We start from the raw sequence: 49510 nt of genomic DNA on the forward strand, positions 1-49510 counted from the left end.
AACGCGCGTGCAGTGACCGTGGCTGCTCAATTTCGCTGATCTATTCGACCGACAGCGGACGGACGTTTCATGGAATGGTGTACATGAAGACCTTCGATCCATTCAACAGGTCGAAGAACTATACGGTGGCCGTAACCAATGACCGATTTTACTTGGCAGAGCAAATACAAGATGACGCATACGTCTTGGAATATCCGCTTGTCCAAGGTATCGACCTGAATCGACCGTACCCACCCGGTGTTCGTGGTAGCAGCTTTACAGCTTCCCGAAAACCTACTTATATGTCAGGACTTCGTTCCCCCTCCGGCCAAGAGCGCTTCACCTGCGACGCCTCCATTCGCCCATCCAACCCACCTAAACCCCAATGACCCAACGACCCGTTTGTATCGGCGACTCGACCACGCACGGCGGCAAGGTGATCGAAGCCACCTCGACGTTCTCGCTGGACGGAAAAAAGGTCGCGCTCGAAGGCGATCTCGTATCCTGTCCCGAGCACGGCACTAACCCGATCATCGAAGGCGGAAGCGGCTACATCGAGAACGGCCGCGCGCTGGTGGTGCACCACTGCCGCACGCAGTGCGGAAGCCTCGTCATCGCACGGAATAACGTCGGAATGACGATTGCATGAGCCTGTCGTGGAAGACGCCCGACATACCGGAGCGCGAGCACGGCAAGCCACCGTCCATATGGTTGAGTGTCGTCGCTTTCATCGTTACCCTGGCCGCGGGAATCGTCCTCATGGTGCTGACATGGGAGCCCGGCAAGTCCACCATCTCAGGGCCGTTCTTCGTGCAACTGTTAATACTGCTGCTGATATGGGGTACGGCGTGCGCCTTGATTTATGTCAGTTACGAGATTTGGATCGATGAGGTTGACCGGTGGAATTACCTGTGCAAACTGTCACGCGCTCACTGGCGGTACTGGGCGCAGGCACACCTGTCGATGGTCGGCAGCATCGCGCTGACGCCCGAGGCAGAACTGGCCGAACGCCTGCTGGGCCTCGAAGGCAGCGCACCGGTGAACTTAGGCAAAGCCCTGGCACTGCCTGCCGCCGCGGCGGCTACCGAGCAATCGCGAATTGAATTCGTTCTTGAGCAACTGATGACGCCGTTTGCCGGATATTTGTCCCGCTTCGCAGGCGTCCACACGTTCCATATCGTTTTGCAATCCGGCAGCGAGCAGGATGAGTCGGAACTGCGTGCGGTGCTGCAAAAACTGAAGTTGCGCAACCTTGACCTCGTGAAGGTTCTACGAACCGAGCCGGAAACAGAGCAGGCCATGTTCGAGCAGTGGCTGTCGGGCAAAAGCATGCCCGATTTCTGTCTGCTGCTCGGTTGCCAGTTGCACGAGGAAGGAAAAGAGCCGTCGTGGTCCGAAGCAGCGGTCGGCATCCTGTTTGCGTCCGCTGCGATGCTTACGCGGTACGCAGACAAGCTGAAGCTCCAGGCAAGATTGTTCCGGCCGATATCGTCGGCCTCCGATTCAGTGAACGACTCGCTGAACACGCTGCTGGCGGCCGTACAGACGCCAACGGAGCGGATCAAGCATCTCTGGCTGAGTCGTCTGCCCCGGCAGGCGCACCACGCGACACTTGCCGCGCTCAAGGATGCCGGGCTGGAACTCCCGGCACACGACGTCGATCGTGCAATCGGAAAGCCGGGGCCTGTGAATTCGCTGTTGCTGCAAGCCCTCGCCGCGGAGATGGTGCAGCACGGCCAAGGCACGCAACTGGTTGCTTTACCAGACTCGGAGGGCGTCATGCTCAATCTCGTTGGAGTCCAGGCCGCTCTGATTCCAAAGGTCGAACCGGCCTACTTCGGACGCCTCAGTCTGTCGGTTTCAGTCGGCGCGAGCTGCAGCTTCGTAGCGCTGCTCTTCTTGCTGGACGCTGTCGGTGCGGGCAGTGGATGGTTCTGGTGCGTGCTTGTCGGTTTTGTGCTGTTGATCCCCATCCAGTTTGGCGTCTCGATACTGAAGCGGCGCCTCGTGGAGGATGATTTCTACCAGCGCCTGCATGCTCAAACGACGCAGACGAGCACATGAGGGCCCGTCAGATTTGAAGCCGAGTCCTGACTGGTGTTCCGGCTGATCGACCCAACATTGCGCCTGATCTGGGCCGGCATGTTGTTATCAACCGCTTGGGCGTTGGGCGTCGATTGGCTGGCGGCACTCGACACCGGATTGCCCATCGTTCTGCAGGCAGGATTGGTCATGCTGGGCGCGCTTCTCGGCGAGATCGGCGCAGAATTGAGCCACCAGTGGCGCATTTACACGTTCGCAAGCTGGATGTCGAGGATGCGTCGACGGATTTTGCCTCGATCGCGGAGCGGCCACAAACGATGCCAATGCGTGGAAATGGTATCGCCAGCAAGGTTCGCCTTGGCGCATCGATCCCAATCGCGTGCGACCCCATGTGTGTGGTGGTGGCGCTGGCACGACTGGAGGAGATCAAACGGGCGTTTCGCGACTGAGGCGAGCGCAACGACGCCTTGAGATCGAACGCGTTCGATCGGCGTGTTGCATTCTCGATGTACAGAAAATGATTGGATTCCAGCCAACCGATCCGATCGTCGATGACAATTCGGCCTCAGGAGACGCCGAATCAAGCCGACAGTTACCTCACTCAACGAGATGCGGTACGTCTACGAAGCGGTAATGCGCACTGGGTGCGCATTTGCCGCCGGTTTGCCTCACATGTGCCTCAAAAGCGAAGAAGAAACTTTCTTCACTTGAAGATCAAATCGTGGAAAGTCTGTAGACAAAGGCTGACATGCGACGGTCTTTGCTTGCACTGTCCTGTTCGGGACGACTCACGTTCCTTAAACAGCATTTCGCTGGCGTCTTGAGGACCTAAGCCTGTTCGATACGCTTACCTCTTAAGCGCATCGAACGGTGCAGTTCAAAACGCTCAGGTCACCGGCGCCGGATTAAACAAAACCAGCGCATTGTGCAGCTTCAACTTCTCTGCACAAGTCTGCTTGCGTCCGCTCGCGACTTCGAGCATCAGCCTGAACAATTCCCAGCCCACATCTTCGATGGAAGACTCGCCGGTTGCGATCGTCCCGGCGTTGATGTCCATCAGATCGTGCCAGCGCCGCGCGAGATCGGAGCGCGTCGCGACCTTGATCACCGGCACTTCAGCGAGGCTGTAAGGCGTGCCGCGACCGGTCGTAAAAACATGAAGGTTGATCCCCGCCGCCACTTGCAGCGTGCCGCAAATAAAATCGCTGGCGGGCGTGGCCGCGTAAATCAGCCCCTTCTGCCTGACCTTCTCCCCCGGCGACAACACGCCCGAAATCGCCGAATTGCCCGACTTGATGATCGACCCCATCGCCTTCTCGACGATGTTCGACAGTCCGCCCTTCTTGTTTCCCGGCGTCGTGTTGGCGCTGCGATCGGCGCTGCCGCGCTTCAGGTAATCGTCATACCACTGCATCTCGCGGATGATCGCCGCCGCCACGTCCGGATTCGCGGCACGGCTCGTCAACTGATCAACACCATCACGCACTTCCGTGACCTCGGAAAACATCACGGTCGCGCCCGCACGCACGAGCAGATCGGTGGCAAAGCCCACCGCCGGATTCGCCGTCAGCCCGGAAAACGCATCGCTGCCGCCGCACTGCACACCGATCACGAGATCGGATGCCGGACACGTCTCGCGACGGCGGTTGTTCAATCGTCTGAGGTGATGCTCGGCCATCTTCATGATCGACTCGATCATCGACTGGAAGCCGACGTGCTCTTCGTCCTGCAGCACGACGACATCGCCGTTCGCATCCGCGCCGGAATCGCCGATATCGGCGACGTCGTCCGCGGCGGTGGTCGCGATCGGGATCGTGCCGGGCGGCATCAGGCGTTCGGGCTGCAACTTCTCGCAGCCGAGGCTCACCATCATCACCTCGCCGCCGAAGTTCGGATTCAGGCTGATGTTGCGCACGGTGCGGATCGGGACCATCGCGTCGGGCGCGTCGATCGCGACGCCGCAGCCGTACGTGTGGCCGAGACTCACGACATCGTCGACATTCGGAAAGCGCGGCAGCAACTCGCTCTTGATGCGCGCGACCGCGTGCTGCACGACGTCGGCGACGCACTGCACGGTCGTCGTGATCGCGAGGATGTTGCGCGAGCCGACCGTGCCGTCCGCGTTGCGATAGCCCTCGAACGTGAAGCCTTCAAGCGGCGGCATCTCGGGCGGTTTGACGGTTGCAATCGGCAAGCCTTCCAGTCCCGGCGGGCTCGGCATGCGTATCACATGCTCGTTGATCCAGCTTCCCTTCGGCAGATTCTTGAGCGCGTAACCGATCACCACGTTATAGCGGATGACTTCGTCGCCCTCGGCGAGATCCGTCAGCGCAACCTTGTGCCCCTGCGGCACGCGCTCGCGCAGCACCAGGCCGTCGGCGAACGTCGCGCCTTCGGGCAGCCCGCCGTCGTTGACGACGATCGCGACGTTGTCCTGCGGGTGAACGCGAATGTAAAGAGGAGACTGTTCCATGTGACCGGTCCTTGATTGTTCGTCCGACAGCTTTGCCATGTCGTTATCATACGTCATCCTACAACCACGCGTTTTGCGATCGACGTAAGCATTTACCCTTAAAACGCGGCTCAAACCTATATTCACGGTTGTACGAGTCGATTGTACGTTGTACGATGACGTATCAGATAAGCACCCTATTCACCCCGCCGCACTTGGACATTCAACCATGACGACACCGCAAGAACTCAAGCAAATCGTTTCCGAAGGCCTGCTTTCCTTCCCGATCACCGATTTCGACGCCAACGGCGATTTCCGCGCTGACACTTATGCCGAACGTCTCGAATGGCTCGCACCCTACGGCGCGACTGCGCTGTTCGCGGCAGGCGGCACGGGCGAATTCTTCTCGCTGACGAAGAGCGACTACTCGAACGTGATCCGCACGGCGACCGAAACCTGCAAGGGCAAGGTGCCGATCCTGGCGGGCGCGGGCGGTCCGACGCGCGTCGCAATCGAATATGCGAAGGAAGCCGAACGCCTGGGCGCGAACGGCATCCTGCTGATGCCGCATTACCTGACCGAAGCGTCGCAGGAAGGCATCGCGGCGCACGCGGAAGAGGTTTGCAAGGCGGTGCCGAACATCGGCGTGATCATCTACAACCGCGCGAATTCGAAGCTCAACGCGGACATGCTGGAACGCCTCGCCGACCGGTGCCCGAACCTGATCGGCTTCAAGGACGGCGTGGGTGAGATCGAATCGATGGTCACGATCCGCCGCCGTCTGGGCGACCGCTTCTCGTACCTCGGCGGCCTGCCGACCGCGGAAGTCTACGCAGCGGCCTACAAGGCGCTGGGCGTGCCGGTGTATTCGTCGGCGGTGTTCAACTTCATCCCGAAAACGGCGATGGACTTCTACCGCGCGATCGCCGCCGACGACCACGCGACCGTCGGCAAGCTGATCGACGAGTTCTTCCTGCCGTATCTCGCGATCCGCAATCGCCGCGCGGGCTACGCGGTTTCTATCGTGAAAGCGGGCGCGAAGCTCGTCGGCCACGATGCGGGCCCGGTGCGTGCCCCGCTGACCGACCTGAACGACGAAGAACTGGCGCAACTCGACGTGCTCATCAAGAAGCTCGGCGCCCAGTAAGTAGTCAAGCGGCGCCGGCATCCGCCGTCGCCGCGCATCACGATTTTTCGGAGACAAACCCGCCATGCAGACGACCCACGTTGCCAGCGCCGCCGGCGTAGCGAAACGCACCAGCGTTCGCTACTCGATCCTGCTGATGATCTTCCTCATCACGACGTTCAACTACGCGGACCGCGCGACGCTCTCGGTGACGGGCTCCGCGATGCGCGGCGAGTTCGGCTTCGACGCGATCAAGATGGGCTACATCTTCTCCGCGTTCAGCTGGGCGTACGTGCTCTCGCAACTGCCGGCGGGCTGGCTCCTCGACCGCTTCGGCGCGCGCCGCGTCTACGCGGCGAGCATTTTCCTGTGGTCGCTCTTCACGCTGCTGCAAAGCGCAATCGGCCTCGCGGGCAGCGCGGCGGCGGCGGTCGTCACGCTATTCGTGCTGCGCTTTTTGATGGGCGCGGCTGAATCGCCTGCGTTTCCGGCGAACGCGAAGGTTGTCGCGAGCTGGTTTCCGACGGCCGAGCGCGGTACGGCATCGGCGATCTTCAACTCGGCGCAGTATTTCGCGGCCGTCGTGTTCACGCCGCTGATGGCGTGGGTCACGCACCGCTTCGGCTGGCATCAGGTCTACATCATGATGGGCGTCGCGGGGCTGCTGCTCGCGCTGACGTGGCTCAAGGTGATGAAGAACCCCGCCGATCATCCGCGCGTGAACAAGGCGGAACTCGATCACATCGAACAGGGCGGCGGCGTCATTACGGCGAAGAAATCGGCGTTTCCGTCGGCGACGGCGGAACCGCGCAGCACCGCGAGCTGGTCGCTCGTGCGCCAGTTGCTCGGCAACCGCATGCTGCTCGGCGTCTATCTCGCGCAGTACTGCATCAACGTGCTGACGTATTTCTTCCTCACGTGGTTCCCGATCTATCTCGTGCAGGCGCGCGGCATGACGATTCTGCAAGCCGGCCTGATCGCCTCACTGCCGGCGATCTGCGGCTTCACGGGCGGCGTGCTCGGCGGCGTGATCTCGGACGGACTGATCCGGCGCGGCTTTTCGCTCACCGTCGCGCGCAAGCTGCCGATCGTCTGCGGGATGCTGCTGTCGTCGTGCATTATCGGCTGCAATTATGTTTCGACCGACTGGATCGTCGTCGCGCTGATGTCGCTCGCGTTCTTCGGCAAGGGCATCGGCGCGCTCGGCTGGGCCGTGGTCGCCGATACGTCGCCGAAGGAAGCCATCGGCCTCTCGGGATCGATCTTCAACATGTTCGGCAACGTCGCGGGCATCGTGACGCCGATCGTCATCGGCTATCTCGTCGCGACGAGCGGCGGCTCGTTCAACGGCGCGCTCGTCTTCGTCGGCATCAATGCGCTGCTCACGGTCTTCAGTTACCTCGTGATCGTGAAGGACATCAAGCGCGTCGAACTCCGTCCGGTGGCGCAGTGAACGGAACGTGTCTGATGACTTACGACTGTCCGCGCCGCGCGCCAATCGAGGCGTGCTCCACGGGCAAATCCGGGTCCGGGCAGTCGTCAGACAACGCTATAATGAATCGATCGATCTCGCCGCAATCACCGATTCAAGGAGCGTTCTGATGGCTGCCCAATTCACCGTCGCCGCACCGCGCCGCGCTCGCAATCTCGCGGAGTCCGTCGTGACTTTCGTGAAGGAGCAGATCGCGGCGGATGCGCTCAAGCCCGGCGACAAGTTGCCGACCGAATCGGAACTGATGGTCGGGCTCGGCGTGAGCCGCACTGTTGTGCGCGAGGGCATTTCGCGGCTGCAGGCAAGCGAAGTGATCGAGACGCGCCACGGCATCGGCAGTTTCGTGCTGGAGCCGCGCCGCGAAAAGCTCGGCATCGAGATGGTGCCTGCCACCACGCTACGCGACGTGCTTTCCGTGCTCGAACTGCGCATCAGCCTCGAAACCGAGAGCGCCGGACTCGCCGCGCAGCGCGCGAAACCTGAAGACCTCGCGCGCATGCGCCAGGCGCTCAACGCGATCGAGCAGACCAGCCGCATGGGTGGCGACAGCGTCGCGGCCGATTTGCAATTTCACATCTCGGTCGCAAAGGCGACCGGCAACCGCTATTTCGTCGATATTCTCACGCAGATGGGCAGCGCACTGATTCCGCGCAACCGCATCGATTCGGCCGGCATCGCGCATTCGGACCCGAAGGCGTATGTCGCGCTCGTCAATCTGGAACACGAAAGCATTCTCGACGCGATCTCGCGCCACGACGCCGAAGGCGCGCGCGCCGCGATGCGCATGCATCTGTCGAATAGCCGTGAGCGTCTGCGCCGCGCGAACGAGCTGACCGAAGCAAAAACCTAAGCGAAGACGCAAGCGCGCCCTTTCGCGCGACGGCCCCGGCGCCACCCCTTTATCAGGAGAAACACATGCAAAAGGCAGGATTCATCGGACTCGGGATCATGGGCAAGCCCATGGCGGCCAACCTTCGCAAGAACGGCGTCGAGCTGGCGGCGTTCACCCGCAGCGGCGTGCCCGACGAGCTCACGAAAGAAGGCGTGGTCGCCTGCGACAGCCCGGCGGCGGTCGCGTCGCAAGCGGACGTGATCTTCATCATGGTGCCGGACACGCCGGACGTCGAGCGCGTGCTGTTCGGCGAAAACGGCGTCGCGGAGAACCTGCGCGCGGGGCAGATCGTCGTCGACATGAGCTCGATTTCGCCGATGGCCACGCGCGACTTCGCGGCGCGCGTGCGCGAGCGCGGCGCGGAATACATGGATGCGCCCGTGTCCGGCGGCGAAGTCGGCGCGAAAGCCGGGTCGCTCACGATCATGGTCGGCGGCTCGCAGGCGAGCTTCGACACCGTCAAACCGCTTTTCGACATGATGGGCAAGAACATCTCGCTGATCGGCGAAGTCGGCGCGGGGCAAGTGTGCAAGGTGGCGAACCAGGTGATCGTCGCGGCGACCATCGAGGCGGTCGGCGAGGCGCTGTTGCTGGCGTCGAAAGCGGGCGTCGATGCCGAGAAGGTGCGCACGGCACTGATGGGCGGCTTCGCGTCGTCGCGGATTCTCGAAGTGCACGGCGAGCGCATGACCAAGCGCACGTTCAACCCGGGATTCCGGATCGAGTTGCATCAGAAGGACTTGAATCTCGCGCTTGCGACGGCGCAGGCGCTCGGCGTGTCGCTGCCGAATACGGCGACGTGTCAGCAGCTCTTTAACGCGTGCTCGGCGAACGGCGGCAAGGCGTGGGATCACTCGGCGATGGTCCGTGCGCTCGAAATTATGGCGAATCATGAGATCGGGCAGGAAGCCAAGTAAGCTTTCTGCTCGGTTGCGGCAGAGCGAGCCCCTGTTGGTCGGTGACCTGCGGGGGTTTTTTTCGTCGGCGGCCCTTCGCGCTGCCTCGAAAAAGACTCCACTCGGACGACGCCTCTCGAAATCTGACCCGAGGCACTCGAAATCGGCTCATTTTTCTACCAGAAATCGGCAAATTATCGAAATACGTTAACCGGACTCGAAATTTAATAACAATTCCCTGTTTTCGACCGAATTCATCGAAATCCGTTAACTCGCGCTCGCCTCCAAGGCACAGCGAGCCGGTTTTATAACCCGGGTGTAACATTCCAGCCCTGCAACGTCCCCGGCCGATGCATCGATCACGCGCTCGAGTCCTCAAAGCGCATCGCAACGATGATCCTGCGCGGCCACCTCCTCGCCGCCGAATCACTCGAATCAACGCACGAGAAACATGACGCCCACCCAACCTGCTTCAAAACGCGCCTTCGTCATTGCCGCAGTCATGGCTTCGATGGCGATGGTCGCCATCGAAGCGACCATCGTCTCCACCGCGATGCCGCAAATCGTCTCGCAGATCGGCGACATCCATCTCTATAGCTGGGTCTTTTCGTCGTTCCTGCTCGCGCAGACGGCGATGACCGTCATCTTCGGCAAGCTCGCCGACCTCTACGGCCGCAAGCCGATCATCCTGTGCGGCATCGCGATCTTCCTCGTCGGCTCGGTGCTCGCGGGCTTCGCCTGGTCGATGCCCGCGATGATCGCGTTCCGGCTGATCCAGGGCATCGGCGCAGGCGCGATCCAGCCAGTGACGCTGACGATCGTCGCGGACCTCTATCCGGCACGCGAGCGCGGCAAGGTGCAGGGGTATCTCGCGAGCGTCTGGGCGATCTCCGCCGTGCTCGGGCCGATGGTCGGCGGCATGATCATCCACCAGTGGTCGTGGGCGTGGATCTTCTGGCTGAACGTGCCGATCGGGCTCGCGTCGGCGGCAGGCTTCATCGTGTATCTGCGCGAAGCGCCGCGCAGCGCGCGGCCGTCGATCGACGCCCTCGGCGCGATCCTCTTCACCGTGGCGATCGGCGCGTTCATGACGTCGCTGACATATTGGGGCACGTCGAACGGCGAGGAAGCGGCGTTGTCCGGCATTGCGTGCGTCGTTTTCGCGGTGCTCTTCGTGCTGCAGGAACGGCGCGCCCGCGAGCCGATGATCTCGTTCGGCCTGTGGAGCCGCCGGCCAATCGCGGCGGCAAACGCGGCGACGGTGGCGAGCGGGATGGTCTTGATGGGCGCGACGACCTTCCTGCCGATGTATGTGCAGGGCGTGCTCGGCCGATCGCCCGTGATCGCGGGCCTCGCGCTCACGATGATGATGGTCGGCTGGCCGACCGGCGCGACGATCGCCGCGCGCTCATTCCATCGCTTCGGGCTGCGGTCGATTCTCGTCGCGGGGAGCGTGTTCGTGCCGCTCGGTGTGCTGTTCTTCGCGCTCCTGACGCCGCATTCGTCGCCAGTGCTGGCCGGGCTCGGCTCGCTGGTAGCGGGGTTCGGCATGGGGTTATCGAGCGTGAGTTCGCTCGTGCTGATACAGGAAATCGTCGATACGGATCAGCGCGGCAGCGCCACGGCATCGAACCTGTTTTCGCGCAATCTCGGCAGCACGCTCGGCGCGACGGCGTTCGGCGCGGCGCTCAATTACGGCCTGAGCCATTCGACGCTCAGCAAGGCCATCACGTCCGAGCAACTGCGCCAGCTTCTCGACGCGCGGCGGCTCGCGGAAGTCAGCGAGCCCGTCGTGCGACTGGTGCTGCATGAGTCGCTGCACCTCACGTTCTGGGCGATGCTGGCAATTGCAGTGCTGATCGTGCTGTTCTCGACGTTCGTGCCGCACGTCGCGCTCGGGCGCGGCCCGGCGCCTGCGCTGAAGCCGGTCAAAGAGTAAGCCTGCTTTCTCGAAGCGGTGGTCGCACCGCCGGGCGCGTCCCCCTACGCGCCTGTGTCGATCGCGGCTTGACCTGCCGCATGCGAAACGCGCGGCGTAAGACCGCGGTTCGAACGCTCATTCGCTACGCTCCGTATTCCAGCCTTGGATACCAGTCCGTGCCGCGTCCGCCGGGCGTCATGTCGAGCACGGTCCATAGCGGCATCGCGTCGGGCGCGCCGCGCGGGTCCTGGCCGGGATCGGCGGTCTCCGGTCCCATCTCGTCGCCCCAGGTGTGACGCACCACCCCGCTCGATCGAACGAAGACATTGAAGCCTGCATTGTCGCCGTGCTCGGGGTCTTCGCCGGCGTAGTCGCGGTTGAACGTGTTGCCGCCCGACGAGTACAGCCGCAGGAATCGCCAGCCGCGCTCCTTCTTGAACGCGGCGAGGCGCTCGATCGGCGATCGCGCGATCACGGCGAACGCCACGCGCTGAAGGATATCGGGCATCTCGCCGTCGAGCGACGCGAGAAACGATGTACACATCGGGCACGACCGCTGGCGCTGCGGGCCGAACATCCAGTTGTAGGTGACGAGCGTGTCATGCTCGCCGAACATGTGCGACAGCGTCACGGGGCCGCTTTCGCTTTCGAACCGGTAATCCTGCGGCACCTCGCCGCCCGGCGGCAACGCGCGGCGCAATTCGGCCACGCGCTCGATATGGCGCCGCAATTCGATTTCCTCTGCGAGCAGCGCATTGCGCGCCGTGCGGTACTGCGGGCTTTCGCCGGGGAAGCGGCGTGGCGACTGCGCCAGTTGTTCGGCGGGAATCAACTGCTGCGGGTTAGCGGATGGCATCGATCGTCTCCTTGCTCGGTGAAAGGAAAACTGCGCACCTTTCACGACGATCGGAACGCCCGCAAATCGACAGCGCCGCCCCGCTTTTTAAACATCGTGCGGGAGTAGAATTTGCTGATCAAAGCCCGTGCCACGACGCCCCTACCCCGATGAAACCGACTTCCGACAACGAGCGACCTCCCTGGCGTCCTTCCCCGCTGCTGCTCAATGTGCTCACCGCGCTCATCGGCATCGTCACGTTGCTGGCGGGGATCGGCTGGCTCGTCTATACGTGGATCGTCCACCTCGAAGTGCCTTATTTCGCGATACCGCTCGTCTTGACCGTGCCGGTGATCGCGGCGGTGGCGTTCCGCAATTGCTGGGACTAGCTTCCGGCCGCCTCAGATGCGATACAACGCGCTTGCGTTGTCGTGAAAGAGCGCGAGCCGCTCGCGTGCCGGGCGGTCCGCCACCATCGCCTTGAAGCCGCCGAAGAGTTCATCCAGCGTCACGACGACGCTATCCACTGGGAAATTACTCGCGAACATGCTGCGCTCCCAGCCGAAGATGGCGAGCGCATCGCGCACCACCGGCACGTTGCGCTCGACGCTCCAGCGCACACCAGCTTCGCCCAAGCCCGATATCTTCAGCCAGACGTTCGGACACGCAGCCAAGGTCTCGAGCCCTGCGCGCCAGCCCGCGAGCCCTTCGTCGCTGCGATCGGCGGGCAGTCCCGTATGGTTCACGATCATCGCGACATCGGGAAAATCTCGCGCCAGTTCCGCCGCTTCGCCGAAGTGCCACCACGGCGCTTGCAACTCGAACATCAGGCCGCTTTGCTCAAGCAGTGCATAGCCGCTGCGCCATCGCTCGCAACGCATCGAACCCGGCGCCGCGAACGATGCCGTGTGCTCGCTTCGCGGCATCGTCTTCGGTTTGTGGCGAACGCTGCGCACGAGCGCCATCGACTTGAACGCGTCGAGCACACCTTTGACATCGTCGCGATCGAGCCACACCTGCCCGACGATCGCGTTCGGAAAACCGCTGCGCTCGCTGAGCGCTGAAGCCCAGCGCGCTTCGCCGGGCGGATCGCGCGGGTCCCACTCGCCTTCCATCATCACCGTCTTCACCACGCGATGCGCGCCCGCCTGCGCGAAGTAATCCTCCGGCAGAAAATCGCGGCAAATCGATTCGTAATCGCCGTAGCGAAACGCGATGCGCGGACGGTCGCACAGCCACGGGTGATAGTTCTGCCGCAAATCCCAGAAGTGATGATGGGCATCGACGATCGGCAAATCCGCATCGTCGCCGGTGGCGAGAAAGCGCTCGCGCAGCGCGTCGATCGGCGCTTGCATGGCGTCAGCGCAGCCGGGCAAGCGCCATCTGCGTCACGATGTCGAACGCCTTTTGCGTCGCGCCGACGTCCGCGCGGCCCTCTCCGTGGATATCGAACGCGGTGCCGTGCGCGGGCGTTGCGATCGGCACGGGCAAGCCGCCGTGCACCGTCACGCCGCGCCAGAACCCCATCAGCTTCATCGCGATCTGGCCTTGATCGTGATACATCGTGACGACGCCGTCGAACGCCTTCTGGTCGCGTGCGCGCACGAAGATCGTATCGGCGGGGAATGGGCCCAGCGCGTCGTAGCCGAGCTTCTGCGCTTCCTCGACCGCCGGCGCGATCACGTCGATTTCCTCGCGACCGAACGCGCCGTTGTCGCCGTTGTGCGGATTGAAGCCGCAGACCGCGATGCGCGGCTTCGCGTTGCCCGCGCGCTTCAGGCCGTCGTGGATCAGCCGCACCGCGCCGATGATCCGCTCGGGCGTGAGTCTCGCGCTGACGTCCTTCAACGCGATGTGCGAAGTGACGCGCGAGGTCCACAGTTCATCGAGCACGTTGAATTCGCAGAAGCTGCCGTCGTAGCCGAGTTGCCGCGCGAACCATTCCATCTCGTCGCCGGTTTCCATCCCGGCCATGTGCAGCGACGTCTTGTTGACCGGCGCGAAGAGCATCGCTTGTGTGCGGTTGGCCTGGGTCAGCGCGAGCGCCTCCTTGAACGCTTCGAGGCTGTAGCGCCCGCCGCGTTCGGTCGATGCCGCGCGCTCATAGGGCGCGTCGTCGGGCAGGCGGAAGTCGATGAGCGAGGGGACGTCGCTATCAGTCGCGGCGGCGTTTTCGTCATCGACGACGGTGTAATCGAAACGATCTCCCGCGATCTCCATGCCGCGATCGAGTTCGCGCCGGTCGCCGATGATCAGCAGATCGGCGCGCGCACGATTCTCGGGCCGCGCGAGAAGCCGCGCGATCAGTTCGGGGCCGATGCCGGCCGGGTCGCCGAGGAGGACTGCAATGCGTGGTTTCATCGTATTTGCCTTGATTCGAATTCAGTGGGTGCGGCGCAGATCGATCGCGATCGAGCCGACGATATAAACGAGCGCGCAGGCGCTGTAAAACTGCAGGACGACATCGAACGAGCCGGTGCGCTGCAGGATGAAGCCGGTAATCAGCGGAATCGAAATCCCGCCGATACTGCCCGCACAGTTCATGCACGCGCCGAGCAATCCGACGCGCCGCGGACTCGCGAGCAGCGAAGGGAGGCTCCAGTAGAGGCTGCCCCACATCAGCACGAACGCGGCGCCGCATAGCACCGCGACGGCCATGACCGCCGACGTGATCGACGGCAACGTCCAGAATACGGCAAGCGTCGTGAGGCCGGAGACGGTGATCATGCCCTTCACCACCTTGCCGCGCGAGAAGCCGTGGTTGCAGAGCGCATCGCAGAGGAAGCCGCCCGCGAGCGAACCGAGCGCGCCCGAAAGAAAGATGAAGAACGTCGACGTGCCGATTTGCTGAAGACTCAGGCCGCGCGCCTGCGTCAAGTAGCTCGGTCCCCACGTGAGCAGGCCGAAGAAGATCATCGCCCAGCTCATGCGGCCGACGCACATCGCGACCGCCGAGCGCACCGGAAACGCGGGTTCATCGATGTCGCCGCCAGCGCTGGCACTCGCAAGCGACGGCGCCCCTCCGCGAATATGGTCCAGCTCCGCCGCGTTCACGCCGGGGTGCTTCGCCGGATCGTCGCGCAGATAGCGCCACGCGAGCCAGCCACACGCGATCGTCGCGAGCCCGGCTGCGATGAACGCCATGCGCCACGAGCCGAAAATCAGGATCAGGTTCGAGATCGCGAGGCCGCCGATCGCCGCGCCGAGCGGCGAGCCCGCGTCCATCAACACGGCGCCGCGCGCCCGCTCGTGACGCGAGAGCCACAGTGCGTTGAGCTTGCTGCCGGCCGGAAAGAGCGGTGCTTCCGCGCCGCCAAGCCCGACGCGCAGGAACAGCATCGAGAGGCCGCCGGACGCGAAGCCGAGCAGCGTCTGGAACAGGCCCCACAGCACGGTCGCGGCCGCCACGACACGACGCGGCCCGAAGCGGTCGATCAGCCAGCCGCCCGGGATCTGCAACAGCGCATACGACCAGAAGAAGCTGGACAGAACGAGGCCCTGCATCGCCGGCGAAAGCGCGAACTCTTTCGCGATGGTGGGCATCGCGATCGAGAGCGAGATACGGTCGACGAGATTCACCAGCGTGATGAGGAACACCACGCCGAAGATGCGCCATCGCACGCTGGTCGCCTGTTCGGCGTGGACGGCGGGTGCGGCGCGTGCCTCGATTTGGGTTTGCATGACTGTCTCCGGTGTCGGCCACAGTTGGCGCTTTAGCGCTTACTGTGGCCCCATGCAGAGCATGTCGACGAGAGTTGGCGCTTCAGCGCCTTACTCTCGTCCCATGCAAGATGGTTGCTGGTTATCGTGTTGTACGTACAGCAAAGTCTCTATTCGATGATGTCGAAGTCGGCGAGATGCTTGTCGGACAGCGTGATGCCGAGTCCCGGCGTCTCGTCCGAGAGTTGCAGGTAGCCGTTCTCCGGCTGCGGCTCGCCGTCGAAGATGTAGTAGAAAAGCTCGTTGCCCACTTCGACATCGAACACCGGGAAGAACTCGGACATCGGACTCGCCGTGCTCGCCATCGTCAGGTGATAGTTGTGCATCTGGCCCGCGTGCGGGATCACCGGCACCGACCACGCCTCGGCCATCGCGTTGATCTTGCGCGCCGCCGTGATGCCGCCGACGCGGTTCGTGTCGTACTGGATCACGTCCACCGCGCGGCGTTCGAGCAGGTCCTTGAAGCCGTAGCTCGTGTACTCGTGCTCGCCGCCCGACACCGGGATGATGTTCATCTTCTTCAGTTCCTGATAACCCTCGACGTCATCGCCGATCACGGGCTCCTCGATCCAGCGCGGATTGAACTCAGCGAGACGCGGCAACATGCGGCGCGCGTATTCGAGCGTCCAGCCCATGTAGCACTCAAGCATGATGTCGATGTCATCGCCCGCGAGTTCGCGCAACAGGCGCACCTGTTCGAGGTTCTTCGCCATGCCCTTCGGGCCGTCCTTCGGACCGTAGCCGAAGCGCATCTTCATGGCGGTGAAGCCCTGGTCGAGATAGCCTTGCGCCTCGCCCAGGAACGCGTCGCGGTCGTCGTTGTTGTAGAGCTTCGACGCGTAGCACCAGATCTTCTCTTTCGTGCGGCCGCCGAGCAGCTTGAACACCGGCTTCTTCGCGGCCTTGCCCATAATGTCCCAAAGCGCGATATCGACCGCCGAGATCGCCGCCATGCCGATGCCCTTGCGACCCCATGCGAGCGTACGGCGATACATCTTCTGCCAGATGTATTCGTTGTCGAACGGGTCTTCACCGATCGCGATCGGCGCCAGGTATTCGTCGACGATCTGCTTCGCGATGCGCGGCGCGAGCGCGCAATTGCCGATGCCGATCGTGCCGTCGTCGCATTCGATTTCGACGACGAGCCAGCCGTGAAAGCGGAACGATCCCATAGCGTCGCCACGCTCGTAGAGGATATCGACGGCATTCGTGCAAAAGTGCGCCTGCGGAGGCACGACCTTGCCTTTCCATTCATAGACGCGTGTGCGGACGTGCTTGATCTTCATGTTCGTTCTCTCCTCGGTGATGGGCGATATGCGTGTGGGAGCGCTGCGCACAGGCTCGCGCGGGTGAATTGCATGACGTTGTCTCCTGCTTGCAGGCTATCCCTGGCGGGAGCCGTGCGTCGTTTTGATAGCTCGTAGTGTGCGAAAATATGCGATAACTGACCATTGAATAATTCGAATCGCTCTATTCCCTGGAGTTATCGCTCGAATGATCGCGCCCGCCTCAAGCATCCGCAAACGCCTGCGCCTGCGCCATCTGCAATTGATGGTCGCGCTCTCCGAAACCGAATCGCTCAGAAGCGCCGCCGACGAACTCGCGATGACGCAGCCCGCCGCGACAAAAGCCCTGAAGGAACTGGAAGATACGGTCGGCGTGTCGCTCTTCGTGCGGCACGCGCGCGGCATGGAGCCGACCATCTACGGCGAGGCGGTGATGCGCTATGCGCGCGTCGTGTTCGAGGACCTCGACGAACTGCGCGAGGAGCTTGCGGCGATCGAAGCGGGCGATATCGGCAAGGTGCGCATCGGCGCGGTGATGGCGCCGGCGCCGGATCTGCTGACGCGGGTGATCGTCGGACTGAAGGAGGCGCATCCGCGCTTGCAGATCAGCGTGCAGATCGATACGAGCGACGTGCTCGTGCAGGCGTTGCAGCAGGATCAGCTGGATATCGTGGTCGGACGCATTCCGTATGGGTTTCCCGCGCTCGATCTGAGCTTCGAGACGTTGTCGGAGGAGGCGCTGTCGATCGTCGCGCGGCCGGATCATCCGGTGGCAGGCGCTGCCGCGCGGCCGAAACTGGCTGACCTCGCGCAGTATCCGTGGATCGTGCAGCCGCATCCGAGCCCGATGCGGCAGGTCATCGATCAGACCTTTCGCGAGTCGCGCGTCGCGCCGCCGGTGAGCACGGTCGAAACCTCGTCGATTCTCACCACGCTCTCGCTTCTGCGCGACTCGGACATGCTCGCCGTGCTGCCGAGTTCGGTCGCGCAGTACTACGCGGCGCTCGATACGATCGTGTCGCTGCCCACGCCGCTGCGCGGGCGGCTCGCGCCCTACGGGCTGATCCTGCGCAAGAACCGCCGGATCACGCCGGCGACGCAACTCGTCATCGACGCGATACGGGCGGCTTGAAACACATCAATGGCCGAGCCGTTCTGCGAGTTCCAGGTCCGGCTCGCGCGCGACCTCTGTCGATCCGATCCCCGGATCGAGCGGAATATCCGGCCGCATGAAAAACGTCATCCCGATGCCGATCGCGAGCAGGCCGAGCGACCCGGCGAACGGCAGCGTCCAGCTTCCCGTGTGATCGACGACGAAGCCGAACACGATCGGCGAGAAGATGCCCGCGATGGCCGATCCCGCATTGACGAGCCCGCTTGCGATGCCGACGTGCTTCGGCGTGACGTCCATCGGCACGGCCCAGATCGGGCCGATCGTCATCTCGAGGAAGAAGAACGACAGGCTCATCGACGCCGCCATGATCGGGAGCGACTTCACGAACATCACCGGCGCGAGGAACACGAGCGCGCCGAGGAACGCGACGATGATCATGTTGCGCCGCGCCTTCACCACGCTGCCTGTGCGCCTGAGGATGCGGTCGCTCAGCACGCCGCCCGCCGTATTGCCGACCACGCCCGAGAGAAACACGCCCGCTGAAAACAGCGCCGAACTCTTGAGGTCGAGGCCGCGTCCGTGCATGAAGAAGGTCGGCAGCCACGTGAAGAACAGCCAGCCGGTCCAGCCATAGCAAAAGTAGACGATCATCGTCGGCCCGATGCGCTTGATGAGCCGCTTCCACGGCGTCGGCTCGCGCGTCTTTTCGATCACGACCTTGCCCGCGGGCGGCAACTCCGCTTCCTCATCGGCGGTCATGTGGCGATGCTTGCGCGGATTGTCGGCGAAGTACCACGCGTAGACGACGACCCACACCGCCGTCAGCACGCCGACGAGAATGAACGACGCGCGCCACGAGGCGAACGCGACGATCAGCGCAATCAGCGGCGGCGTGACTGCGTTGCCGAGCCGCGAGAACGAATGCGTGAGTCCCTGCACGAAGCCGCGCTTGCTCGCAGGGAACCAGTTCGTGAGCGCGCGCGCCTGCGCGGGCAGCGCCGCGCCTTCGCCGACGCCGAGCAGCATGCGCGCGCAGAACAGCGACACGACGCCGCCCGCGAAGCCCGTCGCCACCGTCGCGACGATCCAGATCGATGCGCAGACGGTCAGCGTCACCTTGGCGCCGAAGCGGTCGCTCACCCAGCCGCCGATCACCTGGCAGATCGCGTAGGTGTAGGCGAACGCCGCGAACACGAGGCCGACGTCGGTATTGGTGAGATGCAGGTCGTCGCGAATCAAGCCGGCCGCCGCCGAAAGATTCACGCGATCCAGGTACATGATGAACGACATCGCGCACATGATCGCGAGTATCGAACGGCTGACCTTCGGTCGATGGAACATCGTCTCCTCCTTGCGCCTCGGGGCGCTTGTTGATCTTCGTTCTGGTCATACGTCGTGGGGAAGGGACCGAAAATCCCGCTCCGTGGAGGCAAAGTCTCTTCAATTCAGCGATATCCGTCTATTGAATTTACTTGATGGGGCGATTCGCTGCGGTTATCGCTGCGCGCCAGATCGCGTCGCGGATTACCATGACGCATCGCGATATAAGTGAAGGGTTTGCCATGACTCCCACGTCCGAGAACCTTGCCCGACAGCGCGCGATCATCGAAGAACTGCGCGTCGCGCCTGATTTCGACGCCGAAATCGAACGCGAGCGCCGCGTGCGCTTCCTCGCCGATTACCTTGCCGCGCAAAACCTGCGCGCGTACGTGCTCGGCATCAGCGGCGGTGTCGATTCGAGCGCGGCGGGGCGGCTCGCGCAACTGGCCATCGAGCGGCTGCGCGCGGTCGGCTACGATGCGCGCTTCGTCGCGATGCGCCTGCCCTACGGCGAGCAGCGCGACGAAAGCGACGCGCAGCGCGCGCTCGCGTTCATCCGGCCGGATGAGACGCTCGTGGTCAACGTGAAGCCGGCGTCGGACGGCATGCTCGCTTCGCTGCTGGAAGGCGGTTTCTTTCCCGCCGATGATGCCCAGCAAGACTTCGTGCTCGGCAACATCAAGGCGCGCCAGCGGATGATCGCGCAATACGCGGCGGCTTCGGCGCGGCGAGGGTTGGTGATCGGCACGGATCACGCGGCGGAATCGGTGATGGGCTTTTTTACGAAGTTCGGCGATGGCGGCGCGGATCTCCTGCCGCTTTTCGGGCTGAACAAGCGGCGCGTGCGGGCGCTCGCCGCGCATATGGGCGCCGATGAAACGATATGGCGCAAGGTGCCGACCGCCGATCTCGAAACGCTCACGCCGCAAAAACCGGACGAGGACAGCTACGGCATCGCATACGAAGACATCGACGATTTTCTCGAAGGTAAGCCAGTCAGCGACGAGGTCTACGCGACGATCTTTCGCTTCTACGATTCGACGCGGCACAAGCGCGCCCTGCCGGTGATGATTTACGACTGAACGGCGTCTGGGTCAGGTTCGCGGATTGCGGTTCAGGTGAATGACTGAACACAATCGAAAGGCCTGAGCGTGCTTGCCATCATCATCCCCGCACATAACGAAGCGGCTTGCATCGGCGCATGTCTCGCGGCGGCTTTCGTCGCGGCGAGTCATCCGGCGCTGCTGGGCGAGGCTGCGCGCGTGATCGTCGTGTCCGACGCCTGCACCGACGACACGAGCGAAATTTCCCGCACAGCCGGCGCTGACGTGATCGAAGTGACGACGCGCAATGTCGGCTTCGCCCGCGCCGAAGGGGCGCGCTTCGCGCTCACGCTCAGCGCCCGCTGGCTCGCCTTCACCGATGCCGATAGCCTCGTCGCGCCCGATTGGCTCGCGAGACAGCTCGAATGCGCGTCGGATGCGGTGTGCGGCGTGGTGTGCGTCGAGGATTGGGGCTGCCATCATCCACAAGTGAGCGAACAGCTTCGCGAGCATTTCGCGCTCAGCTATTTTCACGACGAAGGTCATCACCATGTGCACGGCGCGAACTTTGGCGTGTCGTCGGAAGCGTATTTGCGCGCGGGCGGGTTCGCCGCGATGCACAGCGGCGAGGACTCCGCACTCGTGGCCGCGTTGATCGCGAGCGGCGCACGCATCGCGTGGAGCGCCGGGCCACGCGTGGTGACGAGTTCACGCACGGACTTCAGGGCACCCGGCGGCTTCGGCGCGATTTTGCTCGATGTCACGCGGTCGTATGAGGCAGGGCAGCCGGTCGGCGGGTTGAGCCGCGAGGATTTGCCGTTGTTGCGGTGAGCGGCTTGATTGTGCAAAGGGTTGCTGCACAATTCCGGCACCGGCCACCCTCATCCCGCCGTTACCAACTCGAGCGGCGTCGCGATATAGGGCGACAAATCCCGCTGCTTTCTCCCTTCCGCTAACGCTTTCAACGCGACATCGATCCCGAAAACCGCCTGCTTCGCCGCAAACTGCTCGACGGTTGCGAGCACCGATCCGTCCGCGAGCAACGGCCGGATCTGATCGATATTGTTATACCCCGTCACAAAAACCCTGCCCTTCTTCCCCGTCGCGCGCACGACCGCCGCCGCCCCGATCGCGATATTGTCGTTTGCGCACACCAGCGCGCGAATCCCCGGATGCGCGTTCAGCATCGCCAGCCCGTGCACCCGGCCGCTGCCGACGCTCCAGTCACCCGACTCGACCGCGACGATCCGCGCCCCCGCCGCCTCCAGCGCGTCCCGGAACCCCACCGTACGATCCTTCGAATTGCGATCGGCGGCAGCGCCTTCGATGATTCCTACCTCGTCCCCCCGCGTCAGCCGCTGCGCCAGATACTGCGCCACGAGCCGCGCGCCCCGGCGGCTATCCGGCCCGACGAACGGTATGGAGACATTCGCCGCGTCCTGCGCGGCATCGTCGAAAGGATTGTCGATCGCGATCACGATGATCCCCGCTGCGATCGCCTTCGCGACGACCGGGACGATCGCGGTCGAGTCCGTCGGCGCGATGACGATCGCGTTCGTCTTCGCGCCAATCAATTCATCGACAATGCGAATTTGCTGCGCCGTGCCGCCTTCCGTCGCGGTGCCGCTCGCCGTGAGGTCGAGTTGCGACGCGTAGTGGCGTTGGTAATTCTTCGCGCCTTCGAGCATCGTGACAACGAACGGATCGTCGAGCGACTTCATGACGAGGGCGACGTCGAACTTGCGGTCGGCGAACGCCCGGGCGTGCGGCACGATGCCGATCCCGAGCGCCGCGATGGCGGACGCGGCGAGCACGCGGCGGCGAAGAATGCATGTCATGTGGGAGCCGAATCGTTGTACTTCGCGTGCCAGACGCAAAAGCTCATTGTCCCACCCCGCAACAGCGGTGTTCCATTCTGCAACAGCGTGCAACACCCGCGTCAGGCGTCCTCATCGCCCGCCGGCCGCCCGGACGAGACCCTGCGATAAATCGTATTGCGCGAGATGCCCAGCGAGCGCGCCGCCGCCGACACGTTGCCGTGGTGCTTCGCCAGCGCCGCCGTGATCGCCGCGGCGGTGAACGCGTGCAGGTCGGCATCGGCGGCGACGGGCGCCGCGCAAGGTTCCGCGGACGCCACCCGCCCCCGGTCGATGTCGTCGAGAAAATCGTCGGGCAGGTGTTCGATGCGGATTTCGCCGTCCGCATCGACCATTGCGGCCGCCGTGCGCAGCAGGTTGCCGAGCTGCCGGAAATTGCCCGGCCAGCGGCATTGCTCGAAAAGACGCATCACGTCGGGCGCAATCGACAAAGGCGCACCGCACGACTCCGTTTGCAGCATCCGCTCGACCACGGCGTGCAAGTCGGAGCGTTCGCGCAGCGGCGGCAGTTTCACGACGAGTCCGTTCAGCCGGTAATACAGGTCTTCGCGGAACCGGTTGGCGGCGATCATTTCGCGCAAATCGCAATGCGTCGCGCAGATGATCGCGATATCGACCGGTATTGATTTCGCCGACCCGAGCGGATTCACGAGCCGTTCCTGCAATACGCGCAGCAGGCGCACTTGCAGCGGATACGGCATGTCGCCGATTTCATCGAGAAAGAGCGTGCCACCGTTTGCCTGTAAGAGCTTGCCGGTCGCGCCCTTGCGCCGCGCGCCCGTAAAGGCGCCTTCCTCGTAGCCGAAAAGCTCGGATTCGATCAGCGTCTCCGGAATCGACGCGCAATTCACCGCGACGAACGGCCCCGACGCGCGCGGCGAATCGTGATGGATCGCCTGCGCGAGCAACTCCTTGCCGGTGCCGGTTTCGCCGGAAATCAGGATCGGGATGTCCCGGTCGATCACCTTGCGGACCTTCGTGATCACCGCCGCGACGCGCGCGTCGCCGGTATTGAGCCGGGCGAGGCCGCCGCCTTTCACGCCGTTCGCAGGCGCCGATGCAGCCGGACGCGGCGCGGCTTGCGGCGCGCGCACCGTGGCGCCCGACGCCACCGTTTCGCGCCGATACTCGACGTTCGCGCTGACGACGATCCCGTCGGGCAGGCACAACGAGATCGGCCGGCCGTGGCTGCTGCGCATGCGGTCGATCAGTTGCGACACAGTCGTGCCGAACAGCGACGACATCGTGTGCGCGCGCAGCGCCGCGAGCGGCAGGCCGAGCTGGAACTGCGCGCTGCGATTCGCCGACAGAAATCGCCCGTCGCACGTGAACGCGACCATGCCTTCCATCAGCGTGCCGAGAAACTCGGCGCGTCCGTGAAAGCCGATGCGCAGCGTTTCCCCGAACGTACTCGCGAACAGATGGTTTTCGATCATCTGCACCGACATTTTCGCGAGCGCCATCGTGTGCTGGTGATAGCTGCGGTGGTCGCCGGTCACGTCGAGCACGCCGATCAGCTCGCCGTACGGATCGAGGATCGGCACGCTGGAGCAGGTCAGGAAGCGGTTCGCGGCGAGGTAATGCTGCTCGCCGTGCACGACCATCGGGCTGCGTTCGGCGATTGCCGTGCCGATCGCGTTCGTGCCCTGCCGGTCCTCGGCCCAGTTGGCGCCCGGCCGCAGCGCGACTTTCTCGGCGCGGCGCAGGAATTCGTCGTCGCCTGTTGAATGCAGGACGAGCCCTTGCGCATCGGTCAGCACGATCATGCTCTGCGTGTTGACGATCTGCTCCTGCAACGTCGCCATGACGGGCAGCGCGTGCACGCAGAGCACGCGGTTCTGCTCGAGCTTCAGGTTCAACTCGGCGATAGGCAGGATGTCGTAGTCGGGTGCGCCGGACGTCACCAGTCCGAAGGCCTCCGAGCGCTGATGCGATGTGCAGATCGAAGGCGCGAGCCACGCGGACTCACCCAGCGCGGCGATGTGACGGCCGGCATCGTTATGCATTGTCTCCTCCAGCTTTCTGGATTTCGGTCTGACGCCAAAATCGTCTGAAAGCAACAAAAGCAAGTTGCACGCCATCGGGCGGTGGGTGCGGTCGGGCTTTGGCGCGTCTTGCGTGGGGATTGCGTTGTGTTCAGGGCAGTGTAGCGCGCCAGATGGGATGGCGCGATCGGGGTAAAAACCCGTCAGCGCGTGTCGGCGCGCCGCCAACAGTCGGCGGCGGGTGTTGGCACAGGCACGCCACATTCGATCTGCACCAAGTCTCCGGAGAGCCGGAATAACCATTCAAATCAAACGCTTACGGATCGTTATCAAATTGGCACGGCCTGTGCACTGTCTGTCGCAAGCCGGCGTTGCTTCTGAACCGCACCGGCAGCCACATCGCCGGGAGTTCACATGCCGCTTGCTCGACTGTTCCGCTGTTTGCTGCTGCTTCTGCCATTGGCCGCGCCCCTCACGGCAAACGCGACGACGGCGCACAGCGAATCGTCTGCAAGTCCGCTGGAAGTCGGCATCCGCCGCCTGAACGCCGCCACCTGGTGGGAAGCGAACCGCAAGATCCGCCCGGAACTTGCGCAGGTGGGCGACCTGATGTTTCTCCTCCCGCTCGCCGATGAAAAGCTCCAGCCGTCATCCGATGCCATCGGCCGCGTGCAGCGTCTGCGTGACGCCCTGCGCACCCATCTGACGCGGCGCCCCGCTGGCTGGAATCTGCTCGTCGCGCAAGTCCGCGACCAGCGCGCGAAGTCCGGCGACGCCGCCGCCGCGCTGCTCGCGAATTCGCTGATCAACGAAATACGCTACCGCGACGGCACCGACGGCACGTACTACGCGCCGACGCGTTTTTTTGCGGAAAGCGGCGTGTGCAAGGATTTCGCGGTCGCGAAGTATTTGCTGCTGCGCGATGCGGGCGTCGAGATCGCACGGTTGCGGCTCGTGTCGCTCGCGCCGCGCTATAACAACACGCCGGACGACTGGCACGTGATCCTCGTCGTCCAGGCCGACGGGCAGAGCGAGCCGCTCGCGCTCGATTCGCCGTCGTCAGCGCCTGCCCGGCGTCCCGGCGAAGCGAGCGCCGAAAGCGGCCCGTCGGCGCTGCTCGGCGCGATCCTCGTCGGCCGCAAGCCCGCCGATGCCGTGTTGCGCGCGCCGTCAGGTCCGCTGCTCGTGGCCCTGAGCCGCTCGGGCCAGGCCGAGCGCCCGCTGGCGACAGTGTTCAACGAGCAAGGCAGCCGCTCCTTCGAACGCGATGCCCCTGGCGCCGCGCGCCGGCCTTCGGGTGTGGCGCGCAGCGCCCGCCCGACGTACGTGGATGGCCTGGGCCAGCCGTGGCGCGTCGACGGTTCGGGTACGTTCCCGAAATGGCGCGTCGCCACCGACGACGACCGTTCGGCACTGCTGCGCGTGGCTTCCCGTTGACACATTGATTCGCATTGATCGCGCGTTGTCCGCGTTGATCGCGTCGATCGCGCCCTCAAACCGAGCGACGAATCTCCGCCACGCCGAATGCCGCGAGCGCGAATCCCGCGACCCGGTCGATCAGACGCCGCACGCGCGCGCCGAGCGCATGGCGCGCGCCCGACACCATCGCGACCAGCACGCACCACCACGCGATCGAGCCGCAAAACACGCCGAGCACGGTCGTCAGCGCGACGCTGGACGAGAACGGCCCGCGCGGCGCGAGCGTCGCGAACAGCGCGGCGAACATGATGATCGTCTGCGGATTGGTGAGCGTGAGCAACAGCGAGCTGGCAAACGCGCGCGCCGTGCCGGCGGACGCGCCGTTCATGGCGGCGGCATCGTCGGCGGGTTTTTGCAGGAACGTGCGGATGCCCAGATAGAGCAAAAAGAGCCCGGCGACGAGATGCAGCGGCTTGTCGTAGGCGAGCATGAATTGCGAGACACTGACCATCCCGAGCGCGGCGACGAGCCCGTAGATCGCATCGCCGCACGCGATGCCGAAGCCGATCGCAAGCCCCGCGCGCGGCCCTTCGGCGAGCGCGCGGCGGATGCAGAGCATGCCCATTGGTCCGACGGGCGCGGCGACCGCGAGCCCCACGCCCGCAGCGGTAAAAAAGAGACCTGCACTGGGCATGGGCGCTCCTGATAGTTCTTATTGATGATCGCGGCGTTCAGGCCGCATCCGGCTCGATGCCGAGTTCCTTCGCCATCCGCTCGACCATCGCCTGCAAGCGGTCCACTTTTGCCGAAAGCTGCTTCTGCTCGGCGCGCAGTGCATCGATTTCGGCGAACGACGCGGCGGCATCGTCGGAAGAGGATGAAGCCGAAGCCGCGGCGCGCTCGCGCAGTTCCTCGATGTTCACCTCGCCGCACAGCAGATGCATCCAGCGGCTCTCGCGCTCGCCCGGCACGCGCGGCAGCTTGATCACGTAGGGCCGCTCGCGCTCGGCGAGTTCATCGAGAAAGCTCTCGACTGACGAGACATCGGCGAAACCGTGCAGGCGCGTCGTAGCGGTGCGCAGTTCGGCGGCGGTTTGCGGGCCGCGCAGCAGCAGCGCCGTGAGCAGCGCGACCGCCTGGCTCGGCACGCCGAGCACGCGGCCCATGTTGTGCTCGAAGCGCGGCACGCGACTGCTGCTGCCTTCCAGCACGAGGCTCAGACGCTTGAGACTGTCGATGGCGGCGACCACGTCGCTTTCGGTCACGTTCATCACGGGCGAACGCGCCGTCTTCTGGTTGCAGCCGGACGTCAGCGAATTCAGCGAAAGCGGATACGTATCGGGAACGGTGAGCTGCTTCTCGACCAGCACCCCGACGACGCGCCCTTCGAGCGGTGTCAGCGGGCGGATCGCGCGGGGGGAATAAGTGTCGGCGGTGGAGTTCATGTCGGTTCGATACGGACGAGGCTGCGGGCTAATATGATAGCCGTCGCAGACGGGGAAAGCGGCTCTGGAAAGTACCGGGTTGGGCGATTGGATGTGCGGCGGATCGATGGTCTGCTTTCTCGCGGCTTGTTCGTCTGATACCGCGTCGCTTCGCACGAGTCGTGGCCGCGCGCGAGGCTCGGAGGTTCTATCCAGGCTGAACATGCGTCCGTTGCGCTGGATGCGGCGTCATGCGATGCCGGGAGGTCCAGCGCCGAGGCAAATCAGCGCTCGGCGCCACGAAGTGCACGCAGAAGCCCTAATCCACCGGCGATAACGCCGTGCCACCAGTGAACCTCAGGACTCCGCCCTTGGCCGTCGCGAGCGCGATTCGGCGCGCAGGCGGCAGCGCCGCCGTTCAGTGCTCGGTGCCCGATGCCGTCGTTTTCCGCGGCCGACGCGCACGCGACGCCGATTTGCGCACTGGCTTGGCGGCTTGCACAGAGACGTCGGCGTCGCTGGACTGCGGCGCTTCGGCTGCCGTCGAACCAGCCGCGGCCGCGTCGTGCGACGTGTCGTCCGAGCGCGCGCCAGCCTTTTTCGCAGCCGTCTTGCGTCCGCGACGCGCCGCCGCCGGTTTCTTCGCCTTCTGCTTCGGCTCCTCGACGAGTCCCGCTTCTCCCGACGACACCTCCAGTTCCTCTTCCTCCTGCGCAGCAAATACCCAACGCTCTTCGGTCTGCGCTTCCTGAGGCTCTTCCTCTTGCTCCGCAAAGACCCAGGGCTCTTCCGATTGCGCTACCTGCGGCTCATCTTCCTGCGCTGCGAAGACCCAAGGCTCCTCCGTCTCCGGTTCGGGCAGATCGGTCCAAGCCTGCATCGTGTCGGTTTCATCGGCTGGTTGGGGCGTTTCACTCTTAGCCGCCATCGTTTCCGCAGCCACCGGCGCCTGCTGACGCCCATCGCGCCCCTTGCGCCGATTGCCGCGCTGTTCTGCTTGCGGCTGCGCGCCGCCCTCGTCTTCGAAAGTCGCGGCCCTCGGTGCTTCCGTGTGCCCATCGCGCGCGTTCCGCCGATTACCGCGTTGTTCCTGCGCACCGCCCTCGTCCTCGGCCCGGGGCACGTCCGCCCGCCCACCGCGGCCCTTGCGCCGATTCCCGCCCTGCTCCGCCCTCGCCGCCGCAGCCTCCTCGACATCCGCGGCCGCCTGCCGCGCCGGCTCCGCTCCGCCCCCGCGATAAACAAAAGCGCCCGACTTCTCATCCCGCCCCACTTCGAGCAGCCCGCGCGCCTGCGCCTCGTCGAGCAGATTCCCGAACGCGCGGAAGCCAAAATACGATTCGCTGAAATCCGGCTTGCGCCGCTTGATCGCGCTCTTGAGCACCGACGCCCAGATCTTCCCGCTCTCGCCGCGCTCGGAGGCGAGCGCGTCGTACGTCTCGACCGCGATCGCGATCGCCTGCGCCTTGCGCGCTTCGATCTCGTGCTTCTGCTGCCGATTTTCATCGCCGGTGCGCTTGGCGCGCGCGCTCGAATCGCTGGCTTCGCGCGCAGCGCTCGCCTCGCGCTTGGCGATCGCGCGCTGCTGCTCGCGCACGAGGTCGTCGTAGAAGATGAATTCGTCGCAATTGGCGACGAGCAGATCGGACGTCGAATTCTTCACGCCCACGCCGATCACCTTCTTCGCGTTCTCGCGCAGCTTCGAGACGAGCGGCGAGAAATCCGAGTCCCCGCTGATGATGACGAACGTATCGACGTGCGACTTCGTGTAACAAAGATCGAGCGCATCGACGACGAGCCGGATATCCGCCGAATTCTTCCCCGACTGGCGCACGTGCGGAATCTCGATCAGTTCGAAACTCGCCTCGTGCATCGACGCCTTGAAGGTCTTGTAGCGATCCCAGTCGCAATAAGCCTTCTTCACGACGATGCTGCCCTTCAGCAGCAGCCGCTCCAGCACTGGCTTGATATCGAATTTGTCGTACTTCGCGTCGCGCACGCCGAGCGCCACGTTTTCGAAGTCGCAAAACAGCGCCATGCTGACGCTTTCCTGAGGTGAGGGCATGAGTTCTCCAGCCGTGGGCCGCGCTGCCGCCGCAAGTGCCCGAGTTGTGTCTGCGCCATGCGCCGCACGGATCGAACCCGGGCGCCGCGCATCCTGAAATTGCGCCCATGATAGCCCCTCGCGCATGTCGCGCTGAGCGGGCGCCGCGCCGGTGGAGCGGCGATGACGTGTATCATCGCGTCCATCCCGCATTTTTTCCGCTTTTGCCGCGCGTCGCGCGGCGGCCTTCGCGTGTTTGCTCCGCACCGGGCCGCGAGCCTGCCTTGCGCGAGCGCCGGGCGGACGAACCCACGTTTTCATCGACACCATGCCAGTCTCCGAACTCAAACGCCGCCGCACGTTCGCGGTCATTTCCCACCCCGACGCGGGCAAGACGACGCTCACCGAAAAACTGCTGTTGTTTTCGGGCGCGATCCAGATCGCCGGCACCGTGAAGGGCCGCAAGAGCAATCGCTACGCGACCTCCGACTGGATGGACATCGAAAAGCAGCGCGGCATTTCGGTCGCGAGCTCGGTGATGCAGTTCGAATACGGCGGGGCCGTCATCAACCTGCTCGACACCCCGGGCCACGAGGACTTTTCGGAAGACACGTACCGCGTGCTGACGGCCGTCGATGCCGCCGTGATGGTGATCGACGGCGCGAACGGCGTCGAAGCGCAAACGCTCAAGCTGCTCGAAGTCTGCCGCGCGCGCCGCACGCCGATTCTCACGTTCATCAACAAGCTCGACCGCGAAGTGCGCCAGCCGCTCGAACTGCTCGACGAGATCGAGCAGCATCTGGGCGTCGCCGCCGTCCCGTTCACCTGGCCGATCGGCATGGGCAAGGACTTCCAGGGCGTCTACGACATCCAGCGCGATCAGGTGCGCCTGTTCCGTCCGGGCCAGGACAAGGCCGGCGGGGAAGTCGAAACCCTGCAGGCGCTCGGCGACGAAGAGGGTGAACGCCGCTTCGGCCCGGCCTGGGCGCGGGCGAAAGAAGAAATCGACCTGATTACGGGCGCCACGCACGCGCTCGATCGCGAGGCATTTCTCCGAGGCCAGCAGTCGCCGGTGCTGTTCGGCTCGGCAATCAACAACTTCGGCGTGAAGGAAATTCTCGACGCGCTCGTCGACCTCGCGCCGCCGCCGTCGATGCGCATGACCGTCCAGCGTCCGGTGCTGCCGGAAGAGCCGAAGTTCACGGGCGTCGTGTTCAAGGTGCAGGCGAACATGGATCTGGCGCACCGTGACCGCGTCGCGTTCATCCGCGTCTGTTCGGGCCGCTTCGAGCGCGGCATGGCGCTGAAAGTGACGCGCTCGGCGAAAACGTTTCGCGCGAACAACGTGGTGACGTTCCTGTCGCAGCGGCGCGAGACAGTGAGCGAGGCGTATCCGGGCGACATCATCGGCATCCCCAATCACGGCACGCTGCGCCTCGGCGACACGCTGACCGAAGGCGAGGAACTCCAGTTCACCGGGCTGCCGTTCTTCGCTCCGGAAATCTTCCAGACGGTCGAAGTCGTCGATCCCATGCGCGCGAAGCAACTCGGCGAGGCGCTCAACCAGTTCGGCGACGAAGGCGCGATCCAGGTGTTTCGCCCGGTGCTCGGCGGCTCGATCATTCTCGGCGCGGTCGGGCAACTGCAGTTCGAAGTGGTGTCGCATCGGCTGGCGGCGGAATACAAGGTCGATGTGCGGATCATGCCGGCGCGTTATCGCATGTCCCGCTGGGTGACCTGCGACGACGCCGCCGAACTGCGCCGCTTCACCGATGCCTATTCGGCGCGGATCGCGCTGGATGCGTCGAATGCGCCGACTTACCTTGCGTCGCATATCTCGGAAATCGAGGTCGCGCAGAAGGCGTGGCCGAAGATCGTGTTCAACGAATTGCGCGAGCATTCGGGCGCGCCGTTCCGCAAGGCGATGTAAGAGACTCGTTCGCCGAAAAACGGGGGAAGCGGCTAGGTGAGCGCTTCCCCCGTCAGCTTTTGAAGTGCAACGAATCGAGCAATTCGGACAGTCCGAGCCAGAGGATCTGCACGCCGATGCAGAAGATCACGAAGGCGAAGAGCCGCATCGCGACCTGCGTGCCGACGGTGCCGAGCAGCCGTTCGAGGTGTCCCGAAAAGCGCACGCACACGAAGATGCTCGCGCACAGGATGACGAGCGCGACGCCCACGCCGATCAGATGCACGGGGAGCAGCCCCTCGCGCGGCGAGCCGGTCCCGAGGGCGATCGCCACGGCGATGGCGCCCGGCCCGACGGTAATCGGCAGCGTCAGCGGATAAAACGACTTCGCGCGTATCGATGCGCTGCGATTCGGCGTGGGCGTCGGCTCGGCGTCCTGTTCGTCGGGCGCCTGGAGCAGGTTCCAGCCCGCCATCGCGATGATGATGCCGCCCGCGACGCGCAGCACCGGTATCGAAATCCCGAAGAACGACAGGACATAAGCGCCCACCGAGAGTGACGCGAGCAGGATCGCGAAACTGTTGATCGAGATGCGGCGCGCGATTTCGCTGCGCTCGGCTTCGGTCGCGTGCGGGATCATGCTCAGGACGATTAGCGCGGTGGCCGGCGGATTGATGATCGGAAAGAGTCCGGCGACGATCACGAGGACCGTCTTCGTGAATTCGTTGAGCATGCGGTTTTCCTTTTTTTGCGTTTGTTCGACGCCCGCTGAGGTTCAAACCCTACGCCACTCGCACGATCATCCGCTGCACCCGCTTACCCGACGACACGCTCGTCTCGTCCTTGTCGAACAGAACGACCGCGCCGGCCGCCAAAGCATCGAGCACGATCTGCTTGTCGAACGCGGCATACAGTCGCCCGGCTGAATCCCGCTGCGACGCTTGTTCCGTGACCCGCCAACTCAGAAAAATCGTCCCGCCCGGCTTGAGCAGCGCGAGGAGATTTTGAACGGCCAAGCCAATTACTTCCGGCTCCAGATGCATGACAACCGTCTCGCAAAGCACATTCTCATACCGGCCCCGCTCGACGCACTCCAACTCAGGCAGCCTGGCCAGCTCGAAAGAAAGTGACGGATACGCCCGCCGCGCCTCGTCGAGCAGACTTTCGGACGCATCGAAGCCGCTCGCATCGAAACCGTTCGTCGCGAGCCACGCCACGTCGCGACCCGCTCCGCAGCCGATATCCGCAGTCGGCCCCGGCCGGAAGTAACGCGTCAACAGGGCGTACATGTCGTCCGGCGCAGGCTGCTCGCACCATTGCCGCGCGTAGCCGGACGCATCGGCGCCATAAGCCTGAAGGGTGCGTGTATCCATCTCGTAATGTCCTTTCAAAACATAACCGACCCCGCCGACAAGCAATATAGCCGCGCCTCCCCGCCGATTACCATATCGATAGCTTGCTAACGAATTTATCTCAAAATATAATGCGCGCCATGCAAAATTCCGACGCATTGCGCCTCGCCGTGAGCAGCACGCTCGTCATGGCCGCCCGTCAGTGGCGCCGCGCGAGCCACGGCCTGCTCGCCGCCTACAACGTCTCCGAGGCGTGCGCGGCGCCGCTTTTGATCGCCGGACGCCTCGGCGCGAGCGTGCGCCAGGTGACGCTCGCGGAGCACGTAGGCATCGAAGGGCCGTCGCTCGTGCGGCTGCTCGACCAGCTTTGCGCCGCCGGCCTGATGCGCCGCGACGAAGACCCCGACGACCGCCGCGCGAAAACGATCTCGCTCACCGACGAAGGCCGCGCGATCACCGCCACCATCGAAAAGGAACTGACCGGCCTGCGCGCCGAAGTCCTCGAAGGCGTGAGCCGCGCCGATCTCGAAGCGACGCTGCGCGTGCTGAACCTGTTCAATGCATCGAAACGCGTCGCGACACCCAAGCGCGCCGCCGCCACCCGCGACGACAGCGCAAGCGCTTCCAAACGCCCGGGCACCGCACCATGACGCTCCCGTCCGCGCGCGACTGGCTGTTTTCGCTCAAGACGTTCACCGCATCGATGCTGGCGCTCTATATCGCGCTGCGGCTTGAATTGCCGCGTCCGTACTGGGCGATGGCGACGGTCTACATCGTGTCGAATCCGTTCGTCGGCGCGACGCGTTCGAAGGCGCTCTACCGCGCGCTCGGGACGATGCTCGGCGCGGCGGCGGCCGTGCTTTTCGTGCCGCCGTTCGTGGAATCGCCGTATATCTTCAGCTTCGTCGTCGCGATGTGGACGGGCACGCTGCTCTATCTCGCGATTTCCGACCGCACTGCGCGCAGCTACGTCTTCATGCTGGCGGGCTACACGCTGCCGCTGATCGCGCTGCCCGCCGTGACGAACCCGACCGGCGTCTTCGATCTCGCCATCACGCGGACCGAGGAGATCCTGCTCGGCATCGTGTGCGCGAGCGTCGTGGGCGGCGCGGTGTTTCCGAACCGGCTCGCGCCGTCGCTCGTCGAACGCACCGATGCCTGGTTTCGCGACGCCGCGTTCTACGTGAAGGAGACGCTCTCCGGCCGCATCGCGGGCCAGGCGATTTCGGCGAGTCGTCAGCGGCTCGCGACGATGGTCAACCAGCTCGAATTCCTGCTGAGTCAGCTCGCCTACGACCACACGCGTCCCGACATCCTCGAACGCGCGCACGCGTTGCGCGGAAGAATGCAGTTGCTGCTGCCGATCGTCTCCGCGCTCGCCGATCCGCTGATCGCGCTGCTCGGTGGCGCGCAGGCGCGGCCGGCGGGGCTGGAGGCGCTGCTCGCGGATGTCGTCAAATGGTTCGACGCCCCGCTCGCCCAGGACGACGATGCCGCCGCCGACCGTCTGCGCGAACGCATCGCCGCGCTCGAACCGCAGACGGCCGAACTCACGACTTGGGACGGGGCGCTGCTTTCAAGCGCGCTCTGGCGGCTGCGGCAGGTGGTTGACGTGTGGCAGGACTGTCGCGCGCTGCGCTCGCTGATCGCGCGTGAAGCGGGCGTGTGGCGTCCGCGCTTTCGGCACTGGCGGCTCGGCGGGTCGGAGCGCTATTTCGACCGCGGGATGCTGCTGTTTTCGGCGGGATCGGCGGTGGCGGCGATTTTCGTCGCTTCGAGTGTTTGGATCAGCTCGGGCTGGCAGGACGGCGCCGCGGCGGTGTCGCTCGCAGCGGTCGCATGCTGCTTTTTCGCCGCGCTCGACGAACCCGCGCCGCAGGTCTTCGCCTTCTTCGTCTGGACGTGCGCGAGCGTCGTGCTGGCGGGGCTCTACCTCTTCGTGATCTTGCCGAACGTGCACGATTTCGCGATGCTCGTCGTGATGTTCGCGGTGCCGTTCATCATCGTCGGCACGCTGATTCCGCGCCCGCAGTTCAATCTCGCGACGATGCTCGTCGCCGTCAACACGGCGTCGTTCATCAGCATCCAGAGCGCTTACGAAGCCAATTTCCTGACCTTCCTGAACAGTAATCTCGCGGGGCCGGCGGGGCTGTTGTTCGCGTTCATCTGGACGCGTGTGACGCGTCCGTTCGGCGCCGAGCTCGCGGCCGCGCGGCTGATGCGATCCAGTTGGCAGGATGTGGCGCTCGCCACCGCGACGCCGCCCGGCGGCGATCAGCGCAACCTCGCCGCGCGCATGCTCGACCGGTTGATGCAGCTCATCCCGCGCCTCGCGGCCACGGACGACCATCGCCATCCGTCGATCGAAAGTTTTCGCGATTTGCGCGTCGCGTTCAATGCGCTGGACCTGCTTCGTGTGCGGCGGCGCGCGGGCGATGAGGTCGGGGCTTCGATCGATAGCGTGCTGGTTGGCGTGCGCGAGCATTACAACCGCTGCGCCGCGCGTCGCGTGCGGCAGGCGGTGCCGGAGAGTTTGCAGACGGCGATCGATGCGGCGATGGCGCGGGTGTCGCGGGCGGAGGTGCGCGAGGAGACCGGGGCGGCGGCACCAGTCGAACCTCCGGCACCCGCCGCGCCTGCTGGACCTTCGAAGCCCGCTGAGTCTGCTCCTGCTGCTCCGGCCGGGCCTATCGTGCCTCCCGTACCTGCCGAACCTGCCGAGCCTGCCGCACCTGCCGCACCTGCCGCACCTGCCGAGCCTGCCGAGCCTGCCGCACCTGCCGAGCCCGTCGAGCCTGTCGAGCCCACCGAACCTGCCGCGCCCACAACGCCCCCGCCGCTCCCCACCCGCTACCTCCGCGACGCACTCCACGCGCTCGTCGGCATGCGACTGTCGCTGTTCCCGCAACTGAGCGGCGTGTCGGGCCCCGCTCGTCCGGAGGCACAGGCATGACCCGTTCGCGCAAAACAAGCCAAAGCGCAAGGACCGCCCGATGATCGGCGAAATCGATATCTTCGGCGTCTTCGTGCCGGCCGTGCTCGTGCTGATGCTCATCGCTTACCTGGTCAATCTCGCGATCCGCACGGTCCTCGCGCGCACCGGTTTCTACCGCTTTGTCTGGCATCGCTCGATCTTCGATCTCGGCATCTACGTGCTCGTGCTCGGCGCTGTCGTCGTTCTTTCCCATCGGTTCATGACGTGAATAAAACCTGGCTCTCCGTTGGACGCATCCTTCTTACGCTCGTCGTCGTGGCGGCTGCGGCATTCGTGCTGTGGCGCCTCGTCGGCTATTACATGTTCGCGCCCTGGACGCGCGACGGCCACGTGCGCGCCGATGTCGTGCAGGTCGCGCCAGACGTCGGCGGGCTGATCGTGCAGGTCGATGTCGTCGATAACCAGGCCGTCGCACGCGGCCAGGCGCTCTTCGTGATCGATCAGGCGCGCTACACGCTCGCGCTGCGTCAGGCGCAAGCGACCGCGCAGCAGCGTCGCGCGACGCTCGACCAGGCACGCCGCGAGGACGCGCGCAACCGCACGCTCGGCGATCTCGTCGCGCGCGAGGCGACCGAGGAGACGCGCGCCCGCGTGCAGCAGGCGGAAGCCGCGCTCGCCGACGCGGAAGTCGCCATCGATACTGCGCGGCTGAACCTGCAGCGCACGACGATCGTGAGCCCCGTCGACGGCTATCTGAACGACCGCGCGCCGCGCGCCGGCGAATATGTGACGGCGAGCCGGCCGGTGCTGTCGGTGGTGGACATGCATTCGTTTCGCGTCGATGGCTACTTCGAGGAGACGAAGCTGCGCGGCATCGATATCGGGCAGCCGGTGGATATCGAGGTGATGGGCGAGCCGGGCGTGCTGCGCGGGCACGTGCAGAGCATCGTCGCGGGGATCGAGGACCGTGACCGCACGCAGGGGTCGAATTTGCTGCCGAACGTGAATCCGGCGTTTAGCTGGGTGCGGCTGGCGCAGCGGATTCCGGTGCGCGTCGCGCTCGACGAGGTGCCGGCTGATTTCAGGATGATCGCGGGTCGGACGGCGACGGTGTCGGTACGGGGGCTTGCGCCTTCGTTGAGTGGTGGGCAGGGTGCTTCTGCGGTGGGGGTGGCGGGTTCTGCTAGTTCTGCCGGGTCGGCTGGTTCTGCCGGTTCTGCTGGCTCGACCGGCTCAGTGGGTTTACCGGGTTCGGGTGGCTCGACGGGTTCAACGGGTTCAACGGGTTCAATGGGCTCGGCTGGCTCGGCTGGCTCGGCTGGCTCGGCTGGCTCGACGGTTTCGCCAAGCCCATCGGCTCCGGCCAGCGCATCGGCCGGCCACGCCACCTCAGCCCAACCCGCTCCGGACTCCAAGCGATGAACGCCCCGCGCGCCCTCGCCCTCCTGCCGCTGGTGTGCGCGCTTGCCGCGTGCATCACAGTCGGCCCGGACTACAAGCTGCCGCCGGACGCCGCGATCAACGCGCCACTCGTCAACGCTCCGCTCGACGGCGCCGGCGACAAGGTCGTCACCCGTCAGCAGGCCGTCCCGCCAATCTGGTGGCGCCTCTACGACGACCCCGTCCTCGACAGCCTTGTCCAGCAGGCGATGCAGTCCAACACCGATTTACGCGTCGCAGCGGCAAATCTCGCGCGCTCCCGCGAGGCGCTCGGCGTCGCACAGGCGCAGGGCGGCTTCTCCGGCAGCGCGTCGGCGGCGGTCAAGCGCGCACAGGAATCGGGCGAGCAGTTCCTGATCTTCGAAAAGCTGCCGGTCGCGAACGAAGGCGACATCGGCATCAGCGTAGCTTATGAAATCGACCTCTTCGGCACCTTGCGACGAGGCGTCGAGGCAGCCGAGGCGGACCACGAAGCCGTGCAGGCCGCCGCCGATCTCGCCCGCATCACCGTCGTGGCGGACGTCGTGCGCGCCTACGTCGAAAACTGCTCGGCGGCCGAGGAACTGGCGATCGCGCAGCAATCGGTCGAATTGCAGAAAAAGCGCGTCGCGCTCACGCGGCGCCTGCGCGACGCAGGCCGCGGCAATACGCCCGACGTGACGCGCGGCCAGACGCAGGTCGAAACGCTCAACGCCGATATCCCGCGCTACCGGGCACGCCGCCGCGTCGCGCAATACCGCCTCGCGATGCTGCTCGCCCGCGCACCCGCCGACCTGCCGCCCGCCGTGCTCGCCTGTCACGAGACGCCGCGCATCAAGAATGCGCTCCCCGTCGGCGACGGCGCTGCGCTCCTCAAGCGCCGTCCCGACGTGCGCGAAGCCGAGCGGCGCCTCGCGGCATCGACGGCGCGCATCGGCGTCGCGACCGGCGCGCTCTACCCGACGGTGGCGATCGGCGCGTCGGCGGGCCTGACCGGCCTCGCGGGCGACCTCGGCAAGCCCGAGACGCAGCGCTGGGGCTTCGGTCCGCTCATCAGTTGGCAATTCCCCGCGAACGGCGCGCGCGGCCGCGTGCGCGAGGCGCGCGCCGGCGCGGACGTGGCGCTCGCCCGCTTCGACGGCGTCGTGCTCAACGCGTTGCGCGAAGCGCAGAGCAGCCTCGCGACCTACGCCGCCGACTACGAGCGCATGGAATCGCTGCGCGCGGCGCAGAAGTCGGCGGTGCAGTCGGCGAACGAAACGCATCGCTTCTACATCGCCGGGCGCGAGTCGTTCATCGCCGATCTTGACGCCACGCGCACGCTGACATCGACCAACGCGCAGCTCGCAGCAGCCGAAGGACAGGTGGCGCTCGATCAGGTCAACCTGTTCCGCGCGCTCGGCGGTGGCTGGGAAACGCCAACGGCGTCGGCGGCATCGAAACAATCCCCCGCCGTCGCGCGCAAATAATTTGTCAACGTTTGTGTATAGTCACGCGTTGTTAAAGCGTCGTGTAAGCGGAGTGAAATAGCGCGCAACGCGTGCACCACAAAGCTGCAGGGCACTTGAGCGTCCCTTTCGAAAGTAACGTTTCCACAGCCCTACACCGCTTGATAAAAGGAGTTTCGAATGAAACGAACAAAGAGCATCGCAGTAGTTGGCGCGTTGGCATTTGCACTCTCGGCGCCGGTTTTTGCGCAAGGCGGCGGTTCGAACAGCGAAGGCGGCAAGCCGTCCGGTCCGGATTCGGGCCTCGCGGCATCGGCACCGCATCACGCGAAGCACAAGAAGGAAAAGGGCACGGGCGGCACGACGCTGCATCAGGAAAACAAGGCGAACAAGCTGAAGGGTGCATCGGCGGCGAAGGCAGCCTCCGCGCTCGGCACGAACGACAAGGGCGCGCCGCAGTAAGTTTTCGATCCTTGCAAAAAAACCGGCCGTTCGGGTAATCGAACGGCCGGTTTTTATTGGGCGTCCGCGTTTGCCTCAACGCACGCGCTGTATCGATGGCGACTTCCACCGGTCGTTCAGCAGTTCCGGCTTCGGCCAGTAATAACGCATCGTCACCATGAACGGCCCGTTCGGCGCCGGCAGCCAGTTCGCTTCCTTCGCCTTACCCGGCGACGTGCTCTGCACATACACCGTCAGCCCACCGTCCTTGTCCTTTTTGAGATTCGGCAGCATCGGCGAATTGATCAGGTAGCGGTTCATCGGGTTCTTCACGAGCAACTGACTCGGCAGCGCGTACATCGTCATCGACCAGAACGCGTTCACCGGCGGCAGCTTGCCCTTCGCGAACCGCAGCACGTACCGGTGCTTGCTGCCGTCGAGCGGCTCGCCCGACGCATCCTTCTCCAGCACCGGATACAGCGCCTCCTCGCGCGAATTCGCCCCGATGCCGACCTGCGTCCCCGTCGCGCGCGCGACGTAGTCGTTCTTCAGATACTCACGCGTGCCGAAAAGCGTGTCGGTCTTGCCGTTGAGCGTGGCGCGCCTGGCATCGATCGTCTTTTGCCCGTCATCCATGCCGCCGCGAAACGCTGCCTTCTGCTCGTCCGACAGCGCGCCCGGATCGAAGTGCCGGCCCGGCACGACGCCGATCTGCTCGAAGCGGCGCCGCAAGTCGGCTTCGGCCGGGTTGACGGGCGCGAACTGCAGCATGAACGCGAGGCGATCGAAGAATTCGAGCGACGTCCGCGCGTTCGCGGGCGCGAGCGGCGCGGGCCACTGCACGTCGGGCGCGGTGGGCGGCGGCGTGCTCGACGTGAAAGCGGAAAGCGTCTGCACCTTGTAGCCGGACTGGATGCGCCTGACGTTGTCGAGATCGGCGGGATTGAAAAGCTGCGTGCGCCCGACGACGTTCACCAGTTGCGTCTCCGTGCGGATCACCTGCGTGACGCCGGGCGGCGTCGGGCCGTTCCAGCCAGGCCCGGCGATCAGGTAGTGGCCGCCACGGTTGCCCGTCGTGCGCGTGCCGATGTACGCGAAGTTGAACGTGTACAGGTCCATCAACTGGAAGACGAAATAGCGCTTCGGCTCCATCGGCGGAATCGTGATGACGACCGGTTCCGCCCGCAGATCGAGGCCCGCGAACGAGTACGGTGTGTCAGAATTCGGCGTGACGAAGGCGGTGTCGTCGGGCGTGAAGACGCGCGAGATGTTGAGGATCGTGTTGAACGGGCCGCGGTATTGCGGACCGCCCTTGTCGAGGGAATAGGCGTAGATGACGGCGTAATCGTCGACCATCGGCGTGCCGTAGATGTACGCGTCCTTCGCGATCGAACGGATGTCGGCGGCGTTCGCCGTGACGGGCGGGCTTTTCGGCGCCGTGCGGCAGGCGGAAAGGGCGAACGCGACGCCAAGAAGCGCGACGAAACAGGCTCGTTTGATCGACATTGCGCGTCTCTCTGATAGGCCGCGCAAACGTCGTCACGGCGTAGTTGGGATCGGACTTCCCTTCCCTAAATATCAGATTGGCCGCGCAATGGGTAGGCTCCTTTCAGCAGACGAATGCGCTCACATCGAGCCCGCCATCGAAGGCGCCGTCCGCGCGCCCGCCTGATACGCGCTTGGGCAAATACCGAATTGCCGCCGGAAAATGCGCGTGAAGTAAGACAGATCGTTGAAACCGACCGAATACGCCACTTCTTTCACGAGCGCATTCGGATGCGCGAGCCGTTCGCACGCGCGCTCCATCCGATAACCCAGCAGATACTGGCCGAAGCTCACGCCGTTTTCCTGCCGAAACGTGCGGCAGAACTGCGACGGGCTCAGCTGGCAGATCGCCGCGACATGATCGAGCGCGATCCGGCCGTCGAAGTTCGCGCGGACGTAAGCGATCGCGGGCTGCGTCTTCTGCCGCTCGCGCGGCTCGAAGGACGGCAGCGGCACGATGCGCTCGGCGGCGCGCGACGGCGTGTCGCTCGCGCGCGTCAGCGCCGCGAGCGCCAGGATGCTGCGGCACAGTTCGCGCAGCGGCACCGGCTTGATCAGCAGGTCCCAGACGCGCAGGCGCAGCGCCCACATCGCGATCGCCATCGAATTGCGCCCCGCGATCACGAGCACGGGCAGCGCCGGATAGTCGCGACGCACGCGGGTGAGCGCGTCGATGCCCTGCGCGTTCGGCTCGTCGAATTCGAAGCACACGAAAGCGGGCGCGCGGCACCGGATGGTATCGGCGACGCGCGCGGGCTCGGCGACGCGATGGATGTCGAACGCGCCGTCGAGCGATTCCGCAAGCGAAGCCTGCGCGTTGGCCGTCAAATCTACCCACACGAAACGATAGTACGGTGATGCACTCGCTGAATCGAATGAATGTGACATGGATGGTCCGCTCCTTGTCGCCACAAGCCTTCGGTCCGGTCACGATGTTCCGTGGATCGCGGTGGCTTCGTGGGTTGCGTCCAATGTCGTTCATCCGGGAAATTCGGAATACCCTGATTGCGCGGGGAATGGCGCCCCCGATTGCGGGGTCATACGCCAAGCGCGCGCCGCGCACTTGTGTATCGTCTGCGTGTTCCGCGAACGGCGGTTTTCTACGAGAGTGCAAGCGATGCTGACGATCTGGGGCCGGGCAAACTCGGTCAATGTGCAGAAGGTGCTGTGGTGCTGCGAGGAACTTGGACTGCCGTACGAGCGCATCGACGCCGGTATGCAGTTCGGCCGCAACGACCAGCCCGGCTACCTCGCGATGAACCCGACCGGGCGCATCCCGACGCTCGTCGACGGCGATTTCGTGCTGTGGGAATCGAATTCGATCATCCGATATCTTGCGCTGCAATATGGATCGGCGAGCACGCTCTATCCCGCCGATCCGAAGCTGCGCGCGAGCGTCGATCGCTGGCTCGACTGGACGCTCACAACGCTGCAGCCAGCCGAGCGCCCGGTGTTCTGGGGCTACGTGCGCACGCCCGCGGCCCAACGCGATTCGGTGCGCCTCGCCGCCGATAGCGCCGTCGTCGCGAATCTCTGGCGCATCATCGATACGCAGTTGCAAGGCCGCGACCATCTCGAAGGCGACAGCTTCACGCTCGCCGATCTCGTGCTCGGCGCCTATGCGCGGCGCTGGTACGGCCTCGACGAATTGCGCGACCGGCCGCAGTTCGTGAACCTCGAACGCTGGTACGCGCGCATCGCCGAACGCAACGGTTTCATGCAGTACGTCGCCGCGCCGCTCAGCTGAAATCCACGACAAATCGCTCCCATGACCATCACTCTCCACACCTGGAACACGCCGAACGGCCGCAAGATCAGCGTTGCGCTCGAAGAAATGGAACTGCCTTATACCGTTGAGACAGTCAACATTTCGAAGGGCGAGCAGCACGCCGCCGACTTCCTGCGCATCAGCCCGAACAACCGCATCCCGGCGATCGTCGATCCGGAGGGCCCCGGCGGCCAGCCGATCAGCGTCTTCGAATCAGGCGCGATCCTGCTCTATCTCGGCGAGAAGACCGGCAAGTTCCTGCCGGCGAGCCTGCGTGACCGCGTGCCCGTCCTTGAATGGCTGATGTGGCAGATGGGCGGCTTCGGTCCGATGCCGGGACAAGTTCACCACTTTCGTCTGGTCGAGTCGGAGAGCGACCGGCGTTACGGCCTGAAGCGCTATTCGGATGAGACGCGGCGTCTGTACGGCGTGCTCGACCGGCGCCTCGGAGAAGTGGAATACGTGGCGGGCGATCTCTCGGTGGCGGATTTCGCGATTCTCGGCTGGGCGTGGCGACACGAGCGCCATCAAGTGTCCCTCGACGATTTCCCCAACGTGAAGCGCTGGTACGAAGCGCTTTTCACGCGACCGGCCGTGCAGCGCGGCTTCGCGGCGAAACTCGACGACGCGGCCTGATCTCGTCCGTCGCGGCGGCAGCTACACTTGACGCGTCCCCGCGCTGCCTTCAGGCGCGGTTCGTCCTCACAAGCTTCGCTCTCGGCACATGGTCAACGACCTCTGGTACAAGAACGCGATCGTGTATTGCCTGTCGGTCGGCACCTTCATGGATGCGAACGGCGACGGCATCGGCGATTTTCAGGGCTTGGTGCGACGGCTCGATTACCTGCAAGGACTCGGCATTACCACGATCTGGCTGATGCCGTTCCAGCCGTCGCCCTGCCGCGACAACGGCTACGACATCTCCGATTACTACAGCGTCGATCCCCGCTACGGCACGCTCGGCGACTTTACCGAATTCACGCACGCGTGCCGCCAGCGCGGCCTGCGCGTGATGATCGATCTGGTCGTGAATCACACGTCGGATCAGCATCCGTGGTTCAGGGAAGCGCGGCGCGACCCGGAATCGAAATATCGCGACTGGTACGTGTGGTCGAAGAAAAAACCCGCCAACGCGAAGGACGGCGTGGTCTTCCCCGGCGTGCAGAAATCGACGTGGACCTACGACAAGGAAGCGCGGATGTGGTATTTCCACCGCTTCTACGACTTCCAGCCGGACCTCAACACCGCGAATCCGTACGTGCAGGCCGAGTTGCTCAAGATCATGGGCTTCTGGATTCAGCTTGGTGTTTCGGGGTTTCGCATGGACGCGGTGCCGTTCGTCATTGCGACCAAGGGCGCCGACGTCAAGAAGCCCGTCGAGCAGTACGACATGCTGCGCATGTTCCGCGAGTTCCTGCAGTGGCGCGAGGGCGAGGCGATCATCCTCGCCGAGGCGAACGTCCTGCCGCACACCGACATGCAGTACTTCGGCGAGGCGGGCGAGCGGCTGCAGATGATGTTCAACTTCCAGGTCAACCAGAACACGTTCTACGCGCTCGCGAGCGCCGATACCGGGCCGCTCAAGGACGCGCTTCTCGCGACGAAATCGCGCGCGGCGACCGCGCAATGGGGCGTGTTCCTGCGCAATCACGACGAACTCGACCTCGGGCGGCTCTCGCCTACGCAGCGCGAATCCGTCTTCGCGGCGTTCGGCCCCGAGCCCGGCATGCAGCTCTACGAGCGCGGCATCCGCCGCCGTCTCGCGCCGATGCTCGACGGCGACCGGCATCGGCTGGAACACGCTTACAGCCTGATGCTGACGCTGCCGGGCACGCCGGTCGTGCGCTACGGCGACGAAATCGGCATGGGCGACGACCTGCGCCTGCCCGAGCGCGAATGCGCGCGCACGCCGATGCAATGGTCAACCGAACCGCAAGGCGGCTTTACGAAGAGCGCGCGGCCGGTGTCACGCGTGATCTCGGGCGGGCCGTACGGATTCGAGCGCGTCAACGTCGCGAGCCAGCGGCGTGATCCGAACTCGTTCCTGAACTGGATGGAGCGCATGATCCGCATGCGCAAGGAAGTGCCCGAAATAAGCTGGGGCGATTTCGCGATCCTGCGCGTCTCGCGTGAGGACGTGCTCGCGCTGCGCTACGACTGGCGCAACAACTCGGTCGTGTGCCTGCACAACTTCAGCCCGGCGGCGTGCACGGTGAAGTTCCGCGTCGGCGCAGCGGCGGGGGATTCGAGCGCGCTCATCAATCTGCTCTCCGACGACCACAGCCACGCTGACGGCAGCGGACGCCATACCGTGGTGCTCGAACCGTACGGATATCGGTGGTATCGGGTGGGCGGGCTCGACTATCTGCTCAAGCGCAGTGAAGTCTGAATTTAACCGACATTTCGCTCGAAATCTGTTGGCCCGACAGCAACATATACGGCTCTCCATAACCACATAAAATCGCTGAAGCGACCGCTGCATAAGGCCTCGTAAGTTTTGGCACGCTAGATGCAATGGATGCCTTGTTGCCAACATCGGCCAAGCGAGGTGCGTCGTGTCCAGCATCGAACAGCAAGCAGGCGGAAGCGCTCCGCTGCGTTTCAAAGTGAGTCCCGGCGCGATCTGGCTGTGTGTGCGCGCCGCCGCTCCGGTCGTCGCCCGCTGGCTTCCGCTCGGACTGCGCGCAACGAAATGGCTCGCCGCCTCCCCCGCCGACTGGTCAGGCTGGCTCTTCCACTGGGCCTGCATCGCGTTCGGCATCCCGTTCTGCTACATGGTCGCGACCGCCGTCCTTACACCGCAGCTCTTCATCCCGCCCATCGACGCGCCGCAATCGCTCGTCAAGCGCGGCTACAGCGCGCCGTTCCTCGCGCAGCGCATCACGTCGAGCATGGACGAGATCGGCCGCCAGGCGACGGTGTCGATTCCGCACGAAGTCATCACCGGTAACGACGAGCAACCCGAGATCCAGGTGCCGGGGCAGGAACTGTCGTACACGTCGACGGTGTATTTCCTGAAGAAGGTCGTGAAGCGGCCGGACGTCGCCGTGCACGTCGGGATCACGGAGGAAGGCGATTCGTATGTCGCTCACGTGCAGGTCGAAGGCGGCGCGTTCCACAACCGCCAGGGCACGGTAAAGGCGGCATCGCGCGACGACATCGATACGTTCATCCGCGACATCGGCACCGAAGCGATGCGTCTCGCCGAGCCGAACATGCTCGCGAGCTATTTGTTCTCGTCGGTCGAGAAAGGCGGCTGCGATCGCGACAAATGCGACTTCCGGCAAGTCGAAAGCATCTACGACGACGTGCTCAGGCTGCCCGTGCCTGAACAGGCCGAGTGGGCGCTCGCGGGCAAGGGTCTGATCCTTCTGACCAAAGGCTATTGGAAGTCCGCCGAGGAGCAGAGCCGCCAGGCCCTCGCGATGCACGCTCATTCCGCCGTCCTGCGCGCGAACCTCGCGGTGGCGTTGGAGCAGCAGCAAAAACAGGACGAGGCGCTGAAGGAGTATCGCGCGAGCGCAACGTCGAAGTCGCGCACGGCCGAAACACTGCGTCTCTGGGGCGATGCGCTCCTGCACGCGAACCGCCCGGAAGAGGCGCTGAAGCGTTTTGCCGAAGCTGCGCGCATGCGGCCGGATTTCACCGACAACCTCCACGACTGGGGCGAAGCGCTCGTGCAGCTCGGCCGCTATGACGAAGCGATCGATAAACTCTCGCGCGCGGCGGCGCTCAATCCGGAACTGGCGCCGTCATACATCGAGTGGGGTCGCGCGCTCGAAGGCAAGGGCGATCTGCGCGGCGCGGCGTACAAATACGCGCAGGCCGCCGATCTCGATCCGCGCAACCAGTCGGCGCGCGATTCGCTTGCGACGGTACGTGCGAAGGAAGCGGGCGATGCAGGCAAGGCCACCGTCCGGGCGCGGCCGCCGGTTCCGCTTCCGCATGAGGGGATCATCAGCGTGAGCGCTGATCTGGAGTAAGTCGGGTCGTTCGTTTGAAAGGCCGCTGCGGAGCGCTCCGCAGCGGCCTTTTTGCGCTCGGGTCGAGCCGCGTCGCTGTCAACCGCGCGTAATATTGTGTGAATCTTCCAATACACAAAAGATGGGGACGCGACATGAACACCGGCATGTATGAAGAAGGTCTCGACAAGACTGCCGCGAACTTCGCGGTCCTGACGCCGCTCACGTTCATCGAGCGCGCGGCGTCGGTGTATCCGCAGCGGCCCGCCATCGCGCACGGCGCCGTGCGCCGCACCTGGGCCGACACTTACGCGCGCACGCGGCGCCTCGCGTCGGCCTTGCAAGCACGCGGCATCGGCGAGGGCGATACCGTCGCCGCGATGCTGCCGAACATCCCCGAAATGGTCGAGGCGCACTTCGGCGTGCCGATGCTCGGCGCCGTGCTCAACGCGCTCAACACGCGGCTCGACGCGAACACGCTCGCGTTCATGCTCAATCACGGCGAAGCGAAGGCCGTGCTGATCGATCGCGAGTTCGCGGGCGTGATGCGCGAGGCACTGGCGCAGGCCGATCACCCGATCCTCGTCATCGATATCGACGATAGCGAATACACCGGCCCCGGCGAGCGCATCGGCGAAATCGACTACGAGAGCCTGCTTGCAAGCGGCGATCCGGAATTCGCGTGGACGCCGCCATCGGACGAGTGGAACGCGATCTGCCTGAACTACACCTCGGGGACGACGGGCAATCCGAAGGGCGTCGTCTATCACCATCGCGGTGCTTATACGAACGCGGTCAGCAACATCCTCGAATGGGACATGCCCAAGCACGCCGTCTATCTGTGGACGCTGCCGATGTTCCACTGCAACGGCTGGTGCTTTCCGTGGACCGTCGCGGCGCGCGCGGGCGTGAACGTGTGCCTGCGCCGCGTCGATGCGAAGACCATCTTCGATCTGATCCGCAGCGAAGGCGTGACGCATTATTGCGGCGCGCCGATCGTGCAGAACCTGCTCGTCAACGCGCCCGAGGAGATGAAGCATGGCATCACGCAGCGCGTTCACGCGATGGTCGCGGGCGCCGCGCCGCCTGCCGCGATGATCGAAGGAATGGAGCGGCTCGGGTTCGAGCTGACGCATGTCTACGGGCTGACCGAGGTGTACGGGCCCGCCGCCGTGTGCGCGCAGCAGGCGGAGTGGAGCACGCTCGACATCGGTGAACGCGCGCGGCTGAACGCGCGGCAAGGCGTGCGCTATCACTTGCAGGACGCGGTCCGCGTGTTGAATCCGCTCACGATGGAACCCGTCCCCGCCGATGGCGAGACGATCGGCGAGATCATGTTTCGCGGCAACATCACGATGAAGGGCTATCTGAAGAACGCGGCCGCGACGCAAGAGGCGTTTCGCGGCGGCTGGTTCCATACGGGCGATCTCGCGGTCGCCTATCCCGACGGCTACGTGCGCATCAAGGACCGCAGCAAGGACATCATCATCTCGGGCGGCGAGAACATTTCGAGCATCGAAGTGGAGGACGTGCTGTATCGGCATCCGGCGGTGCTGGCGGTGGCCGTCGTCGCCAAGCCGGACGCGCGCTGGGGCGAAACGCCGTGCGCCTTTGTCGAGCTGAAAGCGGGCGCCACGGTGAGCGCAGCCGATCTCATCGCGCATTGCAAGAATCATCTGGCGGGCTTCAAGGTGCCGCGCGCGATCGAATTCTGCGAGTTGCCGAAGACATCGACGGGCAAGATCCAGAAGTTCGAGTTGCGCAAGCGCGCGGGGTCGGTGACGGCCATCGACGTCTGACGGAGCAACCGCATGAACGAAGCAATTTTGCTCACCGAGCGCGACGCGTACGGCCTGCCCGGCGTCGTGCGTCTCACGATGAACCGGCCCGCCGCGTTCAACGCGCTATCCGAAGCCATGCTCGACGCGTTGCAGCGCGGTCTCGATGAGATCGCGGCGTCGGAGGCGCGCGTCGTCGTGATCGCGGGGGCGGGGCGCGCGTTCTGCGCGGGGCACGATCTGAAGGAGATGCGCGCGGAGCCGTCGCTCGATTATTACCGTGCGCTCTTCGCGCGCTGCTCGCAAATGATGCTCACGATCCAGCGCATGCCGCAGCCGGTGATCGCGCGGGTGCACGGCATCGCGACGGCGGCGGGGTGTCAGCTCGTCGCGATGTGCGATCTCGCCGTCGCCGCGAGCGACGCGCGTTTCGCCGTATCGGGCGTGAACTTCGGTCTCTTCTGCGCGACGCCGAGCGTGCCGCTTACGCGCAACGTGCCGCGCAAGGCGGCGTTCGAAATGCTCGTGACCGGCGATTTCATCGATGCATCGACCGCTCGCGAGCGCGGACTCGTGAATCGCGTCGCGGCGCCCGATCAACTCGACGATGCCACGCGCGCGCTCGCGGCAAGCATCTGCGATAAGCCGCGCGCGGCCATCGCAGCGGGCAAGGGGGTGTTCTACCGGCAACTCGAAACGGGCATGGAAGCCGCGTACCAGCTCGCCGGCGACACGATGGCATGCAACATGATGGACGACGCCGCGCTGGAAGGCACGCAGGCGTTCATCGAGAAGCGCGCGCCACGGTGGCGCGACGGCGAATCGTAGTCAGGTCTTCAGCACGACGCGAAACCGCGCGGCGCCGCTCATCATGCGGTCATAGGCTTCGGCCGCTCGCGCAAGCGGGAATTCCTCGATCATCGGCTTGATGCCCGAGAGCGCGCTGAACGCGAGCGTGTCCTCCGAATCCGCCGATGTGCCCGACGGCCAGCCCTGCACCGAGTGGCGCCCCATGATGAACTGCGCGATCGGCACCTCGACGGGTTCCTGTGAAATCCCGACCATGATCAGCTTGCCGTTGAGGCCGAGGCCGCCGAGCGTCGCGCTCATCGCCTTGCCGCTGGTCGCGGTCGCGAGGATCACCTTCGCGCCGCCGAGCGCGGTCAGCGCTTCCGCGACGTTCTCCGAGCTGCTGTCGATATAGCGGTGCGCGCCGAGTTCCTTCGCGAGCGGCTCCTTGTCCTTGCCGCGCGCGATCGCCACGGTGTGAAAGCCCATCTTCTTCGCGAACTGCACGCCGAGATGCCCCAACCCGCCGATGCCGAGAATCGCGACGACGTCGCCCGCGCGCGCGCCGCTGTTGCGCAGCGCGTTGAAGGTGGTGATGCCGGCGCAAAGAAGCGGGGCGGCATCGACGTCCGAGAGATCTTCGGGGATGCGCGCGAGCGCCTGCACGGGCGCGGCCACATATTCCGCGTATCCGCCGTCGTAGCTGATGCCCGGCACGAGCGCGGTCTTGCAAAGCACGAAGTCGCCCCGCCGGCAATGCTCGCAATGACCGCAGTGTCCGCCATGCCAGCCGACGCCTACGCGCTGCCCAACCTTCCACTCCTCGACGTCAGGTCCGATCGCATCGATGACGCCCGCGATCTCGTGTCCGGGGACGCGCGGAAATTGCAGGCCGGGCCACTGGCCTTCCTTCGTCAGCGAATCGCTGTGGCAGATACCGCAGGCCTGTACCTTGATGAGTACGTGTCCGGGGCCCGGTTCGGGCACGTCCTTTTCGACGACTTCCAGCGGGCCGCCGGCCTCGCTCACTTGCACCGCCTTCATCTTTCTCATCGCTTGTCTCCGAGTGATAGATGCGTTTTGCAATCTACCACTTCGGAAATTTTCAGGCAGCGACCGTCAGGCGTGCTCGACGGGATGCTGTTCGAGCCACGCCCATTCGGTGTCGTCATATAGACGCGAGCGTGTCAGAAAACGCAGACCTGTGGGCCGTTCCAGTGAGAACATGCCGCCGTTGCCCTTCACGCAATCGATGATCAACTGTGTGTGCTCCCAGTATGCGAACTGCGATTCGCT

At 64.7% G+C, this 49510-nt stretch carries 44 protein-coding genes and 1 pseudogene; 27 read left to right on the plus strand and 18 right to left on the minus strand.

Annotated elements, in window-relative coordinates; all coding sequences use genetic code 11:
• The 4 genes from AWB65_RS37115 to AWB65_RS27425 all read left to right on the plus strand — a co-directional run.
• Positions 1-368 (plus strand): T6SS immunity protein Tli3 family protein (locus AWB65_RS37115; protein WP_445344298.1); only part of this gene is annotated, 368 nt, incomplete at its 5' end.
• Positions 365-628, plus strand: a complete 264-nt coding sequence (locus tag AWB65_RS27415; protein ID WP_087670157.1) for a PAAR domain-containing protein — start codon at positions 365-367, stop codon at positions 626-628. The genes AWB65_RS37115 and AWB65_RS27415, both read left to right, overlap by 4 nt.
• A complete protein-coding gene (locus AWB65_RS27420) occupies positions 625-2043 on the plus strand; it encodes a KPHS_23130 family T6SS system protein (RefSeq protein WP_087670158.1) in 1419 nt (472 codons plus the stop codon). Before AWB65_RS27415 ends, AWB65_RS27420 begins: the two co-directional genes overlap by 4 nt.
• A 215-nt stretch (positions 2044-2258) precedes the next feature.
• Positions 2259-2471, plus strand: a complete 213-nt coding sequence (locus AWB65_RS27425; RefSeq protein WP_087670159.1) for a hypothetical protein — start codon at positions 2259-2261, stop codon at positions 2469-2471.
• A gap of 437 nt (positions 2472-2908) precedes the next feature.
• Here the strand turns inward: AWB65_RS27425 and garD are convergent, their stop codons facing one another.
• Positions 2909-4495, minus strand: coding sequence for a galactarate dehydratase (gene garD, locus AWB65_RS27430; RefSeq protein ID WP_087670160.1), 1587 nt, complete (start codon positions 4493-4495; stop codon positions 2909-2911).
• 208 nt (positions 4496-4703) lie between these two features.
• On the opposite strand from garD, the gene kdgD reads away from it, so the two are divergent.
• From kdgD to AWB65_RS27455, 5 genes and pseudogenes are all read left to right on the plus strand, one after another.
• Positions 4704-5621, plus strand: coding sequence for a 5-dehydro-4-deoxyglucarate dehydratase (gene kdgD / locus AWB65_RS27435; protein ID WP_087658859.1), 918 nt, complete (start codon positions 4704-4706; stop codon positions 5619-5621).
• A gap of 64 nt (positions 5622-5685) precedes the next feature.
• On the plus strand, positions 5686-7053 hold the full coding sequence (locus tag AWB65_RS27440) for an MFS transporter (RefSeq protein WP_087670161.1): 1368 nt from the start codon (positions 5686-5688) through the stop codon (positions 7051-7053).
• 148 nt (positions 7054-7201) lie between these two features.
• A complete protein-coding gene (locus tag AWB65_RS27445; RefSeq protein ID WP_087670162.1) occupies positions 7202-7942 on the plus strand; it encodes a FadR/GntR family transcriptional regulator in 741 nt (246 codons plus the stop codon).
• A 56-nt stretch (positions 7943-7998) separates the two neighbouring features.
• A pseudogene (locus tag AWB65_RS27450) lies at positions 7999-8901 on the plus strand (2-hydroxy-3-oxopropionate reductase); the annotation flags it as partial.
• A gap of 430 nt (positions 8902-9331) precedes the next feature.
• Positions 9332-10819 (plus strand): MDR family MFS transporter, encoded by a 1488-nt coding sequence (locus AWB65_RS27455; RefSeq protein WP_235007791.1) that lies wholly within the window; start codon positions 9332-9334, stop codon positions 10817-10819.
• 124 nt (positions 10820-10943) lie between these two features.
• On the opposite strand, the gene AWB65_RS27460 is transcribed toward AWB65_RS27455, so the two are convergent.
• Positions 10944-11657, minus strand: coding sequence for a DUF899 family protein (locus AWB65_RS27460; RefSeq protein WP_087670165.1), 714 nt, complete (start codon positions 11655-11657; stop codon positions 10944-10946).
• Positions 11658-11806: 149 nt separating this feature from the next.
• Here AWB65_RS27460 and AWB65_RS27465 point away from each other — a divergent pair, with 149 nt between their 5' ends.
• Positions 11807-12025 (plus strand): hypothetical protein, encoded by a 219-nt coding sequence (locus tag AWB65_RS27465; RefSeq protein ID WP_087670166.1) that lies wholly within the window; start codon positions 11807-11809, stop codon positions 12023-12025.
• 12 nt (positions 12026-12037) lie between these two features.
• Here AWB65_RS27465 and AWB65_RS27470 read toward each other — a convergent pair whose 3' ends face one another.
• The 4 genes from AWB65_RS27470 to AWB65_RS27485 form a co-directional block, all read right to left on the minus strand.
• Positions 12038-12991: an amidohydrolase family protein gene (locus AWB65_RS27470; protein ID WP_087670167.1), complete on the minus strand. Its 954-nt coding sequence runs from the start codon at positions 12989-12991 to the stop codon at positions 12038-12040.
• Positions 12992-12995: 4 nt separating this feature from the next.
• The gene (locus AWB65_RS27475) at positions 12996-13997 is read right to left on the minus strand and encodes a 4-hydroxythreonine-4-phosphate dehydrogenase PdxA (protein ID WP_087670168.1); all 1002 of its coding nucleotides are present in this window, start codon (positions 13995-13997) and stop codon (positions 12996-12998) included.
• 21 nt (positions 13998-14018) lie between these two features.
• The gene (locus AWB65_RS27480; RefSeq protein ID WP_087670169.1) at positions 14019-15317 is read right to left on the minus strand and encodes an MFS transporter; all 1299 of its coding nucleotides are present in this window, start codon (positions 15315-15317) and stop codon (positions 14019-14021) included.
• A 149-nt stretch (positions 15318-15466) separates the two neighbouring features.
• On the minus strand, positions 15467-16642 hold the full coding sequence (locus tag AWB65_RS27485) for an L-rhamnonate dehydratase (RefSeq protein WP_087670170.1): 1176 nt from the start codon (positions 16640-16642) through the stop codon (positions 15467-15469).
• A gap of 208 nt (positions 16643-16850) precedes the next feature.
• On the opposite strand from AWB65_RS27485, the gene AWB65_RS27490 reads away from it, so the two are divergent.
• Positions 16851-17774: a LysR family transcriptional regulator gene (locus tag AWB65_RS27490; protein ID WP_087670171.1), complete on the plus strand. Its 924-nt coding sequence runs from the start codon at positions 16851-16853 to the stop codon at positions 17772-17774.
• Positions 17775-17780: 6 nt separating this feature from the next.
• On the opposite strand, the gene AWB65_RS27495 is transcribed toward AWB65_RS27490, so the two are convergent.
• On the minus strand, positions 17781-19097 hold the full coding sequence (locus tag AWB65_RS27495) for an MFS transporter (RefSeq protein ID WP_143281814.1): 1317 nt from the start codon (positions 19095-19097) through the stop codon (positions 17781-17783).
• A gap of 221 nt (positions 19098-19318) precedes the next feature.
• On the opposite strand from AWB65_RS27495, the gene nadE reads away from it, so the two are divergent.
• Positions 19319-20158: an NAD(+) synthase gene (gene nadE, locus AWB65_RS27500; protein WP_087670196.1), complete on the plus strand. Its 840-nt coding sequence runs from the start codon at positions 19319-19321 to the stop codon at positions 20156-20158.
• A 69-nt stretch (positions 20159-20227) separates the two neighbouring features.
• The gene (locus tag AWB65_RS27505) at positions 20228-20950 is read left to right on the plus strand and encodes a glycosyltransferase family 2 protein (protein ID WP_087670172.1); all 723 of its coding nucleotides are present in this window, start codon (positions 20228-20230) and stop codon (positions 20948-20950) included.
• 50 nt (positions 20951-21000) lie between these two features.
• On the opposite strand, the gene AWB65_RS27510 is transcribed toward AWB65_RS27505, so the two are convergent.
• The gene (locus tag AWB65_RS27510) at positions 21001-21957 is read right to left on the minus strand and encodes a substrate-binding domain-containing protein (RefSeq protein WP_087670173.1); all 957 of its coding nucleotides are present in this window, start codon (positions 21955-21957) and stop codon (positions 21001-21003) included.
• Between the two features lie 101 nt (positions 21958-22058).
• Positions 22059-24002, minus strand: a complete 1944-nt coding sequence (locus tag AWB65_RS27515) for a sigma-54-dependent Fis family transcriptional regulator (RefSeq protein WP_087670174.1) — start codon at positions 24000-24002, stop codon at positions 22059-22061.
• Positions 24003-24395: 393 nt separating this feature from the next.
• Between AWB65_RS27515 and AWB65_RS27520 the strand changes: the two genes are divergently transcribed.
• Positions 24396-25418, plus strand: a complete 1023-nt coding sequence (locus AWB65_RS27520; protein WP_087670175.1) for a transglutaminase domain-containing protein — start codon at positions 24396-24398, stop codon at positions 25416-25418.
• 55 nt (positions 25419-25473) lie between these two features.
• Here the strand turns inward: AWB65_RS27520 and AWB65_RS27525 are convergent, their stop codons facing one another.
• The 3 genes from AWB65_RS27525 to AWB65_RS27535 all read right to left on the minus strand — a co-directional run bounded on the left by AWB65_RS27525 (position 25474) and on the right by AWB65_RS27535 (position 28889).
• Positions 25474-26094 (minus strand): LysE family translocator, encoded by a 621-nt coding sequence (locus AWB65_RS27525; protein WP_087670176.1) that lies wholly within the window; start codon positions 26092-26094, stop codon positions 25474-25476.
• 37 nt (positions 26095-26131) lie between these two features.
• Positions 26132-26845, minus strand: a complete 714-nt coding sequence (locus AWB65_RS27530) for a YceH family protein (RefSeq protein WP_087670177.1) — start codon at positions 26843-26845, stop codon at positions 26132-26134.
• 397 nt (positions 26846-27242) lie between these two features.
• Positions 27243-28889, minus strand: coding sequence for an NYN domain-containing protein (locus tag AWB65_RS27535; RefSeq protein WP_087670178.1), 1647 nt, complete (start codon positions 28887-28889; stop codon positions 27243-27245).
• A 307-nt stretch (positions 28890-29196) separates the two neighbouring features.
• Here AWB65_RS27535 and AWB65_RS27540 point away from each other — a divergent pair, with 307 nt between their 5' ends.
• Positions 29197-30798: a peptide chain release factor 3 gene (locus tag AWB65_RS27540; protein ID WP_087670179.1), complete on the plus strand. Its 1602-nt coding sequence runs from the start codon at positions 29197-29199 to the stop codon at positions 30796-30798.
• Positions 30799-30850: 52 nt separating this feature from the next.
• Here AWB65_RS27540 and AWB65_RS27545 read toward each other — a convergent pair whose 3' ends face one another.
• Entirely contained in the window at positions 30851-31510 is a 660-nt protein-coding gene (locus AWB65_RS27545) for a MarC family protein (protein WP_087670180.1), read from the minus strand.
• Positions 31511-31559: 49 nt separating this feature from the next.
• Positions 31560-32150: a class I SAM-dependent methyltransferase gene (locus AWB65_RS27550; protein WP_087670181.1), complete on the minus strand. Its 591-nt coding sequence runs from the start codon at positions 32148-32150 to the stop codon at positions 31560-31562.
• A gap of 119 nt (positions 32151-32269) precedes the next feature.
• On the opposite strand from AWB65_RS27550, the gene AWB65_RS27555 reads away from it, so the two are divergent.
• From AWB65_RS27555 to AWB65_RS27580, 6 genes are all read left to right on the plus strand, one after another.
• The gene (locus AWB65_RS27555) at positions 32270-32779 is read left to right on the plus strand and encodes a MarR family transcriptional regulator (RefSeq protein WP_087670197.1); all 510 of its coding nucleotides are present in this window, start codon (positions 32270-32272) and stop codon (positions 32777-32779) included.
• Positions 32776-35082, plus strand: coding sequence for an FUSC family protein (locus AWB65_RS27560; RefSeq protein ID WP_087670182.1), 2307 nt, complete (start codon positions 32776-32778; stop codon positions 35080-35082). Before AWB65_RS27555 ends, AWB65_RS27560 begins: the two co-directional genes overlap by 4 nt.
• 40 nt (positions 35083-35122) lie before the next feature.
• A complete protein-coding gene (locus tag AWB65_RS27565; RefSeq protein ID WP_087670183.1) occupies positions 35123-35332 on the plus strand; it encodes a DUF1656 domain-containing protein in 210 nt (69 codons plus the stop codon).
• Positions 35329-36486 (plus strand): efflux RND transporter periplasmic adaptor subunit, encoded by a 1158-nt coding sequence (locus AWB65_RS27570; protein ID WP_087670184.1) that lies wholly within the window; start codon positions 35329-35331, stop codon positions 36484-36486. Before AWB65_RS27565 ends, AWB65_RS27570 begins: the two co-directional genes overlap by 4 nt.
• Positions 36483-37952 carry an efflux transporter outer membrane subunit gene (locus AWB65_RS27575; protein ID WP_087670185.1) on the plus strand — a complete coding sequence of 490 codons (1470 nt, stop codon included), beginning with the start codon at positions 36483-36485 and terminating at the stop codon, positions 37950-37952. Before AWB65_RS27570 ends, AWB65_RS27575 begins: the two co-directional genes overlap by 4 nt.
• A gap of 159 nt (positions 37953-38111) precedes the next feature.
• Entirely contained in the window at positions 38112-38393 is a 282-nt protein-coding gene (locus AWB65_RS27580) for a hypothetical protein (protein ID WP_087670186.1), read from the plus strand.
• 75 nt (positions 38394-38468) lie between these two features.
• Here the strand turns inward: AWB65_RS27580 and AWB65_RS27585 are convergent, their stop codons facing one another.
• Together AWB65_RS27585 and AWB65_RS27590 are read right to left on the minus strand one after the other, a co-directional pair.
• Complete coding sequence (locus tag AWB65_RS27585) at positions 38469-39878, minus strand: DUF1254 domain-containing protein (RefSeq protein WP_087670187.1); 1410 nt, start codon at positions 39876-39878, stop codon at positions 38469-38471.
• 120 nt (positions 39879-39998) lie between these two features.
• Positions 39999-40805 (minus strand): helix-turn-helix transcriptional regulator, encoded by an 807-nt coding sequence (locus AWB65_RS27590; protein WP_087670188.1) that lies wholly within the window; start codon positions 40803-40805, stop codon positions 39999-40001.
• A 229-nt stretch (positions 40806-41034) separates the two neighbouring features.
• Here AWB65_RS27590 and AWB65_RS27595 point away from each other — a divergent pair, with 229 nt between their 5' ends.
• The 6 genes from AWB65_RS27595 to AWB65_RS27620 all read left to right on the plus strand — a co-directional run bounded on the left by AWB65_RS27595 (position 41035) and on the right by AWB65_RS27620 (position 48253).
• A complete protein-coding gene (locus tag AWB65_RS27595; RefSeq protein ID WP_087670189.1) occupies positions 41035-41664 on the plus strand; it encodes a glutathione S-transferase family protein in 630 nt (209 codons plus the stop codon).
• 21 nt (positions 41665-41685) lie between these two features.
• Positions 41686-42321, plus strand: a complete 636-nt coding sequence (locus tag AWB65_RS27600) for a glutathione S-transferase family protein (protein WP_087670190.1) — start codon at positions 41686-41688, stop codon at positions 42319-42321.
• 88 nt (positions 42322-42409) lie between these two features.
• Positions 42410-44074: an alpha-amylase family protein gene (locus AWB65_RS27605; protein ID WP_087670191.1), complete on the plus strand. Its 1665-nt coding sequence runs from the start codon at positions 42410-42412 to the stop codon at positions 44072-44074.
• A 166-nt stretch (positions 44075-44240) separates the two neighbouring features.
• On the plus strand, positions 44241-45668 hold the full coding sequence (locus tag AWB65_RS27610) for a tetratricopeptide repeat protein (protein ID WP_235007792.1): 1428 nt from the start codon (positions 44241-44243) through the stop codon (positions 45666-45668).
• 134 nt (positions 45669-45802) lie between these two features.
• Entirely contained in the window at positions 45803-47446 is a 1644-nt protein-coding gene (locus AWB65_RS27615; protein WP_087670192.1) for an acyl-CoA synthetase, read from the plus strand.
• A gap of 12 nt (positions 47447-47458) precedes the next feature.
• A complete protein-coding gene (locus AWB65_RS27620) occupies positions 47459-48253 on the plus strand; it encodes an enoyl-CoA hydratase (protein WP_087670193.1) in 795 nt (264 codons plus the stop codon).
• Here the strand turns inward: AWB65_RS27620 and AWB65_RS27625 are convergent, their stop codons facing one another.
• Both AWB65_RS27625 and AWB65_RS27630 read right to left on the minus strand, forming a co-directional pair.
• Positions 48254-49267, minus strand: a complete 1014-nt coding sequence (locus tag AWB65_RS27625) for an alcohol dehydrogenase (protein WP_087670194.1) — start codon at positions 49265-49267, stop codon at positions 48254-48256.
• Between the two features lie 66 nt (positions 49268-49333).
• Positions 49334-49510, minus strand: a 177-nt coding sequence (locus tag AWB65_RS27630) for a DUF779 domain-containing protein (protein WP_125474219.1), incomplete at its 5' end; no start/stop codon positions are given.

The organism is Caballeronia humi, assembly GCF_001544475.1.
In the GTDB taxonomy this organism is placed as follows: Bacteria; Pseudomonadota; Gammaproteobacteria; order Burkholderiales; family Burkholderiaceae; genus Caballeronia; species Caballeronia humi.

Excerpts from the sequence above, each read along its gene's own strand:
- AWB65_RS27440 (WP_087670161.1), top strand. The coding sequence starts at position 5,686 with ATGCAGACGACCCACGTTGCCAGCGCCGCCGGCGTAGCGAAACGCACC.
- AWB65_RS27480 (WP_087670169.1), bottom strand. The coding sequence starts at position 15,317 with ATGCAAACCCAAATCGAGGCACGCGCCGCACCCGCCGTCCACGCCGAA.
- AWB65_RS27595 (WP_087670189.1), top strand. The coding sequence starts at position 41,035 with ATGCTGACGATCTGGGGCCGGGCAAACTCGGTCAATGTGCAGAAGGTG.
- AWB65_RS27475 (WP_087670168.1), bottom strand. The coding sequence starts at position 13,997 with ATGAAACCACGCATTGCAGTCCTCCTCGGCGACCCGGCCGGCATCGGC.
- AWB65_RS27455 (WP_235007791.1), top strand. The coding sequence starts at position 9,332 with ATGACGCCCACCCAACCTGCTTCAAAACGCGCCTTCGTCATTGCCGCA.
- AWB65_RS27575 (WP_087670185.1), top strand. The coding sequence starts at position 36,483 with ATGAACGCCCCGCGCGCCCTCGCCCTCCTGCCGCTGGTGTGCGCGCTT.
- AWB65_RS27460 (WP_087670165.1), bottom strand. The coding sequence starts at position 11,657 with ATGCCATCCGCTAACCCGCAGCAGTTGATTCCCGCCGAACAACTGGCG.
- AWB65_RS27550 (WP_087670181.1), bottom strand. The coding sequence starts at position 32,150 with ATGGATACACGCACCCTTCAGGCTTATGGCGCCGATGCGTCCGGCTAC.
- AWB65_RS27490 (WP_087670171.1), top strand. The coding sequence starts at position 16,851 with ATGATCGCGCCCGCCTCAAGCATCCGCAAACGCCTGCGCCTGCGCCAT.
- AWB65_RS27535 (WP_087670178.1), bottom strand. The coding sequence starts at position 28,889 with ATGCCCTCACCTCAGGAAAGCGTCAGCATGGCGCTGTTTTGCGACTTC.
- AWB65_RS27580 (WP_087670186.1), top strand. The coding sequence starts at position 38,112 with ATGAAACGAACAAAGAGCATCGCAGTAGTTGGCGCGTTGGCATTTGCA.
- AWB65_RS27415 (WP_087670157.1), top strand. The coding sequence starts at position 365 with ATGACCCAACGACCCGTTTGTATCGGCGACTCGACCACGCACGGCGGC.
- AWB65_RS27495 (WP_143281814.1), bottom strand. The coding sequence starts at position 19,097 with ATGTTCCATCGACCGAAGGTCAGCCGTTCGATACTCGCGATCATGTGC.
- kdgD (WP_087658859.1), top strand. The coding sequence starts at position 4,704 with ATGACGACACCGCAAGAACTCAAGCAAATCGTTTCCGAAGGCCTGCTT.
- AWB65_RS27465 (WP_087670166.1), top strand. The coding sequence starts at position 11,807 with ATGAAACCGACTTCCGACAACGAGCGACCTCCCTGGCGTCCTTCCCCG.
- AWB65_RS27515 (WP_087670174.1), bottom strand. The coding sequence starts at position 24,002 with ATGCATAACGATGCCGGCCGTCACATCGCCGCGCTGGGTGAGTCCGCG.
- AWB65_RS27470 (WP_087670167.1), bottom strand. The coding sequence starts at position 12,991 with ATGCAAGCGCCGATCGACGCGCTGCGCGAGCGCTTTCTCGCCACCGGC.
- AWB65_RS27530 (WP_087670177.1), bottom strand. The coding sequence starts at position 26,845 with ATGAACTCCACCGCCGACACTTATTCCCCCCGCGCGATCCGCCCGCTG.
- AWB65_RS27605 (WP_087670191.1), top strand. The coding sequence starts at position 42,410 with ATGGTCAACGACCTCTGGTACAAGAACGCGATCGTGTATTGCCTGTCG.
- AWB65_RS27615 (WP_087670192.1), top strand. The coding sequence starts at position 45,803 with ATGAACACCGGCATGTATGAAGAAGGTCTCGACAAGACTGCCGCGAAC.
- AWB65_RS27510 (WP_087670173.1), bottom strand. The coding sequence starts at position 21,957 with ATGACATGCATTCTTCGCCGCCGCGTGCTCGCCGCGTCCGCCATCGCG.
- AWB65_RS27560 (WP_087670182.1), top strand. The coding sequence starts at position 32,776 with ATGACGCTCCCGTCCGCGCGCGACTGGCTGTTTTCGCTCAAGACGTTC.
- AWB65_RS27525 (WP_087670176.1), bottom strand. The coding sequence starts at position 26,094 with ATGCCCAGTGCAGGTCTCTTTTTTACCGCTGCGGGCGTGGGGCTCGCG.
- AWB65_RS27545 (WP_087670180.1), bottom strand. The coding sequence starts at position 31,510 with ATGCTCAACGAATTCACGAAGACGGTCCTCGTGATCGTCGCCGGACTC.
- AWB65_RS27540 (WP_087670179.1), top strand. The coding sequence starts at position 29,197 with ATGCCAGTCTCCGAACTCAAACGCCGCCGCACGTTCGCGGTCATTTCC.
- AWB65_RS27620 (WP_087670193.1), top strand. The coding sequence starts at position 47,459 with ATGAACGAAGCAATTTTGCTCACCGAGCGCGACGCGTACGGCCTGCCC.
- AWB65_RS27420 (WP_087670158.1), top strand. The coding sequence starts at position 625 with ATGAGCCTGTCGTGGAAGACGCCCGACATACCGGAGCGCGAGCACGGC.
- AWB65_RS27585 (WP_087670187.1), bottom strand. The coding sequence starts at position 39,878 with ATGTCGATCAAACGAGCCTGTTTCGTCGCGCTTCTTGGCGTCGCGTTC.
- garD (WP_087670160.1), bottom strand. The coding sequence starts at position 4,495 with ATGGAACAGTCTCCTCTTTACATTCGCGTTCACCCGCAGGACAACGTC.
- AWB65_RS27445 (WP_087670162.1), top strand. The coding sequence starts at position 7,202 with ATGGCTGCCCAATTCACCGTCGCCGCACCGCGCCGCGCTCGCAATCTC.
- AWB65_RS27600 (WP_087670190.1), top strand. The coding sequence starts at position 41,686 with ATGACCATCACTCTCCACACCTGGAACACGCCGAACGGCCGCAAGATC.
- AWB65_RS27625 (WP_087670194.1), bottom strand. The coding sequence starts at position 49,267 with ATGAGAAAGATGAAGGCGGTGCAAGTGAGCGAGGCCGGCGGCCCGCTG.
- AWB65_RS27485 (WP_087670170.1), bottom strand. The coding sequence starts at position 16,642 with ATGAAGATCAAGCACGTCCGCACACGCGTCTATGAATGGAAAGGCAAG.
- nadE (WP_087670196.1), top strand. The coding sequence starts at position 19,319 with ATGACTCCCACGTCCGAGAACCTTGCCCGACAGCGCGCGATCATCGAA.
- AWB65_RS27565 (WP_087670183.1), top strand. The coding sequence starts at position 35,123 with ATGATCGGCGAAATCGATATCTTCGGCGTCTTCGTGCCGGCCGTGCTC.
- AWB65_RS27520 (WP_087670175.1), top strand. The coding sequence starts at position 24,396 with ATGCCGCTTGCTCGACTGTTCCGCTGTTTGCTGCTGCTTCTGCCATTG.
- AWB65_RS27555 (WP_087670197.1), top strand. The coding sequence starts at position 32,270 with ATGCAAAATTCCGACGCATTGCGCCTCGCCGTGAGCAGCACGCTCGTC.
- AWB65_RS27590 (WP_087670188.1), bottom strand. The coding sequence starts at position 40,805 with ATGTCACATTCATTCGATTCAGCGAGTGCATCACCGTACTATCGTTTC.